Here is a 57,671-nt window from a genome sequence, read left to right as displayed (position 1 = left end):
GCTCTACGGCGGTGGGTGCCAGGTCCAGCCCCGTGACCCGATAGCCGAGTCCAGCCAGATAGATCGAGGAATCGCCTGGGCCGCAGCCGATGTCGAGCACGTCGCCGCAGATTCGGCCCGCGCGTTCGAACTCGACGAGCAGCGGCTGCGGTTTGCCGATTTCCCACGGTAAACGGTCCATGACGACGCCTTCGGCGACCGCGCCGCTGCGATAGGCCTGTTCGAAGTCGATGGCGGCGGGGTCGAGCTGGGGTGTTGCGTCACTCTCGGTCATATCGGAGCAGTCCCTCGTTTCGATGGTGGATCGCCAGGGGATTCGACGACCGCATCCTACCGAGAACCGGAGCGTACTACTCCGGTTTTATCCCCCTCCCCACCGAGCTTGTCAAACCACTCCGCCAGATCCGTGGAAAGCCGCCCGGTAGCGGTGCGGACTGGTCCCGACCACCCGCTTGAACCGTTCGCGGAACGCGGTCGGCGAGCCGAATCCCACCTGACCCGCGATCCGGTCCACCGCGTGCCCCGTGGACTCGAGCAGGTGTTGGGCCTGCCGGATACGCGCACGGAGCAGCCACTGCAACGGTGTGGTCCCGGTGTGCTCGCGGAAGCGACGGTTGAGGGTGCGTGTGCTCATCCCGGCATGCGCGGCGATGTCGTCCAGGGTCAGATCCTTCGCGGCATTGTCCTGCATCCACAGCAGGACAGGTTCCAGCGTCGAGCCGCGCGGGGTGGGCGGCTGGTCGTGCACGATGAATTGCGCCTGCCCTCCTTCCCGCTCGAGCGGAACGACCGACAGCCTGGCCGCGTCGGCGGCGACGGCCGAGCCGTAGTCACGACGAATCATGTGCAGGCACAGGTCGATTCCGGACGCCGCGCCCGCCGAGGTGAGCAGCTGCCCGTTGTCTACGTACAACACATCCGGATCCACCTCGACGGCCGGATAGCGGGCGGCGAGTTCCGCCGCGGCGAGCCAGTGCGTGGTCGCGCGATACCCGTCGAGCAGTCCGGTGGCGGCGAGGACGAACGCCCCGGAACAGATGGACGCGATGCGGGTGCCCGCCGCGGCGGCAAGGCGCAGCGCGGCGATCGCCTCGTCCGGCACCGGCAGGCTGGGGTCCGAACAGCCGGGCACGACGATCGTGTCCGCGTCGGCCAGCGCTTCGAGTCCCCAAGGCGGTCGCAGCGTGAACACTCCGGCGTCGACCGCCGGTGCGGCCCCGCAGACCCGTACCCGGTACGCGGGACGGCCATCGGGCAGCCGCGCGCGGCCGAATACCTCGGCGGGCGTGGCCAAATCGAATGCGATCACCTGGTCCAAGGCGAGTACGGCCACAGTCTGCATGGCAAAAGAGTAGTTCGGCAGTCAATTCCAGCCAATACCACCGAGCTGCATATTCGGATGCAACCACCAGAAGCAGCTAGATGGCGAGAATCGACCGAGATATGGCAATTCTGCCCGTTCCTCCGGCTCGCAGCGCTGGCTAGCGTCGAGCGCTGTGACAAAGTTCTTGCTCTCGGTCCATGTGCTGGCCGTGATCATCGCCGTCGGCCCGGTGACGGTGGCGGCGAGCATGTTTCCCGCGACCACGCGGCGTGCCCGCACCACACCAGCGACCGACCACGGCCCGGCCGTCCTCGGCACGTTGCACCGCATCTGCCGGGTCTACGCCCTCCTCGGCCTCCTCGTTCCGGTTTTCGGCCTGCTCACCGCGCTCAGCCTCGGCGTGCTCGGCGACGCCTGGCTGGTGGCGTCGATCGGTGTGACCGTCGCCGCGGCGGGCGTGCTCGCGCTACTCGTCCTGCCCGGCCAGCAGAAGATTCTCGCCGACCTCACCGGGACAACCCCGGCGCTGATCCGTCGCCTCGCCATGGACACCGGGGTGTTCAACCTGCTGTGGGCGGTGGTCACCGTCCTGATGATCGTCCGGCCCGGGTCGACGACGGGGGCGTGAGGCCGAGGTGAAGGATCGGCTCGCCACCCTCGGCACGGACCCGGTCACTGCGGGTCGCGGACGATCATGATCGGACACTCCACCGACAGCAGCAGCGCCTGGCTGGTCGAGCCGAAGAGCATGCCGGCGAACCCACCGCGACCCCGGCTGCCGACTACGAGCAGCTGCGCGCGCTCGGACCGTTCGAGCAGATAGCGCGCAGGCCGATCCGTCACGATCTCACGGTGGATCTCGACATCGGGGAAGCGCTCCTGCCATCCGGCCAAGCTCTCCGCGAGCACGATCTGCTTCTCGGGGTCGGTGGCGATGTCGGCATCCTCTGCGGCGGGCAGCCCGACGCCGGTCCACGCGTGCAGCGCCAAGAGCGGCACCTTCCGCGCCGACGCCTCGATCAGCGCCGCCTCGATCGCGGGTTCGCTGATCCGAGTGCCGTCTACGCCGACCACGACCGGTTGCTTCCTGGCTTTCGCCGTGAGCGGCGGTCCCTCCCGGACTACGACCACCGGGCAGTGCGCCCGCCGCGCCAGCGCCGCGCTGACCGAGCCGAGCAGCGCTCGCCGCACGGTGCCACGCTCGCGAGTGCCGACCACCATCGTGCGCGCCTCGACGGTACGGTCCAGCAGCGCCGGACCGACGACCTGGTGCACCAGCTCGGTGGTGACGTCGATGTCGTGCAAAGCGCGGACTGCGAGGAGCGCCTCCTGGTGGGCGGTGTCGAGCACCCAGCGCCCGTGCCCCTCCAACCGGGCATAGTCCGTGCTGGTGAGCGGCTCGGTGATCCCAGGCCCATAGTCGGCGGTCGGATCGACGACGTGAACGAGATGCAAGGATGCGTTGTGCAGTGCCGCCGTCTGCGCGCCCCACGCGACCGCCGCCGCCGATCCGGCGGATCCATCCACACCGACCACGATCGGTCCGTTGCTTCGCATGATCACTTCCTCCCACGATGAAAGGTCGAGCTCAGCACTCCGCCGCAACCGACAGTACCGGCGCCAGGACAATGAACGCGGTCGGAGCGCCGATGGTCATCGACGGCTGCGGCATGACGGTTGTCATGCCGCTCACCTGGCCGCAAGCCGTTACCGAACGACAATCCCGCAGCGCCGTCAGCCGCCGAAAACGGTGCAGGCGTAACCCAGATGCACTCCAGTGCCGACCCGGATATCAGTGCTCGCGGCGAACGGGGCGTCCGGCTCCTGAACCGCGCTGACGGTGTGTATACCGGGGGTGGCGGGCACCCAGTCGATCAGTGCGACGCCGCCGGAGGGGCGCACCACGCCGAAGGGAACTCCGTTGTCGTAGAAGACAACCGGCGCGACGACGTCGGTGACTGTGGCACGCGCGGTGTAGGTGCACCCCGTCCCGTAGTTCGTCGCCAACCCGAAATCGAGGCCCGGATACGTCCCGACCTGCGTCACGGTGGCTCCAGCCGACGGCACGGCACACATCGCCGCGGCCCCGAACACCGCCGCTATCGCACCCACTCGCATCGTCATGTTGGTCCTGTCTGTCCTGATTACGGCGCCGGGCATGCGCACCGGCGAGGTATCTAGATCCTCGCTCCACCACAGTCTCGACAGGGCGCAAACCGCCCGAACACTCGAGGAATGCGGCGATTCCGGTCGACTGGCACGGCTGGCCGTGGCAGCGGACCGCGTGATCTCGGCGGCCGGATTGATCGACGCGACCTGGGCGGACCACCGCCGGCGAACGGGGCCAACGCCCTTTAGGCGCTGGTCTCCCGCATGGCGGTCGGCGCCGAGCGCGTGGCGGGCGTGGCGCCTGGCTACCGGCTGCGGGTCGATCCCGTCGACGTCGACCTGATCGCTTCGAACGGCCGGCCGCGTCCGTACGAGCGTCCAGCGACCTGGCCACGCTGCGGGAGGCCGAATCGGCTGTGGCGCGGGCCCGCACTGAATGATCTCGAGCAACCGCAGGTGCACGTCCTCCCAACACGGTCGCCGATCGGCTCAGCTGATCCGCTCCGCGCTCGGCTGCGCTACGTCACGTCGGTCGTCCGGAGTCTTGTCCGCCGCGATCAGGCTGCCGAGCAAGGCGAGCGACCGCTCGGACGCCGACCCCGGCTCGGCATGGTAGGCGATGAGCAGCTGGCCCGGCGCGCCGTTCACACTCAGTGTCTCGTAGGAGAGGGTCAGCTCGCCGACCATCGGGTTGCGGAAGCGTTTGACCCCCGCCGTCTTCACCCGGACGTCGTGGCGCGCCCACAGCCGACGGAACTCCTCGCTCTTCAGCGACAGCTCCCCGACCAGTTCGGTGAATCGAGGGTCGTCCAGGTCGGTGCCCGCGGTCGCCCGGAGGCTCGCCACGGTGTCGGCCGCGATGGTCGGCCAATCCGCGTAGACGTTGCACGCCTCGGGGTCGAGGAAGACCATGCGCACCTGGTTGACGCCGGGGGTCGAGCAGGCGTTGACCGCCACGGCCAGCGGGTTCGCCGCGAGCACGTCCAGATATCTGCCCAGTATCAGCGCGGGTGTGTTCGGCCACGCGTTCATCAGCCGCAGCAGTCCGGGCGCTACACGTTCGGGCCGTCGCGGCGCCCGCGGCCGCTTGACCGCCGGTCGCGCGAGCTCTCGAAGATGCGCCGTGCCCTCTTCGTCGAGAGCGAATACCCGTGCCAGCGCCGTGACGACCTGCTCGGAGGGGTGCTTGTCGCGGCCCTGCTCCAAGCGCACGTAATAGTCGGCGCTCACGCCCGCGAGCAGAGCGACCTCCTCGCGGCGCAGGCCGGCGACACGCCGCTGACCGCCGCCCAACATCCCGAAGTCCTCCGGTCGGGCCAGCTCGCGGCGCGCCCGCAAGAAAGCGCCCAGTTGATTGTCGGAGTCCATGTCCCGAGCCTAGGTGAGCCGGGCCTTCCCTGGGTGGCCCCGCGACTACCAGGAAGTCCGCGACCTGGCAGGCGACGGCGCCGGATACGACCGTGGTGGCATGACAAACAACAGCACAGGCCGCGTCGCCGTAGTCACCGGAGCATCGAGTGGAATCGGCGCCGCCACCGCCCGGCAGCTCGCCCACGGCGGCGCCAAAGTCGCCCTGCTCGGCAGGCGCAAGGATCGTATCGAGGAACTCGCCGCCGAGATCGGTGGTGACGCACTCGCCGTCGCCACCGACGTCGCCGACCAGCAGTCCGTACGGGACGCCGCCGCCACAGTGCGTGCGGCATTCGGGCCCGTCGACCTCGTCGTCGCGAACGCCGGCGTCATGCTCGCCGCTCCGTTCGAGTCCGCGCTCACCGACGAGTGGGACCAGATGGTCGGCACGAACATCAACGGATTGCTCTACACCGGAAGGGCTTTCATCGACGACCTGCTCACGGCGGCGGCCGAGGGAAGGCGATCCGATCTGGTGCTCGTCGGATCGGTCGGCGGACACATGGTGTTCCCCAACTACGCCGTGTACAGCGCCACGAAAGCCGCGGTCGCGCATCTGACCCGGAACCTGCGCGCCGAATTCGGCCCGCGCGGCGTCCGGGTGAAGAATGTCGAACCCGGCTTCGTCGGCACCGAACTCGGTTCGGGCATGCAGGACGAGCAGCAACGTGCCGGGCTGGAGCAATGGCGCACGGAGATCGAGATCCTCGAACCCGGCGACATCGCCGACGCCATCGCGTACGCCATCGCGGCACCGAAGCACGTGAACATCGCCGAGCTGATCGTGGTACCGACCCAGCAGGGCTGATCGAGGTTTCGACTGGTCGATTCGCTACTACCGTCCGGCGCAGGATCGACGTCGCCCCGGTTCTGCGCCACCCCCGGCCTGAGGACGCCTGGGCGGTCGCCGGGGTCCGGTACCACGGCTGGCGTGACGCGAACCTGGGCAACGTCCCCGACGCCTTGCTCACCTCCGGCACCGGCGCACCGCGGCGATCCCACCAGCTTTGCGGTTCCGCTGCTACGCCTCAGGTAGCCGCGGGGATTTCGGGAAGATGACGGGCAGCGCGGTCAATGCCCGGTGGAACGGGCCCGGCCGCCAGGTCAGGTCACCAGGCGATATCGCGAGGCGTATCTCCGGCAGGGCGTCGAGTAGTTGGTCGATGGCGTCCTGGGCGACCAAGTAAGCAATCGAACTGGCGGGGCAGACATGCGGCCCGGCGCCCCAAGCCAGATGGGAACGATTACCCGCGTACTGGTCGGCACCGATCGCGGGATCGTTGTTGCAGGCAGCGATACTGATGACGAGCGGTTGGTGGGCGGGTAGCCAGACATCGTCGATCAGGATCGGCTGTCTCGGAAAGCTGAAGCAGAAGTTCGCCATCGGCGGATTGTTGAACAACACCTCGTCGAGGGCGTCCCGGGTCGACTGGCTCCCACCCAGCACACTGTCGCCGAACCGCTCGTCGGTGAGGATCAGCAGCAGGGTGTTGACGATCAGATTCTGCTGCGGTTCGATACCCGCGCCGTACAGCGTGCCCAGCTGATGCACCATCTCCGTATCGCTCAGCCCGGCCAGGTGCAGCAGCATCCGCGTGGCTACGTCGTCGCCGGGTTCGGCTCGTTTGAGCAGAGTCAACTGCAGCATCGCGTCGGTGAGCGTCTTGTTCCCCGTTTCCGCATCGACGCCCTCGAAGATCGCGGCCATACCTCTCGCCGCCTGCTGTGCGATCTCGGCGGGACAACCGAGCATCGCGTTCAGCACCGCGAAAGCCAGCGGAAACGCGTACTGGCGGACCAGATCCGCTGACCCGTCCGCGCAGAACGAATTGATCAGCGGGATCGCGATCTGCGCCACGATGTCGTGCAGGCTGTACTGATCGACCTTCTCGAGGCCCGCGATATTGGTTTGCCGATAGCGGGCATGCTCGGCACCTGCGCTGCGCAAAGCGTTCGGCCGCCACTGCATCATCGGCAGCACGGGGCAGTCGGTGGGAACGTTCTTCTGCCAGGTGCGCGGATCGGCCGGGAAATGGTCCGGGTCGTTGAGGATCCGCACCGCGGTGTAGTACCCGATCACCAAGGTGGCGGGCACACCCGACGCCAATTCCACCGGCACCAACGACCCGTACTGTTCCCGCATCTCCCGATAGGCTCGGTGCGGATCCGCCGCGAACTCCGGCGAATGCAGCGATATCCGTGGGCCATCGGTGTCGATCGGCGAATCGAGCGGCGCGCGACCGGATCGGCTGTGCGCCGGTGAGGACGGCATCGACATAGGCGAGAAACTCCAAGCGTTAGAACAGTAAGCCCCGTGAGCCTATGCAGCCAGCGAACTTTCCGCACCCTGAACTGCTCAACCGACGCGCATTCCGGCCCGAGCACGACACCGATTCCCCGTCGGCTTCCGCAAAAAGCCCGCCCGCAGTTGGCCGCCGTGCGTGTGACCGGCCATTCGCAGGTCGACACCATGCGCGAGGCGTCGTGGATGAGGATGGGCTGATGCACTAGGACTACGCCCGTGTGCACGCCGGCCGTCAATCGACCCGGTACCGACCGATGCGCCGCTGCGCGACCGGCCGCGAGCCAGGGTCTTCAGCACCTTCCAGGCGAACCTGGGCATGCACCGGTGCATCGACATTTCTCCCAATTGCCCTTTTCGGAGGTTGCGGCTTCATGCATCATGAAATCGACCTGCGCCTTCCAGTCACCGACCCGGCTACCCGCGAAAGCACGCAGCGCGTCGTCCCGGCCCCCTTCCCACTGGATCAGGCCGATGGCACCTTCACCCGCGTTGTATGCGGCGGTGTTGAAGCTCGATTCGGTCTGCATATTACCGAGGATGGCAGTCGCTTCATTGTGCGTCAGGCCGTATTTATCTCTGAGGTATCGATAGATTTGCTCAGCCTTCGCCTTCTGGCCGCTGGATATCGTCTGGGCGTTCGCGGCAGAACCTGTATACGAGACCGGGCTTCCTGTGCCGGAGCCGCTGTAGCCACCAGTTGGCGTCGGATAGCTGTTTCCGGCGTAAGGGGGAGTGCTCGTGTTGTAGGTGGGAGTGGAGCCGCCGATCCCCTCAGCTTGTTGCGTGATCTTCGCCTGGGCGTCCACGACCTTGTCATGGGTGTTGCCGACAGCCTTGGCCACGGCCGCGACATGAGACCTAACTCGGCACTCACCGTCAGATGCTTCTGCGGGTGCGGATTGTCTTTCGTCGGCGGATCCCGCACCGGCTCAGGTGCCTTGTCCAACGCATCTTTGAGCTCGGCGACATAACCTTGGATGTCGGAGAACGCGCTCGCAGCGATTCCGGATGTCGCAAAGGTGGAGGTGTCTACGCCTTCATCGGTGACATGTATCGCCTCTTTGGCGGCGCCTACCGTCTTGTCCAAATCACCATAACTCTTGACCATCACACCGCCGGTTTTCTCGTCGACGTCGACGACCTTGCCATCGCCTTCCAAACGCTGCGAGTAATCCGGAACAGTGGTGTGCCCCGAGCCGAGGACCTCCAATAATGCCTCAATCGCTCGCCCGCCCCAATCGATGAAGTCCTTCAGCACTTGCGATGATCCATCAGGATGCTCCAACGGCATCACCTTGTAACGCTCGCCGGTCATCAGAGGCTCCGCTTCTCCGATACCACCATCGCATCCTCTGCTCACTTCAGGACTGTCAGGCCACCGGGCGACCTTCCGTAACTTGCCCTATTCGAGCATCGACCATCCCCTGCATTGAGAAACGAGAAAGACCCACGCTCTCCATGAGTGTGGGTCTTTCTCTGGTGGAGCTGCCGGGAATCGAACCCGGGTCCTCCGCCGCGTCTTCAGGGCTTCTCCGTGTGCAGTCCGCTAGGCCTCTACTCGGATCTCCGAGTCTCGCGAACAAGCTCGGATGACGATCCCAGTCGCTGTTTGCTGTCCCGTCCTACTCCGCGACCGAGTAGGACGGTGAGCCCTCTAGCTGATGCCGGCACCGGAGCCGAGGGCATGCCCCGGGCCGACAGAGACGCTCTGCTGATTAGGCAGCGAGAGCGTACTCGCGCTGATGAGAATCGGCGCTTAATTGGTTGCAGCGACGCTTACGGTGGTCTCTTGCCTGCACCGACACGCTTCCCCTGAATCTACGTACGCAGTCGAAACCGTTCAGCCCCGTACGCCCCGGCTCCTTGCCGGGCTGTTCATATTAACACCGCTCGGATCGAGGATCATCCCATTATTCGGTAGTGGCGGGCGCCACACTGTTGTTGGCGCGGCCTGCCCGTATCGACACCGCGCAACCCGCGCCGCGTAGAGGTATCGACAGGCAGACCATGACAACCCGGCGGGCCCTGCGTCGACGAGCCCTCTCTCGCAGCGCGGCAGGCGGCGGTCAGTGCCCCTCCGGACGCGGACACGCCCAGCCTTCCCGGATGCTGGCACACGATCGCCCCGGCCCGATGCCGAGGCGACTTACACTGCACGGGCCGTCCGCTCGGCCCTGGGCAGCGGGCCTCGATTTCAGACTAAGGAAACACTTTGGCAGTACCGACAATTCGGGATAGGTTGCTGCGCCTGTCCGCCCTCACCGTCATCGCCGGGCTCGTCCTTTCCGGTTGCTCCTACCTGCGAGGCAACTCGGCGCGAGCCGACGCGCCGGGTGTCACCTCCGATCCCTGCCCGAACGCCGTCGACACCAGCAAAGGCTGCATTTATCTCGGCGTGCTGTCCGACCTGACGAGCGGACCGTTCGCCGCGCTGGGCAAGGACATCAACAACGGCCAGTTGGCGTTTTGGAGAGCGGTGAACGCAGCGGGTGGGATCGGCGGCAAGTACGAGGTCGACATCGCCACCTACACCGAGGACACCTCCTATGATCTGCGGAAGCACGCCGAGGCGTATCAGCGGATCGAACCGCACGTGCTCGCGCTCTCGATGAGTCTCGGCACCGTGCAGACGCAGAGGGTGCTCGACCGGATGGACGCGGCGGATATGGTTGCCATCGCCGGAACCCTTTGGTCGGGCTGGCAGTTCGAGAACAGCGACAAAGGGCTGCTGCTGGAATCCGGCTACTCCTACTGCTCCGAGGCGATCATTGCCCTGGACTGGGTCGCGGAGCAAAGGGCGAAGCCGAACTCGATCGCTACCGTCAGCTACCAGGGCGACTATGGTGGCGACTACGCGACCGGCGCGAAGAAGTGGGCCTCCGCCAACCGCGTCGACGTGGTGGCGCAGATCGATACCGAACCGAACACGCAGATCGGCAACCAGGACGCCGCGGTCGCCAAGATCCTCGCCGCGGGAGCAGATCTCGTGCTGCTGGCCACGGGCCCAGCCGAAGCCGGTGAGATCATGGGCAAAGCGGCGCTGGCGGGCTACCGCGGCAGGTTCCTCGGCTCCGGCCCGACCTGGAACGGCGGCCTGTTGAAAAGCCCTGCGGCGACCGAGATCACGGCACGATACAACATGACCTCGCCGCTGGACGGCTGGGACGGCACCAGCGCGGGCGCCAAGAAGGCACGCGCCTCGGCGACGCTGGAGCCCTCGACCTGGGGGTACAGCGCTGGCTGGATGTTCTCCTACCCGATGAAGGCACTGTTGACGAGGGCCGTGGTCGAAGGCAAGCTCAGGCGCAAGGGTGTCCGCGAGTCGGTACCAGGCCTGCGCGTCGATTACGAGGGAGCGATTCCCGAATATACCTATGACGCAGCCAAACCCGACCTTTCCCGACAGCGGGCGATCATCGAGATGCCCGACCAGACCGCGCCGCTGGGCGCCAAGACCTTGGCGTCCGACTACCACGGCCCGACCCAGGATCGCATCTCCCTCACCGAGCCCTGCGTGCAGCCGTAAGAGAGCCAGACATGAGATTCACCAGCAACCGTCGCCGACTATCTCGTATCATGGCCGCGCCCCTGGCGTTCGGGCTCATGTTGACGGGCGCCTGCTCGGCGTCGGCACCCGCCGCGACTCCCGGCATTACTCGCGCGCCGTGCCCGCAAGCTATCCACAAGGACAAGGGCTGCATCTACCTCGGCGTTCTGTCCGATCTGAACAACGGCCCCTTCGCACCGCTCGGAAGGTCCATGCAGGACGGGCAACTCGCGTTCTGGAACGAGGTGAACAAACAGGGCGGGATCGGCGGCTACGAGATCGACATCGCGACCTACACCCGCGACACCGCCTACGACCCACGCAAACATGTCACGGAATTCGAGAATGTAGCGCCGCACGTGCTCGCCCTGGCGATGAGTTTCGGTACCGCGCAGACACTCGCGGTTCTCCACGATATGGACGAGGCGAACCTGGTGACGGGGGCGGGCACGCTCTGGTCGGGCTGGCAATATCGCTCCACCGACCGTGATCTCGTGCTGGACGACGGCTACTCGTACTGCACCGAAGCCGTCCTCGGCTTGGACTGGTTCGCGCAGAACCACTATCAACCACGCACGCTCGGAGTGGTCGCCTACCGTGGCAACTACGGCGGCGACTATGCCAGCGGGGCGCTCAAGTGGGCGTTGGACAACGGCGCGACGATTGCCTCACGGATCGACACCGGCCCTAACAGCGAGGTCGGCAACCAGGATTTCCCGGTTGCCGAGATCATGGCCAATCCACCTGATCTCGTTCTGCTGGCCACCGGGCCCGCCGAAACCGCCGAGATCGTCAGCAAACTCGCGAAGGATGGCTACACCGGCCGTTTCCTCGGGTCCACACCGACCTGGAACAGCGCGTTGCTCAAAACACCTGCCGCGCAGGCACTTACCACGCTGTACAACTACACTTCGCCGTTCGACGGCTGGGATGGGAACAGCGTCGGGGCCCAGCGCGCCAGGAACGCCGCACCGAGCGAACCGACCAACTTCGGCTACAACATCGGCTGGGCCATCTCCTATCCGATGAAGGCGCTGCTGACCAAGGCCGCCGGGTCGGGTGAAATCGACCGGCCGGCCCTGCGCAACACGCTCGACAGGCTCACTGTGGATTCCGAAGGCATGGCAGCGACCCGGATCTACGGGCGCGACGAACCCGACGTCGCGGCGCAGCGTGCGGTGGTCAACGTGCCCGATCCGAATACGTCGCTCGGTTCGCGCACGGTGGTCGCCGACTACCAGAGTCCCACGCTGAAGCGGATCGCTATCCACGAACCGTGTACCCGGTAATCCGCCTGTTCAGGCCGCGGCGATGAGCGTGACCGCAGCCGCCGGAACGCCCTGCGGCCTGCGCGGTCAGCCATGCGACTCCCGATGCGGCGGCGCGCTGCGTGAACAGCGGCCATAGCCGGATTACGTCACCTCATGCCTTTGATTCGCCGTCCTAGCTCGCGGGTGACCTCGCGCTCCGCCGTGCGCTTGGCCAGGTCCTGGCGCTTGTCGTAGTCCTGCTTACCCTTGGCGAGGGCCAGCTCTACCTTCACTTTGCCGTCGGAGAAGTACATCGACAGCGGCACCAGGGTCTGGTTGCCCTCGCGCGACTTGCCGACCAGCCGCTCGATCTCGCGCTTGTGCAGGAGCAACTTGCGTACCCGGCGCGGCGAGTGGTTGGTCCAGGTGCCGTGGCTGAACTCGGGAATATGCAGCCCGCGCAGCCACACCTCGCCGTTGTCCACCGTCGCGAAGGCGTCAACGAGCGAGGCCTTGCCCTCACGCAGGCTCTTCACCTCGGTGCCGACCAGCGCGATCCCGGCCTCGTAAATATCCAGGATCGTGTAGTTGTGCCGCGCCCGGCGGTTGGTCGCGATGACCTTACGCCCCTTCTCCTTCATAACGGTCAACTCTAAGTGACGCGGCAACCGGATTATTCCCGCAGGTCGTACACCGCTAACCACTCTGGCGCAGCACGATGTAGAGCACGAGGACCGCGACGAACGCGGCGGCCAAGAACACCGTGGACAGCCGCGGCCCACCGTGCCGGTGCGGCGGCGTCGCGGTCATGTGTGCCAGCCACCCGCCCTCCACGGATGGATCGGTCCTGCTGCGAACGTACGGCGGCGCGTCCGCTGGTTCACCCCCCGGAGAGCCGGTAGAAATTTCGGCCCCGTCGTCGCTGGGACCATCACCCGGTGCCATAGCCAGAACCGTAGCCGCACCGACGGCGACACGCTGCAATTCCCGCGCGCAGCAACACGGTTGGAACTCCGGCGCGTGTCGCCGTCACTCGCCGTCCTCCACAGTCGTTCGCCGCCCCGCACCCACGGTGACCGGCACGCGGTGACCCGTGGCCGGGGCTCACCCTGCGGCGAGCACCTCGAGCACTTGCTCTCCGTACTTCGCGAGCTTGTTCTCGCCGACGCCGCCGACGCCGCCGAGATCGGCGAGGCTTGCGGGTTTGCGGGCCGCGATCTCACGCAAGGTGGCGTCGTGAAAGACGACATACGCCGGCACACCCTGCTCCTTGGCGGTGGCCGCGCGCCATTCGCGCAGCTTCTCGAACAGCGGCACGTCGGCGGGCGGCAGCTCGGCGGCCACGGATCTACCCACTTTCGCGGCGCGCGCCGGTTTGGCTGCTCGTTCGGGTTCCCGGCGCAGCAACACCTGGCGTCCGTCGAACAGCACCTCGCTGCTGGCCTCGGTGAGCGTCAGGACACCGTAGTCACCGTGCACGGCGAGCAGGCCACAGGCGAGCAGTTGCCGTACCACGCCGCGCCATTCCGTATCGCGCAGATCCGTACCGATGCCGAAGACCTTCAGCTCGTGATGGTCGTACTGCAACACCTTCGGGTTCTTCTTGCCGAGCAGAATGTCGACGATATGGCCCGCGCCGAAACGCTGGCCCCGTTCCCGCTCGAGCCGCAGCACCGTGGACAACAGCTTCTGCGCGGCCACGGTGCCATCCCAGGATTGCGGTGGCGACAGGCAGGTGTCGCAGTTGCCACACGGCAAGCCCGGCTGGCCGAAGTACGCCAGCAGCTGGGTGCGGCGGCAGCTCACCGTCTCGCATAACGCGAGCATCGCCTCCAGGTGCAGTTGGAGCTGACGCCGGTGAGCGGCGTCACCATCGGAAGCCTCGATCAGTTTGCGTTGCTGCACCACGTCGCTGAGGCCATAGACCATCCACGCGGTAGAGGGCAGCCCATCTCGGCCCGCGCGGCCGGTCTCCTGGTAGTAGCCCTCGACAGACTTCGGTAGGTCGAGGTGTGCGACGAAGCGCACGTCGGGCTTGTCGATGCCCATCCCGAAGGCAATAGTCGCCACGACGACCAGACCGTCTTCGCGGAGGAACCGCGACTGATTCACGGCACGAGTGCGATTGTCCAGGCCAGCGTGATACGGCACGGCGGTGATGCCGTTCTCGGTGAGGAAGGCGGCGGTCTTCTCCACCGAGTTGCGCGAGAGACAATAGACGATGCCCGCATCCCCCGAATGCTCGGTGCGGATGAATTCCAGCAGCTGGCGCTCGGGCCGGTTCTTCGGCTCGATCCGGTACTGGATATTGGGTCGGTCGAAGCTGGCGACGAAGCGACGGGCCGAGCCGAGGTCGAGACGCTGAATGATCTCGTCGCGCGTCTTCTCGGTGGCGGTCGCGGTCAGCGCGATCCGCGGCACGTCCGGCCACCGCTCGTGCAATACGGAAAGGCCCAGATAGTCGGGGCGGAAGTCGTGGCCCCACTGAGAGACACAGTGCGCCTCATCGATGGCGAACAACGCGACCTTGCCCCGATCGAGCAGCTTGGCGGTCGATTCCAAGCGCAGCCGCTCCGGCGCCAGGTACAGCAGGTCGAGTTCCCCCGCCACGAATTGCGCTTCCACCATCCGGCGCTCGTCGGGGTACTGGGTGGAGTTCAGGAAGCCCGCGCGCACGCCGAGGGCACTGAGCGCGTCCACCTGATCCTGCATCAGCGCAATCAGCGGCGAGACCACCACCCCGACGCCGGGGCGCACCAGGGCGGGCACCTGGTAGCAGAGCGACTTCCCGCCGCCGGTCGGCATGAGGACCAGTGCGTCGCCACCCGCGACCACGTGCTCGACGATCTCGTGCTGGTCGCCGCGGAAGCTGTCGTAGCCGAAGACTCGGCGTAGAACCTGTTGCGCCGCACCGGATCCGGCGTCCATGCCCGGCTCGCCGTCGATCGCCACAGCCGCGAAATCATCGAGGGAAGTCACCCGGCCCATCCTACGAGCGCTCGCCCGCCGCGGTATGGGTACGCGTCGTCGTTCACCGTGCTCGGCCGCCTGGTTCTCCACATGTGGAGAACCGAATGTCATTTGCCCGACCCCGACCCGCTGACGTGCGGATTCATCCATCCGTGGCAATTCGTCGAGCTGTCCGAATCGTTCGACGCTGTTACGTTCACTCTCATGGCAACAGGAATGGGGAGCAATCGCGTGCGGGTGGCGCTGGTCATCGCTGCGGTGTTCGCGGGCATCGCGGCGGCCACGCCGACGTCGCAGGCGGGAACAGTCCCCACCATGTGCTCGGAAGGATGGGAAGCCACCACGGTGGTCGAGGGTGTCGGCAATCTGGAGAACCTCGACTCCGACGGGCGGGGCGGCTTCTACGTCACCGGGATCATGGACGGGTACCTCGCGCACGTCGACGGCGCCGGGCGGATGGAGAAGCTGGTAACGGGGTTGTGGCGTCCGGCAGGAGTGCGCGTCGCGGGACCGTACGTCTACTTCCTCACCGGTGACGGACTCAGCGAGCCGCCCGGCACGCTACAGCGCTACGACACCGCGACTGGAAGGGTGCAAATCCTGCTCACCGGGCTGAACGGTCCGAACGGACTGCTGTTGCTGCCGGACGGCGGCCTGCTGTTCACCACCATCGGCCTCGGCGGTCCGACCGGCATCTCCCGCTACTGGCCGGCGGCGAACGAGTACGAGCGGGATTGGGCGAGCCTGCCGCCGGCCAACGGCATCGCGCTCGCCGCCGACGGCGAGTCGATCTATGTCGACACGATGACTCTGCAGATCTACCGCATCCCATTGCACGACCCCAGCCGCCACACCCTCGCCTCTGGCATCCCCGACTTGGTCGCGCTACCCGACGATATGGAGGCCACCCGCGCCGGAGCCCTGTTCGTCGCCGATCACATTCTCGGCGCCGTCTACCAGGTGGACACGGCCACCGGCGCGACCTGCGCGATTATCACCGGCCTGATCAAGCCCGGCCCCCTGCGGAACCCACCGGACGGCGCCACCTCGGTTCGCATCGCTCGGGATGGAGATTGGGCACTGTTCGTGACCAGTATGGACGGCACTCTTCGACGCCTGCGCCCACCTGCTGGTGTTGACATCACCCCTGCGACACCGGGCAAGACCCGATAGTGCCCGGGCACGGCTATGCATCGGGGCCGCATGCCACTGCGGCACCAACTGCGTGGCCATGCTGCCTCTAACCAGGCAAGCCGCGAGTCCGACTGCTGCGCCTTCCGTCGACGATCCGTTCGGCGGGATCTGTTCGGGATGTCATCGCTCAGCCCGGGAACCGGTTGAGGACCTCGTCGTGGAGGAGCCCGTTGGTGGCGATGGCGTCGCCGCCGTGCGGGCCAGGTTTGCCGTCAAGGGAGGTGAAGCGGCCACCGGCCTCCCGGACGAGGACGTCCAAGGCTGCCAGATCCCACAGGGATACTTCGGGTTCGGTCGCGATGTCGACGGCGCCCTCGGCGACCAGGCAGTAGCTGAGAAAATCGCCGTAGCCGCGCACCCGCCACACGTCGTCGGTCAGTGCGATGAAGTCGTCACGCAGGCCACGCTCGCGCCAGCCGGACAGGCTGGAAAACGCCAGGCTGGCCGAGCTCAACTCACCGACGGCGGAAACCGAAATCTCCTTGCCGGCGCCCGATTCGAAGCTCGACCATGCTCCCGAGCCCGCGGCGGCCCACCACCGCCGGGCCAGCGCGGGCGCGCTCACCACACCGACGACCGGCTCGCCGTCCTCCAGCAGCGCGATCAGCGTCGCCCAGATCGGCACCCGCCGCACGAAGTTCTTCGTACCGTCGATCGGATCGACCACCCACTGCCTTCCACTGAACTCAGCGGTGCCGCCGAACTCCTCACCGAGCACCGCGTCGTCCGGCCGCTTCTCGGACAACACCTGCCGAATTGCCTTCTCCACGGCCAGGTCGGCATCCGAGACCGGCGTCAGATCCGGCTTCGCGTCGACTTTCAAATCCAGCGCACCGAAGCGAGCCCGGGTGATGGCATCGGCCGCATCGGCCAGCCACAGGGCGAGTTCGAGATCGGAGGAGTACACAGCCACGCCACGCACCCTATCGGTTCGAGTGCCGGCCGACCGCGCTCACGGGCGGCTGAGTTCCGACAGCCGACCGTACCTCAGCAAAACAGTACGACGATGCGCTGAACAGCACCGGCCAGGCGGCCGGTCGGTCGCCGTCGAGGTGGAGTTCCAGCACTGGATCGGCAGCGCATCGCAGGGCGAGATCCTCGAACTCTGGACGCACTCGAGCTCTTCGACGTGTTCGCCACCCTGCCCAGTTCCCCCGTGCTCCGGAATCCCGAGCACCCTGGGGACCGCAACCATCGATATCGCTCACGCTGCCGCCTGAACTGCGCGGGCGGTGTTCAATGCACTTGCCCACCAATGCAATTGGTCGAGCATCGTCGCGGCGGCCGCGGCGGGCTCATCGGGCTCGAGCAGCCGGCCTTCGGCGTCGAAGAGTAGATAGTAGCGCGGGAACGAGACGTAATCGCGGAGGGTGTGGGCGTTGAGTTCGTTGAAGATCTGGCGTAGGTGCTCGATGGCGAGCAAGCCGCCGCTGGCCCCGCTGTAGCCGACGAACCCGATCGCCTTGGCATCCCACTGGGTGTAATGCCAGTCGATAGCGGCCTTCAGCGCGGCCGGGATGCTGCGGTTGTAGTCGGGCGTGACGATGACGAACGCGTCGGCCGCCGTGAGCCTACGGGTGAGCTCGATCATGCCCGCTGGGCGCTGCGGGTTCGGCTCGAGCGCCGGGGGAACGGCGGGCAGTTCGAGCGGCAAGTGCGCTTCGGCCAGATCGATGACGTCCACTTCGAACGCATCATGCCGCTGTGCCTGCTCGGCGAACCACGAGGCTACGGCGGGTCCGAAGCGGCCATCCCGGACGCTGCCGATGATCACCGCGAGCTTCAGTGGGGCATTGGACATGTTGTTCCTCCTCGGATCGAGAACGACCGGTCGGGCCGCAGGTCCAATCTGCTGCCCTGCACGCAGGCAAGGAAGACCGCCGCAAGAGTGGTAGTGACAGGGACACCCTCGGGCGGTTTGTACTTGTTACGTTCGAAGGGTGAGCGACAACGAGTTGGGTCTGTTCCTGCGCACCCGCCGCGAAGGGGTGACACCTGCCCAGGTCGGCCTGCCCACCGGACCCCGGCGCCGCACCCCCGGGCTGCGTCGGGCGGAACTGGCGACGCTGGCCGGGGTGAGCGTGGAGTACATCACCCGGCTCGAACAGGGCCGCGACCGGCGCCCCTCGCCGCAGGTACTGTCCGCGCTGGCAGACGCGCTCGGCCTCAGCCCCGCCGAACGGGTCCACCTGCACCGCCTGACCAAGGCGGCGGACACCGGGTTCAACTGCATGGGCGGCGCGCAACCACAGCGCGACGTTCGCCCCACCGTGCGGGCGATCCTGGACCGCCTCGAACCCGCGCCCGCCGTGGTGGTGAACCGCCTGACCGAGGTTCTCGCCTACACCGATGGCTACCACCGGCTGATGGCGCCGACCGGGTTGTTCACCGGAACGGATACCCCAGCGAACCTGTCCCGTTTCCTCTTCACCGGCCCCGACGCCCGCGCGCTCTACCCGGACTGGGGGCATGTCGCCGACGAAATGGTCGCCACGCTGAAGCAAGGCCCGTTCCGCGCGGATCCGCACATCGCCGCGCTCGCCGACGAGCTCACCGTCATCGCGGGCTCCGCCTTCGCCGACCGCGTCGAGACCATCCCCAGCCTGGCCGCCGCCACAGGTATCACGCGGTTCGCCCACCCCGAGGCGGGTGCCCTCCGCCTCGCCTACGAGATTCTCGACCTCTCCGCCGACGACGACCAGCAACTGATCGTCCATCTCCCAGCCGACGAAGCGACCGCGGCCGCCCTCGACCGGCTCACCGGCCGCCGCCCCGGCGCGTTGCGCGCGGTTTCCGGCTGATCCCCCACGATCACAGTCGCCACTCTGCGCCTGGCGCCCTCGCCTCACCTTCGAACGCCCGACCTGACGATCCCAGGCACCTATGGCACCGCACCTATTCCACCTGCGACATCGGCTCCGTTCCTGCACGGATGCGACCCCACCCCAAGACTTCCAAACATCAACTGCGCCAAACCCGGTCACCGTTCGGGGTAAATTCCTCGAGGTGTCCACTACATCGCGCCCTCCCGACGTCGGGCGGTCGGCGAACGTGGACCGCCGAGGCGAGACGCCCGTCTCACTCCTCCGCCCCGCTTCGCACTCGCGCCGACGCTGTGTCGAATACCGCCGCGCCCACTAGTGTGCTGCGACCTCCGAAGGGCAGCTAGGCTTGACGACCGTGCAACCTGACGTTTCCGCTGATCTCGCCGAACTCGACGCCACTCTGAAGACAGTCGAATCGGTCCTCGACATCGAGGAGCTGCGCCGTCGTATCGACGAACTCGAGCACCAGGCCGCGGATCCCGACCTGTGGAACGACCAGGACCACGCCCAGCAGGTGACCAGCGAGCTCTCGCACGCGCAGGGCGAGCTGCGCCGGGTGGAGGAACTGCGCCAGCGGCTCGAGGACCTGCCCATCCTCTACGAGCTTGCCGAGGAGGAAGGCGGCGAGGCCAAGGCCACCGCGCTCGCCGAGGCCGACGCCGAACGCGCCGCGCTGCACGGTGACGTGGAGGCGATGGAGGTCCGCACCCTGCTGTCGGGTGAGTACGACAAGCGCGACGCGCTGGTCAACATCCGCTCCGGCGCCGGTGGCGTGGACGCCGCCGACTGGGCCGAGATGCTGATGCGCATGTACATCCGCTGGGCGGACCGACACAAGTACGCGGTCGAGGTGTACGACACCTCATACGCCGAAGAGGCGGGCATCAAGAGCGCCACCTTCGCGGTGAAGACCCCATACGCTTACGGCACCCTGTCGGTCGAGATGGGCACGCACCGACTGGTGCGGATCAGCCCGTTCGACAACCAGGGCCGCCGCCAGACCTCGTTTGCCGAGGTAGAGGTGCTCCCCGTGGTCGAGACCACCGACCACATCGAGATTCCCGAGACCGAGATCCGCGTCGACGTGTACCGCTCGTCAGGCCCTGGCGGTCAGAGCGTCAACACCACCGACTCCGCCGTCCGCATCACCCACCTGCCCACCGGCATCGTGGTGACCTGCCAAAACGAGAAATCTCAGCTGCAGAACAAGATTTCCGCCATGCGAGTGCTGCAGGCCAAGCTGCTGGAGCGCAAGCGGCAGGAGGAGCGCGCCGAAATGGACGCGCTGAAAACCAACGAGGGCGCGTCCTGGGGCAACCAAATGCGTTCCTACGTGCTGCATCCGTACCAGATGGTCAAGGACCTACGAACGAACTTCGAGGTCAACAACCCGTCGTCGGTGCTCGACGGTGACATCGACGGGTTCATCGAGTCCGGTATCCGCTGGCGAATGCGAGAGCAGGCGAGCTAGATGAATATCGCGGAAATCCAGGCGGTCGGCTCCACCGGTTTCACCACCTGGCTGCGCGGTGCGGGCCTGGAGATCGTGCTGCTCATCCTCGGAGCGGTGCTGTTCAGCCGGTTCGCCACCTTCGTACGAGACCGGGTCACTCGCAAGATCGACGCCGGATTCCGCAGCAGCGACGCGCTGGTGCGGACCGAGGCGGCCAAGCACCGGCATGCACTGGCCCAGGTGATCACCTGGGTGGTGCTGACCATCGTCTATGTGTTGATCACCATGGAGGTGCTGCGGCGGCTCGGTTTCGCCGTGACCGGATTGGTCGCGCCCGCCGCCGTGCTCGGCGCCGCACTCGGTTTCGGCGCGCAGCGCATCGTTCAGGACATTCTCGCCGGGTTCTTCCTGATCACCGAGCGGCAGTACGGATTCGGCGATGTGGTCCGCATCGCGGTTACTGGATCCGCGGAGCATGCCGAGGGTACGGTCGAGGACGTCACGTTGCGGATCACCACCTTGCGTAACGCGGATGGCGAGGTGATCACCGTGCCTAATGGCCAGATCGTGAAGGTCACGAATCTGTCGAAGGATTGGGCGCGTGCCGCGATCGACGTGCCAGTGGCCGCGAGCGCTGACATCACCAGGGTCAACGAGATCCTGCACGAGGTCGGTACAAAGGCGTACGACGACGTTCGCCTCAAGCCATTGCTGCTCGACGAGCCCACCGTGATGGGTGTGGAAGACCTGACCGTCGACCAGATGAACATCCGAATGGTTGCCCGCACGTTGCCAGGCAAACAATTCGAAGTCGGACGCGAACTGCGGGTGCGGGTAGCCGCGGCATTGCGCCGGGAGGGAATCAGTGAGACCACGTAGATCCACGGCGATCCTGATGGCAACCTGGGTCGCCACCTTCGTGCTGTACGTCATAGTCAAACCGGATGAGACTGCCTCCGCGCCGACCCCGGTCAACACCATTCCCGCAGCGGTGATTACGGAGCCGCCGATCCGCTGAGCCGCGCGGAATGTGCCGCTACCAGCTCATCACCCGTGGTCGACAAAGCAGGACACGCGCGGGTGCTGGTTACACTGGCTCCCCGTGATCACCATGCGGAACGTCACCAAGTCGTACAAGACCTCGACGCGACCCGCGCTGGACAACATCACCGTCGATGTGGGCAAGGGCGAGTTCGTCTTCATCATCGGACCGTCCGGCTCGGGCAAGTCGACCTTCATGCGGTTGCTGCTCAAAGAGGAATCTCCCACAGTCGGCGAGATCCAGGTCGCCGACTTCCGGGTCGACCGGCTGCCCAACCGCAGGGTGCCCAAGCTGCGCCAGCGGATCGGGTGCGTGTTCCAGGACTTCCGGTTGCTGCAGCAGAAGACGGTGTACCAGAACGTCGCGTTCGCACTGGAGGTGATCGGCAAACGGCGCCAGATCATCGACCGCACCGTCCCAGAGGTACTGGACATGGTGGGACTCGGCGGCAAAGCCGATCGACTACCGACGGAGCTATCCGGTGGTGAACAACAGCGTGTGGCCATCGCGCGGGCGTTCGTGAACCGCCCGCTGGTGCTGCTGGCCGACGAACCGACCGGCAACCTCGACCCTGATACCAGCGGCGACATCATGATGCTGCTGGAGCGGATCAATCGCATCGGCACCACGGTGCTGATGGCGACGCACGACAACCACATCGTCGACGCGATGCGCAGGCGGGTGGTCGAGCTCGACCACGGGCGTTTGGTGCGCGACGAGGCGACCGGCGTCTACGGGGTGGGCCGATAATGCGTGCGAGCTTCCTGTTCGGCGAGGTCTTCGCGGGCCTGCGCCGCAACGTGACGATGACCATCGCGATGATCCTGACCACCGCGGTCTCGCTCACCATGCTCGGTGGCGGTCTGCTCGCAGTGCGCATCGCGGACAAGACCGAGCAGTACTTCCTCGACCGGCTCGAGGTGCGGCTGTATCTCACCGAGGACGTCTCGGCCAACGACCCGGACTGTTCGCAGGACCCGTGCCGATCACTCATGGCCGATCTGAAGGCAACCAGCGGCGTGCAGTCGGTTCAGTTCCTCAACCGCGACGACGCGGTGCGCGAGGCGAAAGAGAAGACGTTCAAGGACCAGCCCGAGCTCGCCAAGTACGTCAGCGAGACGCCGTTGCCCGCGTCGCTGCGTGTGAAGATGGACAACGCGGAGCTGTACCCGACGATCTACGAGAACTTCTACGACCGGCCGGGCGTCGGGATGGTGCGCAATGACAAGGACATCGTGGACCGGCTGGTCAGCCTGTTCGACGGGTTGCGCAACGCGGCCTTCGGTCTGGCCGTGCTGCAGGCGCTGGCGGCGCTGCTGCTGATCGCGAACATGGTGCAGATCGCCGCGTTCACCAGGCGGACCGAGGTGGGCATCATGCGGTTGGTCGGCGCGACGCGGTGGTACACCCAGCTGCCGTTCCTCGTGGAGGCGGTGGTCGCCGCGCTGGCCGGATCGCTGCTCGCGATGCTCGGCCTGCTCGTCGCGCGGCCGCTGGTGATCGACCGTGCCTTGGGCGACCTGTTTTCCAGCAAGGTGTTCCCGCGCATCACCGGCGACGACATCGTGACGACCGCGCTGGTCATCGCACCTGTCGGCGTGGTGTTCGCCGCGCTGACGGCGTACGCGACGCTGCGCTATTACGTCCGCGAGTAACCGTTTTCCGCCGGATGTCTGGTCGGCCGTACTAAGGTGCCGCCAGCCACGTGCTGATGGCGTCGCGCTGCCGGCCGAGCAGGGTGCGTTGCCGTTGCAGTTCGGTGATCCTCGTATCTAGTGCCGCGAGCCGACCTTCGACGATCACAAGGGATTCGTCGCAGGGCACGACCCAGCGGTCCGCGTCGTAGGTGCACGGCAACAGGCCGCGGATGTCGTCGGTGGACAGGCCCGTGGTGAGCAGTTCCCGGATCCGCCGTACCCTTGCCGGCGCGTCGTCCGAGTAGTAGCGGTAGCCCTTGGCGTCCCGCCGTGGTTCCAGCAGGCCCTGCTGCTCGTAGTACCGGAGCAGGCGAGGACTCACCTCCGTCCGGCGGGCCAGTTCTCCGATCAACATGTGATTCCGATCATGTTCGGCTTGACCTTCACACTCATGTGAATTCATAACTTGGCGGGCATGACAGCGATTCCCTTACAGACCACGGTGACCGGCACCGGCCCCGGCCTCCTGCTGGCGCACGGTGCCAGCGGAACGATCGACAGTAATTTCGGCTCGATCATCCCCACGCTCGCGATGACGCACACGGTGGTCGCGCCCGAGTACCCCGCCGACGATTTCCCGCTCGCCCTCGACGACCTGGCGGACGCGCTGGTCGACGCGGCGGTCGACGCGGGCGTCGAAACCTGCGTCGTGCTCGGTTTCTCGCTCGGCACCACGGTGGCGGTGCGGGCCGCGACCCGGCACCCCGAACGCGTGCGCGGACTCCTGCTGGCGGCCGGTTTCGCCAAGGCCGACAACCGCATTCGCCTCGCTATGCAGACCTGGCAGGGCCTCCTCGGGCGTGGCGACACCGATACCTTTGCCCGGTTCACCCTCGCGACAGCATTCAGTCCCGCATACACCAACAGCCTGTCCGCTCACGTCGTCGCCGACCTGGTCCGTGACACCGCGGCATCTGTTCCCGGCGGTACGCTGCAGCAGAGCAGACTCGTCGAGACCGTCGACATCACTGCCGATCTCCCCCGGGTCACCGTCCCCACCCTCGTCGTCAACGCCACCGAGGACCTTCTTGTCGACCCGGACAACTCGCGTTACCTGGCCGCCGCGATCCCAGGAGCCGACTACACCGAAATCCGGGCAGGTCATGTCCTGATGGTCGAACAACCGGATCTCTGGCGCACAACGATCGAAGACTTCCTGCTCCGGCCGCCCCACCACCGGTGATGGCCGAAATCCGCATGTCCAATGACGAATCCGGACGAAATCCACCCTCACCGCGGTCGGCAACGGAGTCGGAGTCGGCTGCACCTCGACGCCCTTCTTACTCTAGAGTAAGGTAGCCTTACTCAGGAGTAAGATAGCTGGGGCAGACCGCACCCGCCCATCCGAGAAAACATGGTGATGATGAGCACTCGAGACAGCGCAACGACGCGGCGTCCGGACACTTCCGCGGTCGGCCTGAACCAACCCAAGCGGGATTGGATGGGCGCGGCGATGCGGGTCATGACGACACTGACCGGGTCGGAACTCGCACACAAGTACAACCTGCGTAGGCCGATCGAGCGAGTCACCTACGAGGGCACCAAGACCGGCTTCCGCACCCTGGGTGCCGCTACCCGTGCGTTCGCCAAGGTCGCGGGCACCGGCGCGCCCAAGCGTCTCGCGGACAACGAATCGAAGAGCAAGGGCTTCTTCGACCTGACACCGAGCGACGACCAGCAGATGATCGTGGCGACGGTTCGCGAGTTCGCCGCCGAGATCCTGCGCCCGGCGGCCTACGACGCCGACCACGCCGCCAAGGCGCCGCGCGACCTGCTCGAGCGGGCCGCCGAACTCGGTATCACCCTGATCAACGTTCCCGAGGAACTCGACGGCGTCGCCTCCGAGCGCGGCGCGGTCACCAACTCGCTGGTCGCCGAGGCGCTGGCGCACGGCGACATGGGGCTGGCCCTGCCCATCCTGGCGCCGAGCGGCGTCGCGGTCGCGCTGTCGCAGTGGGGCACCGACGCGCAGCAGAAGACCTACCTGCCGTCCTTCACCGGCGAGAACGTACCGCAGGCCGCGGTCGTGATCAGCGAGCCACGCGCCCTGTTCGACCCGTTCACGCTGCAGACCAAGGCGGTGCGCTCGCCGAGCGGCTACCGCATCTCGGGCGTCAAGAGCCTGGTGCCTGCCGCTGCCGACGCCGAGCTGTTCCTCGTCGCCGCCGAGCTCGACGGCCGTCCCGCCCTGTTCATCATCGAATCGGACACCCCCGGCCTGGTCGTCGAGGCCGATCCGAGCATGGGTCTGCGTGCCGCCGGCCTCGGTCGCCTGATCCTGGACAACGTCGCCGTCGGCATCGACGCGATCCTGGGCGACGGTGACGCCAAGACCCGCGCCGAGGACTTCGCCGACGCTGTGCGCTTGGCGCGTCTCGGCTGGGCCTCGCTCGCCGCGGGTACCGGCCAGGCGGTGCTGGACTACGTGATTCCGTATGTGAACGAGCGGGAGGCATTCGGCGAACCGATCTCGCACCGTCAAGCGGTCGCCTTCATGGTCGCCGATATCGCGATCGAACTCGACGGCCTGCGTCTGGTGACGCTGCGCGGAGCCTCTCGCGCGGAGCAGGGCTTGTCCTTCGCCCGGGAAGCGGCGCTGGCCAGGAAGCTGGCCACCGACAAAGGCATGCGGATCGGCCTCGACGGCGTTCAGCTGCTCGGTGGCCACGGCTTCACCAAGGAACACCCGGTCGAGCGCTGGTACCGCGACCTGCGGGCCATCGGCGTCGCCGAAGGCATCGTGCTCATCTGATCGGCCTGTTCGTTATTCCAGGAGACTTCACCATGATCAACCTCGAACTCCCCAAGAAGCTGCGGGCCAGCGCTAACCAGGCCCACCAGGTCGCGCAGGAGATCTTCCGTCCGATCTCACGCAAGTACGACCTCGCCGAGCACGACTACCCGGTCGAGCTGGACACCATGGCCGCCATGGTGGAAGGCCTAGCCGACTCCGGCACCCAGAAGATCGGTGGCGCCGCCGGTGGCCGTGCGGAAGACAGCGAGACGAACAGTCACGCCACCGAGCTACTCGGAAACAGCAACGGCGGCAATATGTCCGCGCTGCTGAACGCGCTGGAGACATCCTGGGGCGACGTCGGCCTGATGCTGTCGATCCCCTACCAGGGTCTGGGCAACGCGGCGATCGCCGCCGTCGCCACCGACGAGCAACTGAAGCGCTTCGGCAAGGTGTGGGCCTCGATGGCCATCACGGAGCCGTCCTTCGGCTCCGACTCCGCGGCCGTGTCCACCACCGCCGTGCTGGACGGCGACGAATGGGTGCTCAACGGCGAGAAGATCTTCGTGACCGCCGGCCAGCGCTCCACCCACATCGTGGTGTGGGCGACAGTGGATAAGAGCCTCGGCCGCGCGGCGATCAAGTCGTTCGTCGTGCCGCGGGATGCTCCGGGTCTGTCGGTGGCGCGCCTCGAACACAAGCTCGGCATCAAAGCCTCCGACACCGCGGTGCTACTGCTACAGGACTGCCGGATTCCGAAAGACAATATCCTCGGCAGCCCGGAAGTCAACGTGGAGAAGGGTTTTGCCGGGGTCATGCAGACCTTTGACAACACCCGACCGCTCGTCGCCGCGATGGCGGTCGGTGTCGCCCGCGCCGCACTCGAGGAGCTGCGTGTCATCCTGACCGACGCTGGTGTCGATATCTCCTACGACATCCCGGCCAACAATCAGCACGCCGCTGCCGCCGAATTCCTGCGGATGGAAGCCGATTACGAGGCCGCCTACCTGCTCGCCCTACGCGCGGCGTGGATGGCCGACAACAAGAAGCCCAACTCGCTCGAGGCCTCCATGTCCAAGGCGAAGGCGGGCCGCACCGGCACCGACGTCACCCTCAAGGCTGTCGAATTGGCCGGCGCCATCGGCTACTCGCAGCGCACCCTGTTGGAGAAGTGGGGGCGGGACTCGAAGATCCTCGACATCTTCGAAGGAACCCAGCAGATCCAGCAGCTGATCGTGGCCCGCCGAATTCTCGGGAAGACCAGTGCCGAGCTGAAATAGCAAGGAAAACCTCGACACCGGTGCGGCTCCACGAAGCGCACCGGTTATCTGGTTCTCGGTTTGCCACTGGCCATGTTCATGACTGGCCTGGTAAGCGCATCGGACCATGCCCAAATTGTCTGGTTTATTTGTGACCTGTCACACACCGAACTTGCTACGGTGACAATGGGCCATATCGGTTCGCTAGGTCGAGTACCGACGTTGTGGAGGTTTTCGACATGAAGGTGGCGCACGCGCTGGAAGCTGTGCAAGCGCTAGGGGTGCTTCGCACCCGTGGCATCAGCGATCCCCGCAGGCCTTTGGAGACGCTGCGGACGATCAAGGAGTCGCGGATCCTCGGCCCGGCGGCCACGCTGATCCGGCACTCCGCCCGGATCGAGCCGGACGCGCCGGGCATCGTCGATGAGGCAGGCACGCTGACCTACCGCGAGCTGGACGAGCAGTCGACCGCGATCGCGCGCGGCCTGCAAGCGGCGGGCATCACCGAGGGCATGGTGATCGGCGCGCTGGCGCGCGACCACCGCGGCCTGATTCTTTCCATCGCCGCCGCGGGCAAGCTCGGCGTGCGGGTGGCGCTGATGAACACCGGGTTCTCCAAGCCACAGTTCGCCGAGGTGTGCGAGCGCGAGAAGGTGAAGGCGGTGCTGCACGACAGTGAGTTCCTCGGCCTGCTCGACGCGCTGCCCGCCGACCTGCCGAGGTATATCACCTGGATCGACGAGGAAGCCCAACTGACAGAAGGCGCGCAAGCGCTCGACGACCTGATCGGGGCCAACTCGACCGAACCGCTGCCCGCGCCGAGCAAGCCCGGCGGCTTCATCATCCTGACCAGCGGCACCACCGGCTTGCCGAAAGGGGCTGCGCGCAGCAAGTTCAGCCCGCTGTCCACCGCACAGATGGTCGACCGCATCCCGTTCCCGCGTGGCGGTACCCAGGTGATCGCGTCGCCGATCTTCCACGCCACCGGCCTTGCCGCCTGGCTGGTCGGCGCGGCCTTGGCCAACAAGGTGGTGGTGCGCCGCCGCTTCGACGCCGAGGCGACACTGAAGATGGTCGCCGACCACACAGCGGACATGCTGGTGGCGGTGCCGACCATGCTGCACCGAATGGTCGAACTCGACCCGGCGATCCGCAGGAAGTACGACACGTCATCGCTGAAGGTGATCATGCTGTCCGGTTCGGCACTGTCCCCCGAGCTCACGATCAAGGCCACCGAGGTGTTCGGGCCCGTGCTCTACAACCTCTATGGTTCGACCGAATGCGCGGTCGCGTCCGTGGCCACACCGGAGGACCTTGCCCTCGCGCCCGGAACCGTCGGTCGTGCGCCCATCACCTGCGACGTGCGGCTCTACGACGACAACGACAAACAGGTCACCGCGATCAACACGACCGCGCGCATCTTCATCCGCAGCGGCGCACCGTTCGAAGGCTATACCGACGGCAGGAACAAGCAGGTCATCGACGGCTACATGTCCAGTGGCGACGTCGGCCACTTCGATGAGCACGGCCTGCTCATGGTGGACGGCCGTGACGACGAGATGGTTGTCTCCGGCGGTGAGAACGTCTTCCCGCAGGAGGTGGAGAACTTGCTGCTGGAGCGCCCCGACATCTTCGACGCCGCGGTGATCGGCGTGGACGACGCGGAGTTCGGCAAGCGGTTGCGCGCCTTCGTCGTTCCCGAGCCGGGCCACACGCCGAACGGCGAGGAGATCAAGGGCTACGTCAAAAATAACCTGGCCCGCTACAAGGTGCCGCGCGAAGTGGTCTTCCTCGACGACCTCCCCCGCAACCCAACCGGCAAGCTGCTGCGCCGGGTGCTGGTGGATTACGAGGTCCAGGGCTGAGCGTGGCCGGGAAAGCCCTCAGGTTACCAACGGGTAGGACTTGCCGAGTTACATGACACACACGGTTACACTCTCTTGCTAATGTTAGCCACAGCACTGGATCCCGAGGTTGCGGTCCGCACCACCTGACGCACACAGGCGGGGGCCGCCGGAAGGTTGTCGTCGATGTCTCTGCTCCCCGCATTCAGCGGCACCGCGCGCAAGGCGGGCGATCTCGCCCGCGGCGTGAATGTCATGGTCAAGCGACGACTGTTCAATCCGCTGCGCCCTGATCACGCCGTGCGGTCGGCGTTCAACGTATTGAAGTTCGGCCCGTTCGCCGGTGTGGTCATGCACGGTGCGCAGACCAGGCCGAGCGCGGGTGCCATCGTCGACGAACGCGGGGAGCTGACCTTCCGCCAGCTCGACGAGCAGTCGAACGCGCTCGCCCGCGGCCTCGCCGACCATGGTCTCGAGCCGGGCGACGTGATCGCGGTGCTGGCACGCGACCACCGCGGCATGGTGCTGAGCCTGGCGGCGACCGGCAAGCTCGGCGTGCGCACCGTCCTGATGAATACCGGCTTCGCGAAACCGCAGTTCGCCGACGTGGCCGGGCGCGAGCACGTGAAGGCAGTGCTGCACGACAGCGAATTCCTCGACCTGATGAGCGCGATCCCCGCCGACATTCCACGGGTGCTCACCTGGGTGGACGAGAAGGACAACGCCGACCCGTCGATCCCGACCATCGAGTCGCTGGTCGCGGGCCGCTCCACCGCATCACTGCCACCGCCGTCCAAGCCGGGTGGCATGGTCGTCCTCACCAGCGGCACCACCGGCATCCCGAAGGGCGCGCCACGCGACCGGGTGAGCCCGTTCGCTTCGGCCCAGTTCGTCGACCGGGTGCCGCTGCCCAACAACGGCACCATGCTCATGGCGGCGCCGATCTTCCACGGCACCGGCCTATCCCAGTTCGCCCTCGGTCTCGCACTCGGCAACCGGGTGGTCTTCCAGCAGCGCCGCTTCGACCCGGAGAAGACCCTCGCGAACATCACCACCTACCGTGCGGACTCGCTGGTGCTGGTGCCGACCATGCTGCAGCGCATCCTGGACCTGGGTGACGAGGTCCTGGCCAAGTACGACCCGAGCACCATCAAGGTCATCTTCGCGGCGGGGTCAGCCATCGCGCCGGACGTCGTTACCCGCACGCTGGACTACTTCAACGACAGCCTGTACAACCTGTACGGCTCCACCGAGTGCGCCGTCATGACCGTCGCCACCCCCGAGGACCTGCGCAAGGCGCCGACCACCGCGGGCCGCGCACCGGTCGGCATCCGGATCGTGCTGCTGGACGAGAACCGAAAGCCGATCACCGAGCCGAACATCACCGGAAGCATCTTCGTGAACAACGGCTTCGCGTTCAACGGCTACACCGACGGCCGCACCAAGGAGACCGTGAACGGCATGATGTCCAGCGGCGACGTCGGCCATTTCGACGCCGACGGCCTGCTCTTCATCGACGGCCGCGACGACGACATGATCGTCTCCGGTGGCGAGAACGTCTTCCCGCTCGAGGTGGAGAACCTCATCGCGGGCCGCGACGACATCTTCGAGGCCGCGGTGGTCGGCGTGGACGACCGCGCCTTCGGAAAGCGGCTGCGCGCCTTCGTCGTTCCCGGCCCGGACTCCGCGCGGGATCCGCAGGAGATCAAGGACTACGTCAAGGCGAATCTGGCGCGCTACAAGGTGCCGCGCGAGGTGATCTTCCTCGACGAGCTACCCCGCAATGCGACCGGCAAACTCTTGCGCAAGCCGCTGATCGAGATGGACGTCGACGCGAGCTGACCGGCTCAGATGGAAACTACTGCTCTCGACCGTTTTCGGATCGGATCGATACGAAAAATGGCGTGCAATCCGTCGGCTATCATCAGCGGGTGAGTATCGAGTTCGGCCGGCCCGCGACGGGGCGACGCGGTGCCGTCGCGCAGGTGCGCGGTGGTTCGGCCGGTGCGATCTCGGGCGTCATTTCCCTTGCCGCACATGGGTGGGCGGCGGGCGGCATGCCGCCGACTGCCACCGTGCTGGTGCTGCTCGCCGCCGCTTCCACCGTGATCGGCGCCACGGTGGCCGGAATCGCTCTGTTGCGTGACACCTCGACCGGGCTGGTCGCTGCGCTGGTGACTGCGCAGGTGCTCGGTCACCTCACCATGGGGTTCAGCTCAGGGCACCTGCATCACGGTGATGCGCAGCTGACTCCGGTCATGCTCACCGCACACCTCTCCGCGGCGGTCGCGGCCGCTATCGTTGTCCGCGGCGCGGAAGCCGCGTACCGGGTGGGGACCGCAGTGTTGGCCCGCGTGATTCCGGTGTGCCGCAGGGCGCCTGTCGCGGGTCCGGCGCTACTGCGCACAGACCATCGGGATCGCGTCATCCTGCGCGTTCTCGCCGCCCAAGCCCTGTGCACCCGCGGTCCGCCGCTTCCGGTCAGCATCTGATCTTTCCCCATACCCGGTGCACGGGAGCGTTCGTGTGTGAGCGCCGCTCACTCCACGGCTTTTCACCGTGCGACACAACGTTGCGGACGCACGCTCGTCAGTATTTCGCGGTCACGTGGACATGACGCGCTGTGGGAGCGGCACGCTATCGCGTCCGCGTACTTCAGCACCGCGGCGTCGCGCCGCACTGAGGTGACTGCGCCGCTGCCGTGCCTTCGCATCAGTCGGAACGTCTTTCGCGCCATCTCACGTCGTCCAGACAGCCACCGGCCAGATACGCGCGGCGGAAGTTTCGCGCCGCACCGTGCGCACCGGCACATCGTGACCGACGGCCTGCGACCTGCCCAGTTTCCCGACCCTCAGAAACGAAACGACCGTGAGTACAACAGAAATCACCACGTCCGACGCCGAACTACCGGAACTGCCGGACAAATCCCGGCCCCGGTCACGCAACGGCTGGTACGCACTTGCCCTGCGGCTGCACTTCTACGCAGGCGTATTCGTTGGGCCCTTCCTTCTCGTCACCGCCGTCACGGGCGGGTTCTACGCGATCTCGCCGACGCTCGAGTCGATCATGTCGCGCGACCTGCTGACGGTCACGGCGGCCGAAACACCGAAACCGCTGTCCGATCAGGTCACAGGGGCGGTCGCCACCCAGCCGAACCTGACGCTTGTGGCCGTCGCCCCGGCGGCAAACGCCGAGGACACCACTCGCGTGCTGTTCGACGACCCCTCCCTGGGTGAGTCCGAGCGGCGAGCGGTGTTCGTCGACCCATACACCGCGCGGCCTGTCGGCGATTCCGTCGTTTACGGCAGCTCGGGCGCGCTGCCGCTGCGCACCTGGATCGACCGCCTGCACCGAGATCTCTGCCTGGGCGAGTCCGGCCGGATCTACAGCGAGCTTGCCGCGTCCTGGCTGTGGATCGTGGCGCTGGCCGGTCTGGTCATTTGGATCCGCCGGGTACACGGCCGACGCGTCCGCAATTCCGCAGGCTGGCTGTTGGTGCCCGACCGGTCGCAGAACGGGCGCGGCCGCACGCTGAATTGGCACGGCGCGGTGGGCATGTGGGCGCTTCCGCTGCTGCTTCTGCTGTCGGCAACCGGCTTGACCTGGTCGACCTACGCGGGCGCGAACATCACCGAGTTACGTCAGCAGCTCAGCTGGACCACGCCCGCGGTCAGCACCGTGTTGCCCGGAACCGCCGCACGCGTCCATGATTCGGGTGGCGATCACCACGGCGGCGACTATGGAGCGCCCGCGCCCGCCGACCCGGCCGACCAGATCAGCCAGCTGGACCGGGTGTATGAGACCGCCCGCGCCCACGGGGTCACCCAGGCCGCCGAGATCGCGGTCCCCGCCGCGCCGGGGGCGGCGTTCGCGGTGAAGGAACGACGGATATCCGGCGTCTACACCGTCGACGCGGTCGCCGTCGACGGAGCCACCGGCGTGGTCACCGACCACCTGGCCTATGCCGACTGGCCGCTGATGGCCAAGCTCACCAACTGGGGCATCCAGTTCCACATGGGTCTCCTGTTCGGGCCGCTCAACCAGCTGCTGCTGCTCGCGGCGATGCTGGGCCTGATCACCGTGATCATCCGCGGATACCTCATGTGGTGGCGCCGGCGCCCAACCCGCGGCGGAGGTGGGTTGGCGCCGGGCCGCGCGCCGCGGCGAGGCACGTTGCGCAAGACCTCACCGTGGCTGGTCGTGCCGCTGCTGGCCGCCGCGCTGGTGATCGGCTGGTTCGTCCCGCTGGTCGGGCTGAGCCTGCTCGCTTTCCTCATCGTCGACGTTTTGATCGGCCTCGCCGGGCGGGTGCGCGCCGCCTCGTAGACCCTCGTGATTCCGAAGAAGAACGACATTTCGCGGCGTACAAGGAGATTGGTACAACCACCAGCATCGGCATACCGCTCTCGGATCTCCAACTCGCTGACTTCCACGTGCCGGCGGGGGCCTTAGCGATCCACCTATGTGCCACCCCCGACAGGGGCGACAATGGGCCGGCTACGACAAGACCCTACGGGTGACTTGTTCGTCCTCACGAAAAATGAATCGGTCGAAGCCCGGCCGATTTTCCATGACAGCAGGGCGGGCGGGGGACTCCACCGGTGGCCCGATGAAGGCGTACAGCTCCCAGTATTCACCCGATCCATCATTTTTCGGACGAGAGTCGTAGCCCAACTCCCGCACCGTCCTCCAGTTGTCCGCGCCACGCGGATCTTGGATGACATCTCCCATTCGGACCTCGGTCACGTCCACTGATTCGGTCTGCATCGGCGGAGTCTCACACAGACAACCTGAATGCCACCTGAAGACTCCCACAGCGAGCGCTCAGCACGGGAGGCCAGCTCTACCTCGACGCGTAGGTCGAGGTCCGTGTTGTCCGCAGCTGCGGCGGCTGTGCTTCGGTGAACCAGAAGCCGAGCGAGTACTGCGCCCGACGCCGGCGAAAGCCACAACCAGCGGCCCGAGTCGATCAGCCTCTAGTCCCAAGACTCGTCGATTTCGAGTGCCCCGGACGGGCAAGCATCCAAGGCCTCCCGCACCGCTGAGTGACCGCGCTGCGGTCTTGGGTCGAGCAACCGCACCCTTCCGTCGTCCTCGTCCTGATCGAAGACCTTCGGTGCGAGAAGGGCGCACATGCCCGAGCCGATACAGCGCTCTCGATCCGCAGAGATTCGCACTCTCGTCATCTCCTTTCGTGACCAACAGGTAGGCCGACGACCTGCTCGGCCGACGGTTCTACCGGGCCGTTTCCGTCCAGGTGACCGGCAGTTCGTGGACACCGTAGATATTCATGTCGGTCCTGAGCTTCACCTCATCGGCGGGAATGGCGAGCTCGAGGGTGGGGAAGCGACGCAGCAGCCCCTCGAAACCGGCGCGCATCTCGATGCGAGCCAGTTGCTGGCCGAGACAGGTGTGGATGCCGTGGCCGAAGGCCAGGCGACCGCGGGCCTCGCGGCGGATGTCGAGAGTGCCGGGGTTGTCGAAGCGCTGGGGGTCGTGGTTGGCGGCCAGCAGCGAGACGACAACGGTCGATCCCTTGCCGATTATTTCACCGCCGAGTTCGATGTCCTCCGTGGCGTAGCGATAGAAGATATCGGCGACTGACAGGTAGCGCAGAAGTTCCTCTACGGCATCGGGCATCAGACCCGGGTCGGCGCGCAGCTCGGCCAGCTGCTCGGGGTGCTCGAGGAGCGCGAAGGTGCCCAGTGCCAGCATGTTCGCGGTGGTCTCGTGGCCCGCGAGCAGCAGCAGGAAGGCGATGCCAACCAGCTCCTCGATGGTGAGGTCGTCCTGGCGGGCCAGGTCGGACAGTATGTCGTCGCCGGGTTCGGCGCGTTTGCGCGTGACCAGTTCGGCGAGGTACGTGGTCATTGCGCCGTACGCGGCCATCTTCTCGTCGAGCGGCTGGTCCTTGACCAAGAATTTGGCGGAGTTGACCTGGAAGGTCTCCCGGTCCTCGTAGGGGACACCGAGCAATTCGCAGATCACCAGGGAGGGCACCGGCAGCGCGAATTCCTTGACCAGGTCGACCGGTGGGGTGAGGTGCTCCATCTCGTCCAGTTGCCGCTCGGTGATGTCGATAATGTGCTCTTCGAGCTGCTTCATGCGTTTGACGGTGAAGGCGCCGGTGAGCATGCGCCGCAGCCGGGTGTGGTCCGGCGGGTCCATCGCGATGAACAGGCCCGGAATCTGCGGAGACGGCTCGGTGGCGACGGGCATGCCGGGGGTCTCGTACGGCACGTGGAGAATGCCGATGTCCTGGCGGGAGCTGAACCGGGTATCGGCCATGAGCCGGCGGACCGCGTCGTAGCCGGTGACGAGCCAGCCCTCGTGCCCGTCGGGAAAGACCATGGGACTGACCGGGCGAGCCTCGCGCAGCCGAGTGATCTCGCGAGGAGGCTCGAAGGGGCCCGCGTTGCGCTCCATGGGGAGACCGTGCGGGATGGGAGCCGTTCGACTCATCGGATTTCCTTTCGTGGCGGTTTGTTTCGACCACAGTCGCCGACGGATCTGACATGCGACTGTCACGGCTCTGACACCGACCATGCCGGACACATGGTCGGCTAGCCCGTGCGACGACGAACCGACCGCTGTCGGACCGAGACGACCGAACCATCCAGGGACAATGCGAAGTCCGACGGCGCCCCGGCAGGCAAGCAGAACGGCATCTACCAGCCCAGGGGCCAATACCTCGGCAACTTTCTGCGCCGCGTCAGCAGTCGGAGGCCTGCCGATCGCCCATGGCAAGATCAGCCGAGTGCAGATCGGGATACTCGGACCATTCGAAGTTCGCACGGACGACGGCGTTTTCGCCGACGTGCCGGGCGCGCGGCTGCGCGGGCTGTTGATCGCCCTCGCACTCGAACCGGGTCACGCAGTCCCGAGGGCGACGCTCATCGACTGGATTTGGGGTGAGAACCCGCCCTCCGACGCCGCGAATTCCTTACACCGCTTGGTTTCCCGGCTGCGGAAGGCACTACCGGAAGGGTTGGTCGAGGGGCAGACGGACGGCTACCGGTTGAGGGTGGAACCCGACGCTGTCGACGCGGTGCGGTTCGAACGCCTCCTCGCCCAAGCCCGCACTGACGAGGAATCCCAGGGGGTACGGCGGCTGCGCGAGGCCCTCGCATTGTGGCGCGGTGCGGCCATGCAGGACATCGGCCTGCAGGATAGTGCGGCGTTCGACGCGGTGGTCACCCGGCTCGAGGGGCTACGCCTGACAGCTATGGAGGATCGGTTCGATGCGGAGATCAGCCTCGGCCACGGTGCGGAGCTGGTCACGGAACTGACCGACTTGGTGGCCGCGCATCCGATGCGTGAACGGCTTGTCGCCGCGCTGATGCGTGCCCTCGCTGCGACCGGTCGCGACACCGAGGCGCTGCTCGTGTATGAGCGCACGAGAGAAGCCCTGGCCGACGCGTTGGGCGTCAACCCGTCACCGGAGCTGTCCGCATTGCACGTCGCGCTGTTGCGGGGCGAGTTGGGACGGCGGGAGGAGAACCGGAAGACCAACTTGCGTGCCGAGCTGACCAGCTTCGTCGGCAAGGACGATGATGTCGCCGCGGTTCGCGAACTCAGTGCCGAACATCGCCTCACCACCCTGATCGGGCCGGGCGGCTCGGGGAAGACCAGGTTGGCCACGGAAACCGCGCGCACGCTGCTCGGCGACCTGCCGGACGGAGTCTGGCTGGTCGAACTAGCGGCCATCGGCGCCGACGGTGCCGACCCGGGCGGGCCCGAAGGGCAGGGGGGCGGGAAGAACGTCGCGCAAGCGACGCTCGCCGCGCTCGAACTGCGGGATGCGCTGCTCGGTGAGGCACCGGACGCGGAGCCGACGGATCGGGTCATTGCCGCGGTCCGCGAGCGGGCGATATTGCTGATTCTGGACAACTGTGAGCACGTGATCGAGTCCGCGGCGACGTTCGCCCATCGAGTGCTGGGAGAGTGCCGACGGCTGCGGATCATCGCGACGAGCAGGGAACCCCTCGGCATTACCGGTGAGGCATTATGGCCGGTCGCGCCGTTGGTCCTACCCGCGGAAGACGCCGGCCCCGGCGAGATCGAGTCCGCACCGGCCATCCGGCTGCTGCTGGACCGAGCCGGCGCGGTGCGCAAGGACCTCGCTACGGACGCCCACACATTGTCGACTTCGGCGCGCGTCTGCCGGGCGCTGGATGGGATGCCACTGGCGATCGAACTCGCCGCGGCCAGGTTGCGCACCATGTCCCTCGATCAGCTCGCCCACCGGCTCGACGACCGGTTCCGCCTGCTGACCGGCGGTAGCCGTGCCGCGCTGCCGCGGCACCGGACACTGCGCGCCGTGGTCGACTGGAGCTGGGAGCTGCTCACCGACGCCGAACGGGTGGTCCTGCGCAGACTCTCGGTGTTTTCGGGCGGGGCGAGCCTGGAAGCGGCCGAGCGGGTTTGCGCGGGGGATGCGGTCGAGGCGGGTGACGTGCTCGAGTTACTGACCGCGCTGACCGAGAAATCGCTGGTGGTCACCGCAGGCGATCGGGTGCCGCGCTACCGGATGCTCGGCACGATCAAGGAGTACGCCGAGGAGCGTCTCGCGGAGGCGAGGGAATCGGAACCGACTCGCCGTGCGCATCTCGCGTATTTCACCGAATTCGCCGAAATCGCGGAGCCGCATCTTCGCCGCGCCGAGCAATTGGAATGGCTGGCCGCGCTCGAGGTCGAGCACGACAATATCGCCGCCGCGATGCGTGGGGCGCTCGCGGCGGGTGAAGCAGACGGGGCAATGCGGCTCGCCGCTGCCGCTGGCTGGTACTGGTGGCTCGGCGGGCACAAGGCGGAGGGCAACGAGCTGATCATGGCGGCCGCTGTCATGCCCGGCGAGGTGGCCGACGACTGCCGGGCCGTGGTGTACGCGCTCGTCGTACAGTTCGTGGCCGCCGGGCCGCAGGGTGACCAGTACCGGGCGGAGGAGTGGATCCACAAGGCTTACGACATCAGCCGGCGTGCTCAGACCCGGCACCCGGCGCCGAAGTTCGCCGCCCCACTGGTACGCATGGTGCAAGCACCGGATGCGATCCTGCCCGCATGGGAAGCACTGCTGGTCGACGAGGACCCCTGGGTACGCGCCCTTGCCCGGCTACATCTCGGCAAGATGCGGATCCAGCTCGGTCACGACGGCCGGGATGCGGATACTTATCTAGCGATGGCCCTCACAGAGTTTCGCGCGATCGGCGACCGGTGGGGGATCATGTTCGCCTTGACCGAGGTGGCGAATCGAATCGCTATGCGCGGCGAGTTCGCCGCTGCGTGCGACCATTACGAACAGGCGATCGCGGTCGTCACCGAGGTCGGTGCCATCGACGATGTCGTGCCGATGCGGTTGCGGCAGGCTCAGTTGTACTGGCTGCTGGGCGATGTGGAGTCCAGCGCTGCTGCTGTGGCCGAGGCGCAGCGGTCCGCGGAACGAGTCGCCTGGCCGAGTGCGCTTGCCGCGCTGGCGATGTCGAAGGCGGAGCTCGCGCGCTGGAGCGGTGATGCCGAGCAGGCGTACCGGCAACTCGACGTCGCGACAGCGATACTGGGCGATGACGCCGAGCGGGCCATCGTCCGCGCGCCGATTCAAGATTTGCTCGGCTACCTTGCCGAGGACCTCGACGAGGCCCGTGCACACCGCATCGCGGCTTTTCGGGCGGCGTCGGAGGCGGGAAATACGCCCCTGATCGCGCAGGTGCTCGTCGGGATCGCGGACCTGGCGCTGCGTGAGCAACAGTACGAGCAGGCCGCGCGGCTGCTCGCGGCGAGCGCTGGTATGCGCGGTCTGTCGGATCGTTCCCATCCCGATGTGGCCCGGATCGAGCAGGCCACGCGAAGTCGCCTCGGTAACTCGCGGTTCGCCGAGGCGACTGGAGAGGGCGCGCAGGCGAGCTTGCGGGAGTTGGTCGCGGTCACGCTCGCTTCTTGAAGGTGGAGGACGCCCACAGATATCCGATGACGGCGATCCCGAGGCCCCCGATGTCTTCCGCAGCCCTGAGACCGCGATCGCCGAATTTCTCATGCGCCCACGATCGGCCCCCTGCCTGACACCCACCTGTCACGCCCCTGACACGGTTGTCTACCTTGTCGTGCCGAGCGAGTACGCTGCGCGGCCTACCGACGACTGCCGGGTGCCGGGCCATCCGGGGACAAACCTTCGAGACTGGCGCACGATGTGACGAATCGCCGATGCTGACGACACGCTCGGCCAGGTGACAGCCCTTATCGTTGTGGCCTGCACAGGGAGCCGATAGGTCGGCCCGGGACGACAGACGCCTTCCGCACACAGCACGATCACCCGGACGAGAGATCCGCAAGCTGTACACGACTGCGATTCCAAGGAGGACACCCGTGCGACTTGTCAAAACAGGTGCTATCGCTCTGGCACTCGCCTGTTCAACCATCAGCGGAGCCGGCGCGGCACACGCAGACCAACCCATCACCGTCACCGCGAAACTGCTGGACTGCTCCGTCCGATCGCGGGTGGACCTGGGTGTGCTGGCGATTGTCGGTCCCAGCGGCGGGACGATCACCGTCTCCGACGATGTGTACGCCCGTTTGAGGGCTGCGGGCTGCTTCCTCTGAGCACAGCACCCACGAGGTCGTCCTGCCTGTCGCGGGCAAGCGATGGGCCGGACGACCTTCGCACCAGACCCGCGTGATCCACCGCCGCACCCACCGGGCGGAAATGCCTGGGTCACCGCGGCTTGTTTGTCCCCACCCTGCCCGGGTAAGCGACCCATGACCCGAGTCGCCCCCTATGGGAGCGATTGTCGACCGATCGATGCCCGGCCGCGCGTCGGGTAAGGAAAGGGGTAGCAAGTGAGCACATTGGCCGCCACGGTAGACGTCGAGGTCCCGGTTCGCACCGCCTACAACCAGTGGACGCAGTTCGAGTCGTTCCCGGAGTTCATGGAGGGTGTGGAAACGGTGCAGCAGCTGGACGACAGGCACACCCACTGGCGTATCCACGTCGGTCCGTCGATGCGGGAGTTCGACGCGACCATCACCGAGCAGCATCCGGACGAACGAGTTGCGTGGAGGTCCGACAGCGGACCCAATCACGCAGGCGTGATCACTTTTCATCGGCTGGACGACACCCACACCAGGGTGACCGCGCAGATGGAGGTCGATCCCGAAGGCTTCGTGGAGAACGTCGCCGACAAGCTCGGCGTCCTGAAGCACCGGGTGAACGGCGACATGGAGCGCTTCAAGCACTTCATCGAGGGCCAAGGCCACGAAACCGGTGCCTGGCGCGGCGACATTCCCCGCCCAGGCCTCTGATCCACGCGATAAGCGGCGGCGTCCCCTGGGATCGGGGGGCGCCGCCACTGTTCAGGCAGGGTCAGGCCCCTCTGCGGTTTCGTCCGCAGGCGCCTGCGGTTCAGGCGGTACTTGGACCGGACGAAGCAGAACCCAGGCCAGGAAGGCCAGCGCTACCACTCCCATGCCGGCTCCCGACCAGAGATTGACGTTGATGCCGCCGGTTTTGGCCTCGTCGGCCGCGGTGTCGTGCAACAGACCGGTGATGACGAGGATGACCGCGTAGCAGCCGAGCAACGCCCCGACGATGGTGCGGATGTCGAAAAGCATCGAGTCAGCTCCTTATCCGACGACGATATCGAGGGCGATGACGAGCACGAGGGCAATGCCCGCCAGCAGGACCGGACGCTGATACCAGGGCAGCGCGTCGGCCTCGGGGTCGGTGCGCACGTCCTTCGGCGTCTCCGAATACACCAGCCCGATCAGATCGGCCGCGGGTTTGGGCTTGGTCACCTGGGTGACCGCGACGCTCACCACGATGTCGGTCACGAACGCGACCCCGGCCGCGACGAAACTAGCGCCTTGGCCGGACAGTTCGAACACCTTCGTTTCGTGCAGAATGAAAACGAGGATTGCCGAACCGGTTCCGCAGACCAGGCCCATCCAACCCGCGGTCGGCGTCATCCGTTTCCAGAACATGCCGAGGATGAACGTGGCGAACAGCGGCGCGTTGAAGAAGCTGAACAGGGTCTGCAGGTAATCCATCATGTTGCTGAAGCCGGACGCGATGAACGCGGTGAAGATCGCGGCCACGGTCGCGCCGACGGTGGCCAGCCGGCCCACGCCGAGGTAATAGCTGTCCGCCCGCTCGCGCCGCACGTACTGCTGCCACAGGTCGTAGCTGAACACGGTGTTGAACGCGGAGATGTTGGCCGCCATGCCCGCCATGAACGCCGCGAGCAGACCGGCGAGGCCCACGCCGAGCAGACCATTGGGCAGCACGTCCTTCATCAGATACAGCAGCGCCTGGTTGTAGGTGGTGTCGCCCTCGAATTCCGGATTCGCCGTCACCGCCGCCTTGTACTCGGCCATCTGCGGCACCAGCACGGCGCTGATCATGCCAGGGACCACCACGATCAGCGGGATGAACATCTTCGGGTAGGCGCCGATGATCGGGGTGCGCCGCGCCGCCGAGATGGAGTGCGTCGCCATCGCGCGCTGTACCTCGACGAAGTTCGTCGTCCAGTATCCGAAGGAGAGGACGAACCCGAGCCCGAACACGATGCCGACCACCGACAGGAAGTTGTCGCCGAACCCGCTCAGCGCATTGCCCGGCCAGGAATCCAGCTGTTGCGGCCCGCCCGGCGAGGCGGTGATCTTCTCCTTCAGTCCACTCCAGCCGCCCGCCTTGTGCAGGCCGACCAGGGTGAGCGGCAGCAGCGCGGCCACGATGACGAAAAACTGCAGCACCTCGTTGTAGATCGCGGCGGACAGGCCGCCGAGGGTGATGTAGGAGAGCACGATCGCGGCGGCCACGATCACCGACACCCACAGCGGCCAACCCAGCAGCACGTTCACGATGGAGCCGAGCAGGTACAGGTTGACACCCGCGATGAGGATCTGCGCTATCGCGAAGCTCAGCGCGTTCACCAGATGCGCGCCGGTGCCGAACCGCCTGCGCATGAACTCCGGCACGCTGCGCACTTTGGAGCCGTAGTAGAACGGCATCATCACCACGCCCAGGAACAGCATGGCGGGCACCGCGCCGATCCAGAAATAGTGGAAGGTCGGGAAACCGTATTGGGCGCCGTTGGCGGACATGCCCATGATCTCCACCGCGCCCAGGTTCGCGGAGATGAATGCCAGACCGGTCACCCAGGCGGGCAGCGAACGCCCGGACAGGAAGAAGTCGATGCTGGAGGAGACGCGCTGCCTGGCCAGAAGGCCGATGCCGAGCACGAACAAGAAATACAGGGCGACCAGCGCGTAGTCGACGGCGCCCGCGTCCAGCCGGAGCGTGGTGGCGGCGTCGAGATACGTGGTCGCAGCTTCCCTGTGCAGGTCGGCGGGGGTCAGCGCGGAAGCGAGAACGGGTAGATCGGCAAGCGGCACAGCTTCCCTCCTGGCGGTGAAACCGGGCGTCGAGCGAAATCGTGCGTGGTGCTGGTACTGCCAGGCGCGCGCGACTTACTCGTCGCCCGCCGATTGGGTGTCGGGGTGACACTACTCTGCGTGATTGTCCCCACCCGCGGGGCATAATCACGCACAAAGTCGCACCGCGAGGCGTGCCCCTCGGTCAGGATCGGGCCGATCCCGCGTGGATCGACGCAATTCAGCAATCTTTCAGCAATCGCAATGTTCTCGGTCACCACATGCCGAGCCGGCGACGCAGCACGTCATCGGCGATCCGTTCGACTGACACCGGGGCCGCGACGTCACGCAAGGCGGTGACGCTGAGTTCCCGGCCGCCGCCACCCATCGGGCGCGCCGCTCGGCGTAGCCGCTTCGACCGGTTCGCATGGCTTCCCGGTATCGATAACCAGCGGCTCCAGGCCGAACGGGATCGCCCATGCCCGACGCCGCGCGGTGACACCCCGGTGACTCGCCCCGGTGCCACCCATGGTCCCTCGATGTCGGCGTCTCTCGTTTCGGAGTGAGAGACACGCCGCATGAGCACTGTTTTCGGCACACAAGATGCGCGATGCGCATTCCTGACGCACAGTCGATTTTGACGCAATTCAAGCCTGCAAATTGGGGTCGAACTGTTTCCGGAGGCACGATGATGCATAACACCCCAGGTGGCGACCTAAGGGGACGGCAGTGGACCGATCGCTTACGCCCGCCGATGGGTGGGCCGACGCCAGCTCCATCGCTGACGATCGAGATAGGAGCCGCAACCGGAGTGGGGCCGACCGCGATGGCGGCGTTCGACGCGGCGCTACGCGGTCTGGGAGTTGGTGAGGCCAACTTGATCCGGCTGTCGTCGGTCATTCCACCGCGCGCGACCTTGGAACGCACCGGCCGGGTGCGCAAGCCGATCTCCTGGGGCGACCGCCTCTACTGCGTGTATGCGGTTCAGCATGCGAACGAGCCCGGTGCGAGCGCCGCCGCGGGCATCGGCTGGGTTTTGCGCGACGACCATTCCGGCGCAGGGCTTTTCGTGGAGCACGAAGCAGAGACCGCCGAACAGGTGTCCGACCTGATCCGGTCCAGCTTGACCGACATGACGCGGCACCGGCCGGAGCGCTTCGGCCCGGTCCACCTGTGCACCACGGAGACCGCCTCCGACGGCGATCCGGCCTGCGCGCTCGTTCTCGCCGCCTACCACACCGTGCCGTGGGGCCCACGATGAGCGGCCTCTACGTCACCGTCGAGACGACGATTCCGGACGATCGGATCGACCTGTTCCACCGCCTCTACGAGGAGGCGTTCGGTCCGCTGCGGGCCAAGGCCATCGCACGGCAGGTACTGCGGCGCGAGGAGTTCCGCGCCGAGATGGTCGATCCTCGCGTGCACAAGCACGTCGCGCGGCTCGACTCGGGCGAGCCCATCGGCGTGACGACGCTGACCAGGCATCTCGACACCGTCCCATGGATCAGTCCGGACTACTTCGCGGCGCGCTACCCCGAACACGCGGCGCGCGACGCGATCTACTACGCCGGTTTGACCCTTGTTGCGCCAAGTGCACGACAAGGGGCCGCTTTCCATGCCATGATCGACTCCATTGTCCAGGTTTTGGTTGCCGAACGCGCGGCGGTCGGTTGGGACATCTGCTCGTACAACAGCACTCGGTTCTCGTTCGCCGACGGTATTCGGGCGATGCTCGATGAACAGGCGAATGTCGAAGTCGCGGTTGAGGATTCTCAGATCTACTACGTGGCCCAGTTCACAGGGGATGGAGCGACCGAGGGGGACTGATGACACCCAGCGCAGAGCAATCGAGCGGTCTGCGGCGTCGGCTCGGATTTCGCTGGTATGCAGCACTTTTGGGGGGCAGCGCGGCCGTGATCGCGGCGAATGTCGCGATCGACTCGCATGCGATGTCGTTGGTGACGATGGCGGTCATTCTCATCGGAACGCTCGCGATGATGGGCATCGGGCTGCACATCCACCGGCCCGTCCATCCGCTGCCCTGGTATCTGCTGTCCGCCTCCGCCGTGCTGTTCGCGACGGGGACCGCGCTGCGCGAGGCGACCCACCACTCGATCCATCCGGTCGAGGACGCGTTCACCCTGCTCGGCTACGTCGGGGTCGGCCTCGCCGCGCTGATCTGGTTGTACCCGCGCCAGGTACGCGACAACCACGACCTGTTGCTGGACTCCGCCCTGATCGGCCTTGGCGCGCTGCTGGCCTCCTGGGCGTTTCTCATCTCGCCGATCCTGCAGTTACACGCCACCATGCTGGACACTGTGGTGGCGGCGAGCTATCCGGTGCTCGACGCACTGCTGCTCACCCTGGTCGCGCACTCGGTGGCCACCGCGACGCGCTCGGAGACCTCGCTACGGCTGCTGCACGCCGGGCTGATCGCGCTGCTGCTCGGCGACCTGGGCTACAGCCTGGAGACGGTGGGCACCCCCATCGGGCGCGACGTCTTGCTCGCTCCACTGCTGGCCGCCTACGCCACCGTGGGTGTCGCGGCCCTGCATCCGACCATGGCCGCGCTCGGGACACCGCGCCGGATCCATCCACACCACTCCAGGCAGCGGGCCAGCGTCATCGCGGTCGCACTGATCGTGGCCTCGCTGGTCCCGGTGGTCGGGTCCAGCTTGGACACTCTCGACCGCGTCGTGGTGTCGTCACTGTTCGCACTGCTGCTGATCGGAGTGCTGGTGCGGAGCGAGCGCGCCATCGTGCGTAGTGCACGCAGCGAGCGACGCGCCCAGTACCAGGCCGACCATGACATGCTCACCGGTCTGCTGAACCGGGCCGCGCTGTTGCGCGCGCTCGACAGCAATCGCGAGCAGTCGGGCGAGCAGCCGGTCTGCCTGCTGTTCATCGACCTGGACGGCTTCAAGAACGTCAACGACAGTTACGGGCACGCGGTCGGTGACGAGCTGATCGCGACCGCGGCCGCTCGGATCCGGCGTGTAGTGCGCCGCGAGGACGTGGTGTCCCGGTACGGCGGCGACGAGTTCGTCGTGCTGTCCCCGCTGGCCAGGCAGGAGGCCGCAGTGCTGGCCGAACGACTGATCGGTGCGTTCGTCCGGCCGTTCGAGCTGAGCGCGGGCGAGATTCCGATCACCGCGAGCATCGGTATCGCGTGCGTTGGTCCGCGCAGCTCGGACACCAACGTCCACAATCTGATTCGCGACGCGGATGCGGCCATGTACCACGCGAAGGAAAACTCCCTCGGCTACACGTTCCACGACGACGCACCGCACGCGCTGACAAACACCAGGCGCCGGATCTGCCGCCCAGCCGATCGCTCCACCAGCAGCGCGGTGTGAATCAGTCCCGCAGGTCCTCCAGCAGGCGCTTGGCCTCCTCGAGCTCGGCCTGTAATTGCTGAACCTTGGCCTCCTGCACGCCGCGCGCCGCCTCCAGAATTCCGGCCACCACATCGGCAACCTCGGGATGCAGGACCTTGGCCGCCTGCGCCACCGCCGAACTGTTCACCGGTAGGCCGCGCACCGTCCGCTTCTTACCGCTGACCACATCGACCGACCACTCGCCGTCGGCAGTGCCGGTCAGCGTCACCGTGACCTCGGGCGCCTTCGTCTTGCGCGCGGCAGGCGCCTTGGCGGACTTGGCCGCATTCGCCGTCGGCGTCTGCTTGGCCGAGCCCTTGGCCGCACCATCCTGTTCGCTTGGATCCGGTGTGCTCCTCAGCGGTTTCGGGGTAACCGGCGGCGCGGGAGCGCTCCCCTGCGCGGGCGGTGTCGCGGTGCTCGTAGAGGTCGACGTCTGGGTCACAGCGGATTCCTTTCTTGTTGTCGGTTTGGGCGGGGCAGCGGAAACCGCGGCCCCTCGCGGCGGCTTGGTCAACGTCACTTCTGTGGGAGAGAAGGACAGTACATCTTTCGAGCCGGTCGGCCGGACCTGGAGGAAGTCTCCGTCGGCCGGGTCACCGAGAGCGATCACCTTTCCCGACCGTCCCTCCGGCACGCCGACCGCGGCCGCGGTGAACCACACCATGGGCGGGCGGCCACCGGCGATGTCCGTGGCGATCTGCTGAATCTCACTGTCCGACAATGGCTGTGGCTTGGTTCTTGGCGACGGCATGGTGCACTCCGAGCGGTGTTCGTGGATGGCTGCGTGCACAGATGATGCCGCACTGCTCCGACAGATATCCAAGCCACTGCCGAATCGAGTTCGAGCGCAAGCAGGTTCGAGCATCCAGCGAATTCCGAGCTACATTCGGGTCGAAGCTCATGCCGGTCCGTTTCGTGCCCTCGCGGTTGCGCCCACCGACTTCCGCGGGCCACCGGCCGGCGGGGTCGTTCCACTCGCGCCGGTGGGCGCCCGCAGCGCCGGAAACCAGATGTCGGCGAGAACCTCGGCGGCCTGCTCCGTGGAGACTTCGATGGTCCCCTGCATGGCCCACCGGGTGAAGAACCGTTCCAGTTGCGCCACAAGCAGCTCCACGCGCAACCGGGCCTCGTCCCGTCGATCGGCGGGCCAGCCCGCGAGGTAGGAGGTCATCGCGTTCGGCAGTGCGCGTATTCCGTCGCGCGCGAGTGCGCGGAACTCCGGCTCCAGCGCCGTCGCCTCGTCCCAGGCGGGCAGCAGGCCCTTGTACTCGTGGAACCACTCGATCGCGCGGGTGACCCAGCCGACGAATTCGACGCGCGAACCGGCCTCCAATACTCGATCGAGGTCCTCGTAGAAGTGCAGCGTGCTGGGCACCGTGCTCTGCGCGGCGAGGGCGCTCAAGATCTCCACCTTGCTCGCGAAGTGCAGATAGAAGGTCGCGCGGCTGCAGCCCACCGCCGCCGCGATGTCGTCCACCCGAACCGCCGCGTAGCCGCGGGTGCTGAAAAGCTCCTTGGCGCCGGCCATGAGCCGTGCCCTGGTCTGCTGCTTCTGCTCCTCCCGCAGGCTGGTGTTCGCTTTCGTGCGCATGGTGAACAGGTCCCTCGTGTGCGTTGAAAGAGGTGCTGACGTGCGACTTTCGAGGGGAAAGGCGGCAACGCGCAGCCGAGCGATCGCTCTCGCTAGACAATACGTCATTCACTAGACATACCGTCTAGCCGATGTTAGCTTGTTGCCTACGTCACTCCGCCACGCGCCGGACGGTTCGACGCCGTATCGCGCGTGACTGTGGGCAGATGGCGGCCCCTCCAGCACAAGGACAGTGAATGACGGCGATCGGACTCCCCCGTGCCTGCGTAGCGATGAGGAAGAGATGACGAAGCCTTTCGATCCGCAGGCATTCGCGGCCGAGGCGGCGGCCCGGCTCACGGGCCCCGGCGGACGGTTCGAGCTGGTGGTCGAAGACGTGCTCGGCGCGCAGATGCCGGTGATGCGCCACCGCAGCACCTCCCTGGGCGAGGTACTCGCCGCGTCGACCGCGCACGGCGATCGGGACTATCTGGTCACCGAAGACCGACGGATGTCCTTCACCGAGCACGCGTCCGCCGTCGCAGCGCTGGCCGCGGCGCTGCGTGCGCGCTACGGCGTGAGAAAGGGCGACCGCGTCGGCATTCTCGCGGCGAACACACCCGAGTGGGTCCTGACGTTCTGGGCGGCGCAAGCACTCGGCGCGATCGCGGTCGGCTACAACGCGTGGTGGGCCCCCCGCGAGATCGCCTACGGTGTCGAGCACACAAGCCCCACCGTGCTCGTCGTCGACGCGAAGCGCGCCGCACTGCTGGCCGAGCTGGACATCCAGGTTCCGGTGCTCACCATGGAACACGACCTGCCGGCACTGTTGACCGACTTCCCGACCGCCACGCTGCCGAACATCGAGGTCGACGAGGACGACCCCGCGGTGATCCTCTACACCAGCGGCACCAGCGGGCGCCCCAAAGGGGCGGTGCATTCGCACCGAAACCTAGTGGCGGTCATCGACTACCACATGTTCAACGACGCGCTGGCCGCCGCGTTCACCGGCACTACCGAGCTGCCCAGCCGGCGACGCTATCTGCTCACCTCGCCGCTGTTCCACATCGCCAGCCTGCACAATCTGGTGGTGCCCCGCCTGGTCACCGGCGACGCGGCCGTCATCCACCAGGGTTCCTTCGACGCCGACCGGGTGCTGCGGCTGATCGAGCGGGAACGAATCAGCAATTGGGGCGCCATGCCGACCATGGCCACCAGGATGCTCGAACTCGACCTGTCGCACTACGACCTGTCCTCGCTGACCGCGTTCTCCCTCAACTCCGCTCCCTCGTCGGCAGCCCTGCAACAGCGACTGCGCGATCACCTCCCTGTCGCACGGAACGCCCTGGTGACGAGCTACGGCCTCACCGAATGCAGCACCGCGGCGACACTGGCCGGTCCCGCCGAACTCGCCGCGTTTCCGGACACCGTGGGGCGACCGGTCGTCGGCGTCACGCTGGAGATCCGCGACAGCGCGGGCAACACCGTCGCCGAGGGCACCGAAGGCGAGATCTGCGTGCGCAGCCCGTACGTGATGCTCGGCTACTGGCAGGACGAGGCGGCCACCGCCGCGGCGATCACCCCCGACCGCTGGCTGCGCACCGGCGATATCGGTGTCCTGGACGACGGCAGACTGCGACTGTCCGGGCGACGTTCTGATCTCATCCTGCGCGGCGGGGAGAACGTCTACCCCACCGAGGTCGAGCAGCGCCTGGAGGAACATCCCGCCGTGCGCGAATGCGCGGTGGTCGGCGTGCCGGACGCCGACCTCGGACAACAGGTCGCCGCCCTCGTCGTCGTCGAAAGTCCCACTGCGACAACGGAGGACGAACTGCGCGCGTTCACCGCCGACCGGCTCGCCTACTACAAGGTCCCCGCCCGCTGGCGGCTCACCACCACCGCCCTTCCGCGCAATGCGACCGGCAAGGTCGTGCGTACCGCCATCGAGGTGTGAAACGTGGATACGCCCACTTTCGACAACCGTCTCGGTTGCTGAACCGCGACGACGTGTTCCATGGCGGTGATCACTGCCGTGGAGCCGCCCGATTACCGCCCTCCCGATGGTGGAGAACCCGGGACCGGGTCACTGCGAGCATCACCGGCTCCCCGGCGGCCGGCGCATCCGTTCCGAAGGGAACCGACGCTCCTGAGTGGCACGCTCACGGCGGCACGGCACGATAGAGCGCGGCTCAGCGGAGCCTCAACCATCCCGTGATAGTTGGCTATAAATTAGCTGCTGCTCGCCCAGACCGTCGCCTCCCCGCATTCCCGGGAGCGTGTTTGACCTGGAGTCTTCCGGGAATCCGGTCCGTACGGACATCTAGGGAAGGGGTTACGACATGTTTTTGCGCCGACTCGCCCGGCCGCTGCTGGCCACCGCATTCGTCGTGGATGGGGTAGATACGCTGCGGCGCCCGGAGGAGCGGGTCAAGGTGGCGACCGAACTGGTGCAGCGGGGGCAGCGACAGCTCCCCGATGAGGTTGCCGCAAAGCTGCCCGCCGATCCGGCGACCGTGGTGCGAATCAACGCGGCCGCCCAGGTCGGCGGCGGCGTGCTGCTCGCGCTGGGTAAGGCGCCGCGCTTGGCCGCCCTGGTGCTCGCCGCGACCGTCGTGCCCGCGGCTGTCACCGAGCAGGACTTCTGGAACGAGCAGGACCCGGCGCGCAAGTCGGCGAAGCGGACCGCGTTCCTGAAGGACCTCGGGCTGCTCGGCGGACTGATGATCGCCGCGGCCGACACCGAGGGCAAGCCCTCGCTGGGCTGGCGTGGACGCCGGGCCGCGCGCGACGCCGCCGCCGCGGTATCGGCGTCGCTGCCGTTCGGCGCGACCTCGAACGGGGCCACCGGTGCCGCGCTGCGCAAGCACGCACACGACGCGGCCGAGCGGGCGCGCACGCTGGGTGCTGTAGCCGCGAGCAAGGGGGCCGAGCTGGCCGAGACTGCCCAGCGGCACGGCCCGGAGTGGACCGAGGCCGCCAAAGAACACGGGGCGGACTGGGCCGAAGCCGCCAAAGAACACGGAGCCGACTGGGCCGAAGCCGCCAAAGAACACGGAGCCGACTGGGCCGAGATCGCCAAAGAACACGGAGCCGACTGGGCCGAAGCCGCCAAAGAGCGCAGCGCGGAGTGGGCCGAGATCGCCAAGAAGCGCAGCGCGCTGCTCGCCGACCTGGCCAAACACCGCGGTGCGGAATGGACGGAGATCGCCAAGGAGCGCAGCGCGGAGCTGGCCGAGCGCGCCAAGCAGCGCGGACCCGAAATAGCTGAGATCGCACGGGAACGCGGGGCCAAAACCGCGCACGCCGCCCGGGAACGGGGGGCGAAGACCACGCACGCCGCACGCGATAAGGCCGAAGCGCGGACGCCACTGAGTGGGCGCCACCTCTTCCACTAGCCGCTCCCCGTCGGTGGGTCCGCGCCGCAGACCGTCAAGCCGTATTCGCACTGAGCCCAGCGGAGATCGTCACGGCCTCGCCGTTGAAGTGGCGGCCGTGCTCGGAAACCAGCAGGAGCACGGCGTCCGCTACCTCGGCGGGCTGGATCAGATCACCGTTCGGCGGCCCGGATTCGATGATCGCCATCCAGTCCTCCCGGGTGGGATCATCGTTATCCGGCACCATGAGTCTCCAGGTGGCCGGGTTCTGGATCATGGCGGTGTCCACACCGGAGGGCAGCACGGCGTTGACCGTGATGCCGTAGTCCGCCACCTCCAGCGACAGCGATTTCACCAGGCCGAGCACGCCCCACTTCGCTGCGGCGTAATGCCCGGCGTTGCGTACGCCCATCTTGGCCACGATGGACGATGTGGCGATAACGCGCCCCCACCGGCGCTCCATCATGTGCGGCACCACCGCACGGAAGCTGTGGAAGACGCCGGTCAGGTTGATATCGATCATGTCCCGCCACAGCTGCTCGTCCATCTCGGCGATGGGCGAGTTGGACGCGATGCCCGCGTTGGCGATCAGGATGTCGATGCGGCCGAACTCCTCGATCGCGCGCTCGGCGACGGAGTGCATCTGCTCCTGACTGCGCACGTCCGCTTTCATCGGAACGCATCGGCGGCCGGTCTTCTCGACCAGCTCGACGGTGTCAGCGAGGTCGTCCTCCGTGCTCAGCTCATACGGCAAACCGGCCAGTGGTTCGGCGATATCGCATACCACGACGTCGGCGCCGGCTCCCGCCAGAGCCAGCGCGTGCGCGCGGCCCTGTCCCCGGGCACCACCGGTGATCACGGCTACCTTGTCGTCGAGATTCCCCACGTCGGGCTCCTCCAGTCAGGTATGTACTTCGGCCACACCCATCGTGGCACGCGCGGGTACGTCGCATTTCAGGTTTCCGGACGAGTGTCGACGCGATTTCCCGCTCATGGGAACGGGTCCCGGGCGAGGCGCACTCTGCACGCTCCGGGCAGCGCCTAGTCGACGATGATCGACCACGCCGACGGCGCGGCTCATCGAAAACCTCACCGGCAGTGGCACAATGAGCACCGTCCGCGCCGGCTCAGCGCCGGATCGGACACGTCCGCGGCACGGACGAGCCGACCCGATCGTGGCAACGAACACCGCACGAACCGTTGCGACCCGTACAGCGACGAAGTGAGCGCGATGTACGCTGCGCGCCGGAGGAATCCCGCCCGTGTCTCCACATCCTTCCGGTGCGCGGTCCGGCGCACCCGCAATTGTTCCTGGGGGCCCGATGACCGATTGTGAGTACCTAGCCGTGGATCTCGACCGACAGTTCTGCACCACACCGAGCGACCACGATGCCGCCGTGGCCGACCAGATCACCAGCTCGCCGATACGCAGGCTGATCTACACGGCCATAGGTCTTTCCGACGACTCCATCGATCTGCTGACCACGATGAGCGGCCGCCTGCGCGCCGCCGAGGGCATGATCTTGCGCGACCCGCTCGACGACTGAAGGCCCGCCGAACGCTCGGACACGACGAACAGCGCCCTTCGCCGCCCCGGTCCGGCGCCAGACCCGAGCCATGGCATGGACCCGGCGGCTCGCCCGAACAGACAAGGCCCAGCGGGAGGCTTTTGCCGAACCGGCAACAATCTTTGCCGAATTGGCCATATGGGCGGATTGTGTGAAGCATGAGCGCCACACATCAGCACGACAATGGGACCGCGCGGACGACGATCGAGTACTGGGAGGCTTTCTACCAGGAGCGCGAGCAAGTTTGGTCGGGACGGCCGAACTTCCTCCTGGTTCGTGAAATCGACTCGGTCGCAGCGGGTTCCGCGCTAGATCTGGGTTGCGCCGAGGGCGCCGACGCGATCTGGCTGGCCGAGCGCGGCTGGCAGGTCACCGCGACCGACGTGTCGGAGACTGCTCTCGCCCGTGCCGAAGCGCAGGCGGCAAAACACGAGCTGGCCGGCGACATCGACTGGCAGCAGCATGATCTCGCCGAGACCTTTCCCTCCGGACGCTTCGACCTCGTTTCGGCGCACTACCTGCACTCACCACCGGCCCAGGCCGATGAGCGGACGAAGATCCTGCGCAGGGCGGCGGAGGCGGTGGCGCCCAGTGGGCTGCTGCTGATCGTCGGCCACGCGGAATGGCCGACGTGGGTGCTGGAGCCACCGATGAGCGTGCACTTCCCGACCACCGCCGAGGTACGCGAGAGACTCGAACTCGACCCGGCCGAATGGCAGGTGGAACTCGAGGAAGTCGTCGATCGCGAGCACCGAGGACCAGAAGGGCAACCGGGTACCCGCAGAGACAACATCCTACGAATTCGCCGTGTCTGTTCCGAGCGCTGAAGACCTTTCAGCAGACGAAGACCCGCATAGGTGGCGATTCCGGTGTCACACGACTACTACAGTGAACGCTCGTTCACGATGTCTCGCACACTGTGGCCAACAGCTTGATGCCGCGGTCGATGTCGGCTTCGGGCACGCTGGCAAAGCTCAACCGCATCGCGTTGTGTGATGAATCGGGGGCGGCGAAGAACACGCTCCCTGGCATAAAGGCCACCCCGGCCTCCAGCGCAGGTCGCATCAGCGCATCAGCGTCGAAATCGGCAGGGCCTTCGACCCACACGAACATGCCGCCATCGGGTTCGGTCCAGGAAAATCCGGTCGGGAAGTGCCTTCCCAGCGCTTCCACCACCGTATCCAACTTGGCCGCATAGGTTTCCACGATACGGGCCAAGTGCGTGGATGCTACTGCGCTGCCGAGGAATTCGGCGGCGATGGCCTGGTTGAGTACGGAGGTCTGCATGTCGATTCCCTGTTTCAGCGCGAGCACAGGCTCCAACAGATATTCGGGCAGCACCGTGATGCCGATTCGCAGTGCCGGTGCCACCGTTTTCGACAGCGACGTGATGTAGACGGTGTTGTCCGGCGCGAAGGACCAGAATGTCGGCAGTGGCTCACCCCGATACCGCAGGTCGGTGTATACGTCATCCTCTACCACCAGCTCACCGTGCCGCGTGACCACCTCGGCTATGCGTAGGCGCCGCACTTCGGGCATCGTCCGCCCGGTCGGGTTGTGGAAGGTTGGCAACAGGTAGACGAAGGCTGTGTCGTATTGTGCCAGTGCGGCATCCAGCGCCTCCGGCAGAATGCCGTGTTCGTCGGACTCGACTTCGATCACCGTCGCGCCGTGACTGCGGAATACCTTCACCGCGGGGCCGTAGGTGGGGGTTTCCACCAGCACCACATCACCTGGGTCGATCAGCGCCATGCACACGTTATGCAACGCGCCGGAGCCTCCCGTCGCGATGTGCAGCCGGTGCGGCGGACATCCGATTCCCCGGTTGGACAAGAGGATCCGCGCCTGCTCCAGCAGCGGTGGAAACCCCCGAGTCAATCCGTACTGCAATGCGGCGTTCCCATACTTCGCGATCGCACCAGCTGCCAGTGATGCGACCATATCGCCTGGTAGCAGAGCCGGGTCTGGTACGCCGACGGCGAACGAGATCGCCGCAGGACGGCGCTGCAGCGTCGCGTAGATGTCGTCGATCGGCCCGCTGCTCACCGCCGCGCCGCGACTGAATGCGAAATCGACACTCATGACTCCACCTCGCCGATTGTTCGCTCGCTGCGCTCGCTCATGTCACGGCGAGCTCACGCCGCAAACGCACGGCGATATCCGCGGCCGCAGAATCATATTCGGGCACCAACACCAAATCGTCGCTGAACAGCGGATCGGTACGTATGTCCACTGCCACCAAATCCTCGGTGTCACTGAGATTCACGGCCACATGGACTACACCCTCGGGGACGTAGAGGAATTCGCCCGGCCCATGCACGTGCGGCGTCAATTCCGGCCCGATCAGCGTCGCGGCCCGTCCGCGCAGGCACACCACTATGGTTTCGCTGTGCGCGTGGTAGTGAGCTTTCGCTACCTTACCCGGCGCCATGTTCACCATCGCCGCCGAAATGCCTTCGGCTCCGCAGGTTTCCTTCGTTATGCACGGCACCAGGTGCTGTCCGTGCGGGCCGATGGTCTCTGCGCGCTCGGCCGCGGCAACCACTCGCACCGTCTTTGTAACGTCTTTCACAGGCTCAACCTACTGGCCGGTCGCGTATCGGTTGAAAGTCGGTCATTCCCACTGATGGCAGAATCACCCGGACACCGAATTCACCTGGTCTTTCCACACCTTCCAGCAACGCCGCCAGCAGGCCATCGCGCCGGGGCCGGACGGGATTATTCGGCTTCCCCGGTCGGGACGGCATCGCGACCGTCGGCCCCGTTCGAGTAGAGCCCGCGGATGGCACGCCGGCCGGCTTGGTGGTCGACATCGGTCGGCCGGGCGTGGACGCCTGGTTCCCGCGCCCACCGGGATCGGACTTCAGCGAGGTGGTCAGCACAGTCCAGCGGTGGTGGTTTGGCCCGTGAGCCGTGTGGTACTGCCCCACCGTCCGACGACGGAAAGGAGTACACGATGAGCCAGGTCAACCCGATCAAGGTGCAGAAGTACCTGTCCGGAGTGGATTACCCGTGCGACCGCGACGAGATCGTCCAAACGGCACGCGAGAACGGGGCAAGCGAGGACGTCATCGACGCTCTGGAGCACATGCCGGATCGCACGTTCAACGGACCCAACGCGGTCAGCGAGGCGGTGTCCTGACCCTCGTGCGGTGATGCGCGATGGCCACGGCCGGTGACGCACTCGGCATCCACGCCCGCCGAGTGTCACCTGCGTACCGCCTCACAGCGCACTCCCAGGTTTGCCCGAGGTCGCGGGCAGGCTGCCTTCCTAGCCTTCGGATAGTCGAAGAGTTCCACGGGGAAAAGGGAAGGCAGGTCATGGCGTCGATAACGAGTGCCCCGGAGGGCGTGGAGGCCGCAGCGAGGTCCGCCGGCGCCCACCGCGCCCCGCCGACCGGACGATCGTGGACGGATCGACTGTTCTTCGGTTCGGTCACGCAGCCACGCTGGACACGGCCCACGCTGTTCGCGCTGCTCGCCGCGACCGCGATGTTGTATCTGTGGAATCTGACCTTGTCCGGTTGGGGTAATGAGTATTACGCCGCGGCGGCGCAAGCGGGCACCCAGAGCTGGAAGGCGCTGCTGTTCGGCTCACACGACGCGGGGAACGCGATCACGGTGGACAAACCGCCCGCGTCGCTGTGGGTTATGGGCTTGTCGGGGCGGCTGCTCGGGTTCGGCTCGTGGTCGCTGCTGCTGCCGCAGGCGCTGATGGGCGTGGGGTCGGTGGCGTTGCTGTCGGCGGCGGTGCGCCGATGGAGTGGCCCAGGCGCGGGCCTCCTTGCCGGCGCGGCGTTGGCCGCGACCCCGGTGGCGGCGTTGATGTTCCGCTTCGACAACCCGGATGCGCTGCTGACGCTGGTGTTGGTCGCGGCGGCCTACTGCACGGTGCGGGCCATCGACGCGCGCGATGCGCGCTGGCGTTCCGCGAGCACAGGTTGGCTGGCGCTGGCCGGTGTCGCAGTCGGATTCGGGTTCCTGACCAAGATGATGCAAGCGTTCCTCGTTCTGCCCGCGATGGTGCTGGTGTTCCTGGTCGTCGCGACAGGGGGATTCTGGTCTCGGGTCGGCAAATTGGTGACCGCGTGCGCGGCCATGGTTGTCACAGGCGGCTGGTATGTGCTGTTGGTCGAGCTGTGGCCCGTGGATTCCCGTCCCTACATCGGCGGCTCTACCGACAACAGCCTGTGGGAACTGGCCCTCGGCTACAACGGGATGGGGCGACTGCTCGGCGGCAGCGGCAACCGGAGCGGAAACTCCGGCGGCCCCGGCGGCGCGTTCGGCGGCGACACCGGACTCACCCGGCTGTTCCGCGGCACCATGGCCACCGAGGCGTCCTGGCTGCTTCCGGCCGCGCTGATCGGACTGCTCGCCGGGCTGTGGCTCAGCCGCCGCGCCCCACGCACCGATCCGCTGCGCGCGGGCATGATCTTGTGGGGCGGCTGGCTGCTGGGCACCGGCCTGGTGTTCAGCTATATGAGCGGAACCATCCACCCGTACTACACCGTGGCACTGGCGCCCGGCATCGCCGGTGTCGCCGGTATCTCGGTCGCGCAGCTGTGGCGGCGGCGCGGGCACGTGGCGGCGAGGATCATCCTCGCGGTGTTGTCCACAGTTACCGGGGTCTGGGCGTTCGTGTTGCTGGACCGCATACCGGACTGGCTGCCCTGGCTGCGCTGGACAGTGCTCGTCACCGCGCTGGTCGTGGCGGTGGCCCTGATGGTCGGCGCGCATCGATCCCGCAAAGTCGCGGTCGCTCTTGCCGCAGCGGGGCTGTTCGCCGGGTTCGCCGGGTCGACGGCATACGCCGTAGCGACGGCCACACACATGCACAGCGGCGGCATGCCCTCTTCCGGACCGGCGCAGGCGAACGCGATGGACGGACCGCGTCCGGATGGGCGCGACGACGCTGGGGCGGACGGCGCGTCGGCCACCGCCACCGGAGACGGCGCGGACAGGACGGGGACGTCAGGTGGGATGACCACCGCCGACGGGGCACCCGCCGGCGACGGCGGCTTCGGCAGCCCCGGCGGCGACAGCGCGAACAACGCGGAACTGAACACGCTCCTTGCGAAGACCGACAACCGATGGTCGGCAGCGAGCATCGGCTCCTTTACCGCGTCGAGCCTCGAGCTGCGCACAAGCACGTCGGTGATCGCGATCGGCGGGTTCAACGGTGGCGATAATTCGCCGACGCTGGCACAGTTCCAGCAATACGTCGCCAACGGCGAGGTGCACTACTTCATCGCACAGGGACAAGGCGGCTCGCGGCCAAGCACCGATGGCGCGAAGTCGGCGGCCGACCAGATTACCGAGTGGGTGAAGGCCCACTACACGGCCGTGACAGTGGGAACCGTCGACTTATCTGATGGGAGCGGTTCGTGGTCCGGGGTCAGCTGCCCCGTAGCGTGCCGCAGGAGATCGGGCGGGTTGACTCGTGAACCGTCTGTC

At 66.7% G+C, this 57,671-nt stretch carries 53 protein-coding genes and 1 other RNA gene (1 of these 54 running past the window's edge); 30 read left to right on the top strand and 24 right to left on the bottom strand.

What is annotated here, in order from left to right:
- Positions 1-274, bottom strand: partial view of a class I SAM-dependent methyltransferase gene (locus AB0H00_RS27060; protein WP_357271730.1) — the 5' portion only. It extends 443 nt beyond the left edge of the window; 274 of the gene's 717 nt are visible here — the first part of the coding sequence; it begins with the start codon at positions 272-274; its stop codon lies beyond the left edge, outside the window.
- Between the two features lie 111 nt (positions 275-385).
- Positions 386-1,342 (bottom strand): helix-turn-helix domain-containing protein, encoded by a 957-nt coding sequence (locus AB0H00_RS27055; protein WP_357271728.1) that lies wholly within the window; start codon positions 1,340-1,342, stop codon positions 386-388.
- A 154-nt stretch (positions 1,343-1,496) separates the two neighbouring features.
- On the opposite strand from AB0H00_RS27055, the gene AB0H00_RS27050 reads away from it, so the two are divergent.
- Positions 1,497-1,952, top strand: a complete 456-nt coding sequence (locus tag AB0H00_RS27050) for a hypothetical protein (RefSeq protein WP_357271726.1) — start codon at positions 1,497-1,499, stop codon at positions 1,950-1,952.
- 44 nt (positions 1,953-1,996) lie between these two features.
- Here AB0H00_RS27050 and AB0H00_RS27045 read toward each other — a convergent pair whose 3' ends face one another.
- From AB0H00_RS27045 to AB0H00_RS27035, 3 genes are all read right to left on the bottom strand, one after another.
- On the bottom strand, positions 1,997-2,881 hold the full coding sequence (locus AB0H00_RS27045) for a universal stress protein (protein ID WP_357271724.1): 885 nt from the start codon (positions 2,879-2,881) through the stop codon (positions 1,997-1,999).
- Between the two features lie 177 nt (positions 2,882-3,058).
- Positions 3,059-3,448, bottom strand: a complete 390-nt coding sequence (locus AB0H00_RS27040; RefSeq protein WP_357271722.1) for a hypothetical protein — start codon at positions 3,446-3,448, stop codon at positions 3,059-3,061.
- Positions 3,449-3,922: 474 nt separating this feature from the next.
- The gene (locus AB0H00_RS27035; protein ID WP_357271720.1) at positions 3,923-4,801 is read right to left on the bottom strand and encodes a helix-turn-helix transcriptional regulator; all 879 of its coding nucleotides are present in this window, start codon (positions 4,799-4,801) and stop codon (positions 3,923-3,925) included.
- Between the two features lie 100 nt (positions 4,802-4,901).
- Between AB0H00_RS27035 and AB0H00_RS27030 the strand changes: the two genes are divergently transcribed.
- Positions 4,902-5,651, top strand: a complete 750-nt coding sequence (locus AB0H00_RS27030) for an SDR family oxidoreductase (RefSeq protein ID WP_357271718.1) — start codon at positions 4,902-4,904, stop codon at positions 5,649-5,651.
- A 213-nt stretch (positions 5,652-5,864) separates the two neighbouring features.
- Here the strand turns inward: AB0H00_RS27030 and AB0H00_RS27025 are convergent, their stop codons facing one another.
- The 3 genes from AB0H00_RS27025 to ssrA form a co-directional block, all read right to left on the bottom strand.
- Positions 5,865-7,121, bottom strand: a complete 1,257-nt coding sequence (locus tag AB0H00_RS27025) for a cytochrome P450 (RefSeq protein ID WP_357271716.1) — start codon at positions 7,119-7,121, stop codon at positions 5,865-5,867.
- Positions 7,122-7,438: 317 nt separating this feature from the next.
- Positions 7,439-7,990 (bottom strand): phage tail tip lysozyme, encoded by a 552-nt coding sequence (locus AB0H00_RS27020; protein WP_357271713.1) that lies wholly within the window; start codon positions 7,988-7,990, stop codon positions 7,439-7,441.
- Positions 7,991-8,625: 635 nt separating this feature from the next.
- Positions 8,626-8,996, bottom strand: a transfer-messenger RNA (tmRNA) gene (gene ssrA / locus AB0H00_RS27015).
- A 364-nt stretch (positions 8,997-9,360) separates the two neighbouring features.
- On the opposite strand from ssrA, the gene AB0H00_RS27010 reads away from it, so the two are divergent.
- Entirely contained in the window at positions 9,361-10,674 is a 1,314-nt protein-coding gene (locus AB0H00_RS27010; protein WP_357271711.1) for an ABC transporter substrate-binding protein, read from the top strand.
- 50 nt (positions 10,675-10,724) lie between these two features.
- Complete coding sequence (locus AB0H00_RS27005) at positions 10,725-11,984, top strand: ABC transporter substrate-binding protein (RefSeq protein ID WP_357271709.1); 1,260 nt, start codon at positions 10,725-10,727, stop codon at positions 11,982-11,984.
- Positions 11,985-12,112: 128 nt separating this feature from the next.
- On the opposite strand, the gene smpB is transcribed toward AB0H00_RS27005, so the two are convergent.
- The 3 genes from smpB to recQ form a co-directional block, all read right to left on the bottom strand.
- Positions 12,113-12,586, bottom strand: a complete 474-nt coding sequence (smpB, locus tag AB0H00_RS27000; RefSeq protein WP_357271707.1) for an SsrA-binding protein SmpB — start codon at positions 12,584-12,586, stop codon at positions 12,113-12,115.
- Between the two features lie 55 nt (positions 12,587-12,641).
- Positions 12,642-12,890, bottom strand: coding sequence for a hypothetical protein (locus AB0H00_RS26995; RefSeq protein ID WP_357271705.1), 249 nt, complete (start codon positions 12,888-12,890; stop codon positions 12,642-12,644).
- 159 nt (positions 12,891-13,049) lie between these two features.
- Positions 13,050-14,873, bottom strand: a complete 1,824-nt coding sequence (recQ, locus tag AB0H00_RS26990; protein ID WP_357271774.1) for a DNA helicase RecQ — start codon at positions 14,871-14,873, stop codon at positions 13,050-13,052.
- A 246-nt stretch (positions 14,874-15,119) separates the two neighbouring features.
- On the opposite strand from recQ, the gene AB0H00_RS26985 reads away from it, so the two are divergent.
- Positions 15,120-16,088: a hypothetical protein gene (locus tag AB0H00_RS26985; protein WP_357271703.1), complete on the top strand. Its 969-nt coding sequence runs from the start codon at positions 15,120-15,122 to the stop codon at positions 16,086-16,088.
- 148 nt (positions 16,089-16,236) lie between these two features.
- On the opposite strand, the gene hisN is transcribed toward AB0H00_RS26985, so the two are convergent.
- The gene (gene hisN / locus AB0H00_RS26980) at positions 16,237-17,022 is read right to left on the bottom strand and encodes a histidinol-phosphatase (protein ID WP_357271701.1); all 786 of its coding nucleotides are present in this window, start codon (positions 17,020-17,022) and stop codon (positions 16,237-16,239) included.
- A gap of 291 nt (positions 17,023-17,313) precedes the next feature.
- Positions 17,314-17,910 (bottom strand): NAD(P)H-dependent oxidoreductase, encoded by a 597-nt coding sequence (locus tag AB0H00_RS26975; protein ID WP_357271698.1) that lies wholly within the window; start codon positions 17,908-17,910, stop codon positions 17,314-17,316.
- A 139-nt stretch (positions 17,911-18,049) separates the two neighbouring features.
- On the opposite strand from AB0H00_RS26975, the gene AB0H00_RS26970 reads away from it, so the two are divergent.
- The 6 genes from AB0H00_RS26970 to ftsX all read left to right on the top strand — a co-directional run bounded on the left by AB0H00_RS26970 (position 18,050) and on the right by ftsX (position 23,084).
- Positions 18,050-18,910: a helix-turn-helix transcriptional regulator gene (locus AB0H00_RS26970; RefSeq protein WP_357271696.1), complete on the top strand. Its 861-nt coding sequence runs from the start codon at positions 18,050-18,052 to the stop codon at positions 18,908-18,910.
- A gap of 379 nt (positions 18,911-19,289) precedes the next feature.
- Positions 19,290-20,405 (top strand): peptide chain release factor 2, encoded by a 1,116-nt coding sequence (prfB, locus tag AB0H00_RS26965; protein WP_357271693.1) that lies wholly within the window; start codon positions 19,290-19,292, stop codon positions 20,403-20,405.
- Entirely contained in the window at positions 20,406-21,266 is an 861-nt protein-coding gene (locus tag AB0H00_RS26960) for a mechanosensitive ion channel family protein (RefSeq protein WP_357271691.1), read from the top strand.
- Positions 21,267-21,282: 16 nt separating this feature from the next.
- Complete coding sequence (locus AB0H00_RS26955) at positions 21,283-21,405, top strand: hypothetical protein (RefSeq protein ID WP_357271689.1); 123 nt, start codon at positions 21,283-21,285, stop codon at positions 21,403-21,405.
- Positions 21,406-21,489: 84 nt separating this feature from the next.
- Positions 21,490-22,179, top strand: a complete 690-nt coding sequence (gene ftsE / locus AB0H00_RS26950) for a cell division ATP-binding protein FtsE (protein ID WP_357271687.1) — start codon at positions 21,490-21,492, stop codon at positions 22,177-22,179.
- Entirely contained in the window at positions 22,179-23,084 is a 906-nt protein-coding gene (gene ftsX / locus AB0H00_RS26945) for a permease-like cell division protein FtsX (protein WP_357271685.1), read from the top strand. Before ftsE ends, ftsX begins: the two co-directional genes overlap by 1 nt.
- 31 nt (positions 23,085-23,115) lie before the next feature.
- On the opposite strand, the gene AB0H00_RS26940 is transcribed toward ftsX, so the two are convergent.
- Positions 23,116-23,481 (bottom strand): MerR family transcriptional regulator, encoded by a 366-nt coding sequence (locus AB0H00_RS26940; RefSeq protein WP_357271682.1) that lies wholly within the window; start codon positions 23,479-23,481, stop codon positions 23,116-23,118.
- 60 nt (positions 23,482-23,541) lie between these two features.
- Between AB0H00_RS26940 and AB0H00_RS26935 the strand changes: the two genes are divergently transcribed.
- From AB0H00_RS26935 to AB0H00_RS26905, 7 genes are all read left to right on the top strand, one after another.
- Positions 23,542-24,309: an alpha/beta hydrolase gene (locus AB0H00_RS26935; RefSeq protein ID WP_357271680.1), complete on the top strand. Its 768-nt coding sequence runs from the start codon at positions 23,542-23,544 to the stop codon at positions 24,307-24,309.
- Positions 24,310-24,480: 171 nt separating this feature from the next.
- Positions 24,481-25,878 (top strand): acyl-CoA dehydrogenase family protein, encoded by a 1,398-nt coding sequence (locus AB0H00_RS26930; protein ID WP_357271678.1) that lies wholly within the window; start codon positions 24,481-24,483, stop codon positions 25,876-25,878.
- 32 nt (positions 25,879-25,910) lie between these two features.
- Complete coding sequence (locus AB0H00_RS26925; protein ID WP_357271676.1) at positions 25,911-27,140, top strand: acyl-CoA dehydrogenase family protein; 1,230 nt, start codon at positions 25,911-25,913, stop codon at positions 27,138-27,140.
- A gap of 218 nt (positions 27,141-27,358) precedes the next feature.
- Complete coding sequence (locus AB0H00_RS26920; protein WP_357271674.1) at positions 27,359-28,984, top strand: acyl-CoA synthetase; 1,626 nt, start codon at positions 27,359-27,361, stop codon at positions 28,982-28,984.
- A gap of 165 nt (positions 28,985-29,149) precedes the next feature.
- Positions 29,150-30,805 carry an acyl-CoA synthetase gene (locus AB0H00_RS26915; protein ID WP_357271672.1) on the top strand — a complete coding sequence of 552 codons (1,656 nt, stop codon included), beginning with the start codon at positions 29,150-29,152 and terminating at the stop codon, positions 30,803-30,805.
- 89 nt (positions 30,806-30,894) lie between these two features.
- Positions 30,895-31,455 carry a hypothetical protein gene (locus AB0H00_RS26910; RefSeq protein ID WP_357271669.1) on the top strand — a complete coding sequence of 187 codons (561 nt, stop codon included), beginning with the start codon at positions 30,895-30,897 and terminating at the stop codon, positions 31,453-31,455.
- Positions 31,456-31,831: 376 nt separating this feature from the next.
- Entirely contained in the window at positions 31,832-33,289 is a 1,458-nt protein-coding gene (locus tag AB0H00_RS26905) for a PepSY domain-containing protein (protein ID WP_357271667.1), read from the top strand.
- A 171-nt stretch (positions 33,290-33,460) separates the two neighbouring features.
- Here the strand turns inward: AB0H00_RS26905 and AB0H00_RS26900 are convergent, their stop codons facing one another.
- From AB0H00_RS26900 to AB0H00_RS26890, 3 genes are all read right to left on the bottom strand, one after another.
- Complete coding sequence (locus tag AB0H00_RS26900) at positions 33,461-33,730, bottom strand: hypothetical protein (protein ID WP_357271665.1); 270 nt, start codon at positions 33,728-33,730, stop codon at positions 33,461-33,463.
- A 209-nt stretch (positions 33,731-33,939) separates the two neighbouring features.
- A complete protein-coding gene (locus AB0H00_RS26895; protein ID WP_357271663.1) occupies positions 33,940-34,140 on the bottom strand; it encodes a ferredoxin in 201 nt (66 codons plus the stop codon).
- A gap of 58 nt (positions 34,141-34,198) precedes the next feature.
- On the bottom strand, positions 34,199-35,425 hold the full coding sequence (locus AB0H00_RS26890) for a cytochrome P450 (protein ID WP_357271661.1): 1,227 nt from the start codon (positions 35,423-35,425) through the stop codon (positions 34,199-34,201).
- A 295-nt stretch (positions 35,426-35,720) separates the two neighbouring features.
- On the opposite strand from AB0H00_RS26890, the gene AB0H00_RS26885 reads away from it, so the two are divergent.
- The 3 genes from AB0H00_RS26885 (at position 35,721) to AB0H00_RS26875 (ending at position 40,255) form a co-directional block, all read left to right on the top strand.
- Entirely contained in the window at positions 35,721-38,900 is a 3,180-nt protein-coding gene (locus tag AB0H00_RS26885; protein ID WP_357271659.1) for a BTAD domain-containing putative transcriptional regulator, read from the top strand.
- Positions 38,901-39,322: 422 nt separating this feature from the next.
- Positions 39,323-39,556, top strand: coding sequence for a hypothetical protein (locus AB0H00_RS26880; RefSeq protein ID WP_357271657.1), 234 nt, complete (start codon positions 39,323-39,325; stop codon positions 39,554-39,556).
- A 237-nt stretch (positions 39,557-39,793) separates the two neighbouring features.
- Complete coding sequence (locus AB0H00_RS26875) at positions 39,794-40,255, top strand: SRPBCC family protein (RefSeq protein WP_357271655.1); 462 nt, start codon at positions 39,794-39,796, stop codon at positions 40,253-40,255.
- 51 nt (positions 40,256-40,306) lie between these two features.
- Here the strand turns inward: AB0H00_RS26875 and AB0H00_RS26870 are convergent, their stop codons facing one another.
- Complete coding sequence (locus AB0H00_RS26870) at positions 40,307-40,564, bottom strand: hypothetical protein (protein ID WP_357271652.1); 258 nt, start codon at positions 40,562-40,564, stop codon at positions 40,307-40,309.
- Between the two features lie 12 nt (positions 40,565-40,576).
- A complete protein-coding gene (locus AB0H00_RS26865; protein WP_357271771.1) occupies positions 40,577-42,295 on the bottom strand; it encodes a sodium:solute symporter family protein in 1,719 nt (572 codons plus the stop codon).
- Positions 42,296-43,079: 784 nt separating this feature from the next.
- Between AB0H00_RS26865 and AB0H00_RS26860 the strand changes: the two genes are divergently transcribed.
- From AB0H00_RS26860 to AB0H00_RS26850, 3 genes are read left to right on the top strand one after another with little or no spacing between them, the layout of a single operon-like run.
- A complete protein-coding gene (locus AB0H00_RS26860; RefSeq protein WP_357271769.1) occupies positions 43,080-43,586 on the top strand; it encodes a pyruvoyl-dependent arginine decarboxylase in 507 nt (168 codons plus the stop codon).
- Positions 43,583-44,152, top strand: a complete 570-nt coding sequence (locus tag AB0H00_RS26855) for a hypothetical protein (protein ID WP_357271650.1) — start codon at positions 43,583-43,585, stop codon at positions 44,150-44,152. Before AB0H00_RS26860 ends, AB0H00_RS26855 begins: the two co-directional genes overlap by 4 nt.
- On the top strand, positions 44,152-45,681 hold the full coding sequence (locus tag AB0H00_RS26850; protein WP_357271647.1) for a GGDEF domain-containing protein: 1,530 nt from the start codon (positions 44,152-44,154) through the stop codon (positions 45,679-45,681). Before AB0H00_RS26855 ends, AB0H00_RS26850 begins: the two co-directional genes overlap by 1 nt.
- A gap of 1 nt (position 45,682) precedes the next feature.
- On the opposite strand, the gene AB0H00_RS26845 is transcribed toward AB0H00_RS26850, so the two are convergent.
- Entirely contained in the window at positions 45,683-46,456 is a 774-nt protein-coding gene (locus AB0H00_RS26845) for a DUF6319 family protein (protein ID WP_357271644.1), read from the bottom strand.
- Between the two features lie 147 nt (positions 46,457-46,603).
- Entirely contained in the window at positions 46,604-47,296 is a 693-nt protein-coding gene (locus AB0H00_RS26840; protein WP_357271641.1) for a TetR/AcrR family transcriptional regulator, read from the bottom strand.
- A 283-nt stretch (positions 47,297-47,579) separates the two neighbouring features.
- On the opposite strand from AB0H00_RS26840, the gene AB0H00_RS26835 reads away from it, so the two are divergent.
- Together AB0H00_RS26835 and AB0H00_RS26830 are read left to right on the top strand one after the other, a co-directional pair.
- Positions 47,580-49,229, top strand: a complete 1,650-nt coding sequence (locus AB0H00_RS26835) for a class I adenylate-forming enzyme family protein (protein ID WP_357271640.1) — start codon at positions 47,580-47,582, stop codon at positions 49,227-49,229.
- Positions 49,230-49,614: 385 nt separating this feature from the next.
- Complete coding sequence (locus AB0H00_RS26830) at positions 49,615-50,670, top strand: DoxX family membrane protein (RefSeq protein WP_357271637.1); 1,056 nt, start codon at positions 49,615-49,617, stop codon at positions 50,668-50,670.
- A 34-nt stretch (positions 50,671-50,704) separates the two neighbouring features.
- On the opposite strand, the gene AB0H00_RS26825 is transcribed toward AB0H00_RS26830, so the two are convergent.
- Positions 50,705-51,535 (bottom strand): mycofactocin-coupled SDR family oxidoreductase, encoded by an 831-nt coding sequence (locus AB0H00_RS26825; RefSeq protein WP_357271635.1) that lies wholly within the window; start codon positions 51,533-51,535, stop codon positions 50,705-50,707.
- Positions 51,536-51,971: 436 nt separating this feature from the next.
- Here AB0H00_RS26825 and AB0H00_RS26820 point away from each other — a divergent pair, with 436 nt between their 5' ends.
- Both AB0H00_RS26820 and AB0H00_RS26815 read left to right on the top strand, forming a co-directional pair.
- Positions 51,972-52,196, top strand: coding sequence for a hypothetical protein (locus AB0H00_RS26820; protein WP_357271632.1), 225 nt, complete (start codon positions 51,972-51,974; stop codon positions 52,194-52,196).
- Positions 52,197-52,375: 179 nt separating this feature from the next.
- On the top strand, positions 52,376-53,044 hold the full coding sequence (locus AB0H00_RS26815; protein WP_357271629.1) for a class I SAM-dependent methyltransferase: 669 nt from the start codon (positions 52,376-52,378) through the stop codon (positions 53,042-53,044).
- Between the two features lie 73 nt (positions 53,045-53,117).
- On the opposite strand, the gene AB0H00_RS26810 is transcribed toward AB0H00_RS26815, so the two are convergent.
- On the bottom strand, positions 53,118-54,299 hold the full coding sequence (locus AB0H00_RS26810) for a PLP-dependent aminotransferase family protein (RefSeq protein ID WP_357271626.1): 1,182 nt from the start codon (positions 54,297-54,299) through the stop codon (positions 53,118-53,120).
- Between the two features lie 37 nt (positions 54,300-54,336).
- Positions 54,337-54,789: a cupin domain-containing protein gene (locus tag AB0H00_RS26805; RefSeq protein WP_357271623.1), complete on the bottom strand. Its 453-nt coding sequence runs from the start codon at positions 54,787-54,789 to the stop codon at positions 54,337-54,339.
- Between the two features lie 384 nt (positions 54,790-55,173).
- Between AB0H00_RS26805 and AB0H00_RS26800 the strand changes: the two genes are divergently transcribed.
- A complete protein-coding gene (locus tag AB0H00_RS26800) occupies positions 55,174-55,359 on the top strand; it encodes a DUF2795 domain-containing protein (protein ID WP_357271621.1) in 186 nt (61 codons plus the stop codon).
- Between the two features lie 179 nt (positions 55,360-55,538).
- The coding region (locus AB0H00_RS26795; RefSeq protein WP_357271618.1) for a glycosyltransferase family 39 protein at positions 55,539-57,671 on the top strand (2,133 nt) is incomplete at its 3' end.

It is taken from the genome of Nocardia sp. NPDC023852 (assembly GCF_040639505.1).
Lineage (GTDB): Bacteria > Actinomycetota > Actinomycetes > Mycobacteriales > Mycobacteriaceae > Nocardia.
Note: the sequence above shows the minus strand (reverse complement) of the source record. Positions and strands in the feature narration are given on the sequence as shown.

What these genes read in the sequence shown, in the direction of transcription:
- AB0H00_RS27025 (WP_357271716.1), bottom strand. Translation starts at nt 7,121, where the DNA reads ATGTCGATGCCGTCCTCACCGGCGCACAGCCGATCCGGTCGCGCGCCG.
- AB0H00_RS26985 (WP_357271703.1), top strand. Translation starts at nt 15,120, where the DNA reads ATGGCAACAGGAATGGGGAGCAATCGCGTGCGGGTGGCGCTGGTCATC.
- AB0H00_RS26800 (WP_357271621.1), top strand. Translation starts at nt 55,174, where the DNA reads ATGAGCCAGGTCAACCCGATCAAGGTGCAGAAGTACCTGTCCGGAGTG.
- AB0H00_RS26855 (WP_357271650.1), top strand. Translation starts at nt 43,583, where the DNA reads ATGAGCGGCCTCTACGTCACCGTCGAGACGACGATTCCGGACGATCGG.
- AB0H00_RS26975 (WP_357271698.1), bottom strand. Translation starts at nt 17,910, where the DNA reads ATGTCCAATGCCCCACTGAAGCTCGCGGTGATCATCGGCAGCGTCCGG.
- AB0H00_RS26835 (WP_357271640.1), top strand. Translation starts at nt 47,580, where the DNA reads ATGACGAAGCCTTTCGATCCGCAGGCATTCGCGGCCGAGGCGGCGGCC.
- AB0H00_RS26850 (WP_357271647.1), top strand. Translation starts at nt 44,152, where the DNA reads ATGACACCCAGCGCAGAGCAATCGAGCGGTCTGCGGCGTCGGCTCGGA.
- AB0H00_RS26920 (WP_357271674.1), top strand. Translation starts at nt 27,359, where the DNA reads ATGAAGGTGGCGCACGCGCTGGAAGCTGTGCAAGCGCTAGGGGTGCTT.
- AB0H00_RS27030 (WP_357271718.1), top strand. Translation starts at nt 4,902, where the DNA reads ATGACAAACAACAGCACAGGCCGCGTCGCCGTAGTCACCGGAGCATCG.
- ftsX (WP_357271685.1), top strand. Translation starts at nt 22,179, where the DNA reads ATGCGTGCGAGCTTCCTGTTCGGCGAGGTCTTCGCGGGCCTGCGCCGC.
- AB0H00_RS27055 (WP_357271728.1), bottom strand. Translation starts at nt 1,342, where the DNA reads ATGCAGACTGTGGCCGTACTCGCCTTGGACCAGGTGATCGCATTCGAT.
- AB0H00_RS26810 (WP_357271626.1), bottom strand. Translation starts at nt 54,299, where the DNA reads ATGAGTGTCGATTTCGCATTCAGTCGCGGCGCGGCGGTGAGCAGCGGG.
- AB0H00_RS26815 (WP_357271629.1), top strand. Translation starts at nt 52,376, where the DNA reads ATGAGCGCCACACATCAGCACGACAATGGGACCGCGCGGACGACGATC.
- AB0H00_RS27035 (WP_357271720.1), bottom strand. Translation starts at nt 4,801, where the DNA reads ATGGACTCCGACAATCAACTGGGCGCTTTCTTGCGGGCGCGCCGCGAG.
- AB0H00_RS26935 (WP_357271680.1), top strand. Translation starts at nt 23,542, where the DNA reads ATGACAGCGATTCCCTTACAGACCACGGTGACCGGCACCGGCCCCGGC.
- AB0H00_RS26940 (WP_357271682.1), bottom strand. Translation starts at nt 23,481, where the DNA reads ATGTTGATCGGAGAACTGGCCCGCCGGACGGAGGTGAGTCCTCGCCTG.
- AB0H00_RS26890 (WP_357271661.1), bottom strand. Translation starts at nt 35,425, where the DNA reads ATGAGTCGAACGGCTCCCATCCCGCACGGTCTCCCCATGGAGCGCAAC.
- AB0H00_RS26900 (WP_357271665.1), bottom strand. Translation starts at nt 33,730, where the DNA reads ATGCAGACCGAATCAGTGGACGTGACCGAGGTCCGAATGGGAGATGTC.
- AB0H00_RS26960 (WP_357271691.1), top strand. Translation starts at nt 20,406, where the DNA reads ATGAATATCGCGGAAATCCAGGCGGTCGGCTCCACCGGTTTCACCACC.
- AB0H00_RS26915 (WP_357271672.1), top strand. Translation starts at nt 29,150, where the DNA reads ATGTCTCTGCTCCCCGCATTCAGCGGCACCGCGCGCAAGGCGGGCGAT.
- AB0H00_RS26995 (WP_357271705.1), bottom strand. Translation starts at nt 12,890, where the DNA reads ATGGCACCGGGTGATGGTCCCAGCGACGACGGGGCCGAAATTTCTACC.
- AB0H00_RS26845 (WP_357271644.1), bottom strand. Translation starts at nt 46,456, where the DNA reads ATGCCGTCGCCAAGAACCAAGCCACAGCCATTGTCGGACAGTGAGATT.
- AB0H00_RS26860 (WP_357271769.1), top strand. Translation starts at nt 43,080, where the DNA reads ATGGGTGGGCCGACGCCAGCTCCATCGCTGACGATCGAGATAGGAGCC.
- AB0H00_RS27045 (WP_357271724.1), bottom strand. Translation starts at nt 2,881, where the DNA reads ATGCGAAGCAACGGACCGATCGTGGTCGGTGTGGATGGATCCGCCGGA.
- recQ (WP_357271774.1), bottom strand. Translation starts at nt 14,873, where the DNA reads ATGGACGCCGGATCCGGTGCGGCGCAACAGGTTCTACGCCGAGTCTTC.
- AB0H00_RS26840 (WP_357271641.1), bottom strand. Translation starts at nt 47,296, where the DNA reads ATGCGCACGAAAGCGAACACCAGCCTGCGGGAGGAGCAGAAGCAGCAG.
- AB0H00_RS26930 (WP_357271678.1), top strand. Translation starts at nt 24,481, where the DNA reads ATGGTGATGATGAGCACTCGAGACAGCGCAACGACGCGGCGTCCGGAC.
- AB0H00_RS26925 (WP_357271676.1), top strand. Translation starts at nt 25,911, where the DNA reads ATGATCAACCTCGAACTCCCCAAGAAGCTGCGGGCCAGCGCTAACCAG.
- AB0H00_RS26820 (WP_357271632.1), top strand. Translation starts at nt 51,972, where the DNA reads ATGACCGATTGTGAGTACCTAGCCGTGGATCTCGACCGACAGTTCTGC.
- AB0H00_RS27005 (WP_357271709.1), top strand. Translation starts at nt 10,725, where the DNA reads ATGGCCGCGCCCCTGGCGTTCGGGCTCATGTTGACGGGCGCCTGCTCG.
- AB0H00_RS27040 (WP_357271722.1), bottom strand. Translation starts at nt 3,448, where the DNA reads ATGACGATGCGAGTGGGTGCGATAGCGGCGGTGTTCGGGGCCGCGGCG.
- smpB (WP_357271707.1), bottom strand. Translation starts at nt 12,586, where the DNA reads ATGAAGGAGAAGGGGCGTAAGGTCATCGCGACCAACCGCCGGGCGCGG.
- AB0H00_RS26955 (WP_357271689.1), top strand. Translation starts at nt 21,283, where the DNA reads ATGGCAACCTGGGTCGCCACCTTCGTGCTGTACGTCATAGTCAAACCG.
- AB0H00_RS26870 (WP_357271652.1), bottom strand. Translation starts at nt 40,564, where the DNA reads ATGCTTTTCGACATCCGCACCATCGTCGGGGCGTTGCTCGGCTGCTAC.
- AB0H00_RS26830 (WP_357271637.1), top strand. Translation starts at nt 49,615, where the DNA reads ATGTTTTTGCGCCGACTCGCCCGGCCGCTGCTGGCCACCGCATTCGTC.